Below are 57,553 nucleotides of genomic sequence, written 5' to 3'. Positions count from 1 at the left end.
AATGTCTTTTTGAAATGCCGGCTCTGTGGCGTCAATCGGATATTGCTGTGTATATGGTTTGCCTTCGATGGCGGCCTGCATGAAGTCGTCGGTCAGTTTTACGGAAACGTTGGCTCCGGTCACTTTGCCCTCAGTCATCTTGGCATCGATGAAGGCTTCCGAGTCGGGGTGTTTGATGGATACGCTGAGCATCAGTGCGCCGCGGCGTCCATCTTGAGCTACTTCGCGTGTAGAGTTTGAATAGCGTTCCATGAAGGGAACCAAGCCGGTGGAGGTCAGTGCCGAGTTCTTTACCGGTGAACCTTTCGGACGGATATGGGATAAGTCGTGTCCCACGCCGCCACGGCGTTTCATCAGCTGTACTTGTTCTTCGTCTATCTTGAAGATGGCACCATAAGAATCCGCTTCGCCGTCCACACCGATAACAAAGCAGTTGGACAGAGAGGCTACCTGATAGTTGTTTCCGATTCCGGTCATCGGGCTTCCTTGCGGAACAATGTACTTGAAGTGGTCGAGTAAGCCGAAAAGTTCCTCTGAACTTAATGGATTGGGGTACTTGGCCTCAATGCGGGCTACCTCATTGGCTATTCGCCAATGCATGTCTTCCGGAGACTTTTCGTAAATATTTCCGAAAGAATCTTTGACTGCATATTTGTTTACCCAAACTCTGGCAGCCAACTCGTCGCCTTGGAAGTATTTTAAAGATTCTCCGTAGGCTTCGTCATAAGAATAATTTTTCTTTTCCACAATGTTGTATCTCTTAGGATTAGTTACAAATAAGTAAAGTTGTAGAAGTTGTACTTATCGTTAACAAATGCATTTGCAAAGCTATGAATGTTTTTCAACTTGGCAAAATTAAAATGAATGTTTTTATCAACCGATGTATAGTTTTCTATTGATTGCTATTAATTTATTGGTTTATAATGTTTTAATGATTTGAGTAAACGAATAAGTTTTCCAAAATGGAATTTATTAACAACTTGTTGGGCTGAAAGGTTCTCGGTTTAGTCGAACATAAGGTTACTTTTATCTGCTCGTAGAGATAATAATTGTTCATTTCTTGTTGAAAAGATGTATTTTATTCCGGATATATGATGATAAAAAAAGTGTGAACTCTTGAATGAATTGTTCGTGGATTACATTATCTTTGCAAAAAAAGAAAGAATGGAAAGCTTGAAACAAAGGAGAACAATCCGAAAATACCAGCAGAAGGATATTTCTGCTGATTTGTTAAATGATTTGCTTGAAACCTCTTTCCGGGCTTCTACAGTCGGGAACATGCAGGTTTATAGTGTGATTGTGACGCGTGATGCAGAGCGTAAAGCCAAACTGGCGCCTGCACATTTCAATCAGCCGATGGTTCGGACGGCGCCGGTAGTGCTTACTTTCTGCATAGATTTGCGCCGCTTCAGCAAGTGGTGTGAGCAACGTAAGGCTGAGCCGGGATACAACAACTTTGAGTGGTTTGTGACGGGGGCTGTCGATACCTTGCTGGTGGCACAGACTTTTTGTGTGGCTGCCGAGGAGAAGGGGTTGGGCATTTGCTATCTGGGAACTACCACTTACAACCCTCAGATGATTGTCGAAGCGTTGGAGTTACCGGAATTGGTGTTTCCCATCACGACAGTCACAGTGGGATGGCCTGCCGAACAGCCGGAACAAGTGGACCGTTTGCCGCTGGAGGCCATTGTACACGAAGAGGTTTATCATGATTATACTCCTCAGGACATTGACCGGTTGTATGCCTATAAAGAATCGCTTCCTGAGAACAAGCAGTTCATCTTGGAGAACAATAAGGAAACGCTGGCGCAGGTCTTTACAGATGTGCGTTATACGAAGAAAGACAGTGAGGCAATGTCGGAGAATCTTTGGAAGATAATGAAAAAGCAGGGATTTTGAAAATTAAGGATTAGGGATAAGGGATAAGGGATAAGGGATAAGGGATAAGGGGTTAAGCTAATGCATACTTAGCTGCATTTAATCCCTTATCCTTTATTCTTATCCTTTTTTCAGTGCGGCTTGAATCTCGTCGATTTCCGCACGGAATGATTTGTCCACCTCTTTCAGTTCTTTGATGGTTTTACATGCATGCAATACGGTGGCATGGTCTTTATGTCCAATTAGCGCACCGATTTTTGCAGTAGAGAAGTCTGTATGGTTTTTGGCTAAATACATGGCTATTTGTCGTGCTTGCACCACTTCCCGCTTTCTGGATTTTGTGTGGATGGTGGCAGTTTCCAATCCGAAGTGCTTGCATACGGTGTTGATGATTTCATCGACAGTCACTGCCTTGCTTTCGCTGTTCACTACCTTGCGGACGATACGTTGCGTCAGTTCCAGGTCTATTTCTTTATTGTATATGGTGGAATGCGCCATAATGGAAATGACGATGCCCTCCAGGTCACGTACACTGTCGCCCACGTTCTCTGCAATATAGTCAATCACTTCCTGGGGGAACTGCAGGCCGTCACGGTGTATCTTGTTGCGCAGAATGTTCTTGCGGAGTTCTACGGTAGGTTTCTCCAGCTCAGCCACCATTCCCCATTTAAAACGTGTAATCAGACGCTCTTCCATGCCCTGCAGCAATACCGGTGCACGGTCGGAAGTGAGGATGAGCTGCTTGCCGTTCTGATGCAGATGGTTGAAGATATGGAAGAATGTATTCTGCGTTTTGGTCACGCCGGCAAATTCCTGAATATCATCAATGATTAGAATATCAATGGTCTGGTAGAAGTTGATGAAGTCGTTAGTCGTATTGTTACGTACGGAATCGGTGTATTGCACTTGGAATAGGTGTGCAGATACATACAATACCCTTTTCTCCGGGTATAGTTCCTTGATTTTGGTTCCGATAGCATTGGCAAGATGGGTTTTGCCTACACCTGATGCTCCGTATAGGAACAGCGGATTGAAGATTGTTTTAGCCGGATTGAGAGCGACAGCTTCTGCAACGCTGCGCGACAGCTTGTTGCTGTAACCTTCGATGAAGGTTTCAAAGTTGTATTCTGGATTAAGGTGCGGGTCAAGTTCGGGGACGGGAATCTGCGGAATCCTTTTGTCCATCACTTGTTTTTGCGGTATGATGGTACGCTGTGTAGACTCCAGGTCGACGGTTTTCCGCGAGCTCTTGTCCACCATTACGTTATACATCAATTTAGTTCCCTCACCAATGACCTTATAGAGAGTCTTGCGCAACAAATCAACAAATTTGTCCTCCAAAAACTCATAGAAGAACTGGCTGGGCACTTGTACGACCAGCGTTTTGTCTTCATATTTTAAAGGTATGATGGGAAGAAACCATGTTTTGTATGTCTGCTCCGGAACATTGTCTCTGATGATTTCAAGACAGCGGTTCCACAGCCCGACATGATCTATTTCACTCATAACGGCTATAAATACATTTATTAATTAAGCATAACTTCTACGATTGCAAAATTGGCAATCTTATTCGAGAAAAACAAATCCTTTTTTTCTTGCGTTTTTAGGGAAAGTAATAAGCTCTTTACTTTCAGCTACTTATCGGTTACTATGAGTATACTCCTTATATAAGGTGTGTTGCATTTATCTAATACTTTGTCATATAGTGGTTTATGTAGCTTTGCGTCTCTTGTTTTCTTTCTGTGCCCAGAGCAGGAAAAAGCCCTTTTTCGCTCCTTGTATAGAGCAAATGAGGGCTTTCCTTTTAATTCCTTTATAGACTTGTTATTTAGACAAAATCTATATAACGTCCATCTTTTACTTATCTTTCTTGCCGAATAGGGAGAAATGGACGTATCGTTTCGGATGCGATTTCAAGTCTTCCAATAAACTTGCTGCGTTGGCAGTGGTGGCGTTCAGATTATTATATAGAGAAGGGTCGTTTAGCAAAAGTCCGACGGTATTGTCTTTCTGGTTCAATTTGTCTGTAATCATTTTTACATTGTTCAAAGTTGCGTCTACCTTTTGCATGGCGGCAGCATAATCTATCTCCTTTAAGTTGTTGGAAATGAGTGCAAAGTTGTCTCCAATGGTATTGAGCTTGCCGGTCAGTTGTGGAATATCATCCTTCATTAGAGTTTGCAACTGGCGGCTTGTGACGGCCATACTTGCTGTTAAATCTTGTACGTTATGCAAGGTTGCAGGGATGGCGGGGTCGGCCAGTATGACATTTAAGGATGCGAGGATGGAATCCAGCTTGGGCAGCATCTTCTCTACTTGCGGCATCATGGTGGCAACTTTTTCCATCATTCCGTTGTTCAGCACGCCGGGGATTGTGTCTCCAATCTGGTATTTCTCCCGTGGGTTATTGGCAAGCAGCAGGTTCATCTTTACGCCGCCAAGCATTTCGGCTGCCAGTTCTGCCGTACTTCCTTTGGGAATGCGTAGCTCTGGGTCAACATCTATTTCGGCAACGACTTTGCCCGGTTGGGTATAGTCGTAGTACAAGTCGCGGACAATACCCACGCGGAAGCCGTCGGCAAAGACCGGGCTGGATTTTGTCAGTCCATTGACATTCTGGAATTTCACGTAGAAATAGCTGGAGGGCTTGAACATATTTATCCCTTTCAGGTAGTTGATGCCGTATACCAATATGCAAAGTGCAGCTATGCCTGCTATTCCTATTCTAACTTCTTTTGTAATATACTTCATGATGTATCTTTTGTTATTTATTTCTGTTCTTTTTAAATTCGCTGATGGCTGTGTTGACGTTTATCTTTTCTCCATTCTTGAACGCAATGATGAATGCGTCCTTGAATTTGTCCGTAATGCTACGTTTGCTGCGCAGCACCTTGTTGTAATCGGGTGATGCGCCGTACGTATATTTGTAGATTCCGCCTTCTTTATAATAATCCACGTCTTTCACTCCTTTCAGTCTTTTGTCATTCTTGGCCAGAGGACGTGAAGAAGTGAGTATCTGTATCTTAAACACGATGCCGCTCTGTTCTGTTTGGGAAACGGCTGCATTTTCTGACCTTTGCGGGCGTTGGGCAGCTTGGTTACTCTCCGCTTGAGGTGCATTTTTCTTTTCCGGTGTCGCTGTAGCTGCGTTGCCTTCTTCTTGAACGGGCTCGGGTACATCCTCCGGAAGAATGGTATTGCTGCTTCCGTTCAACCGGATTTCCTGCTCGCGCTTATAGGTGAGGAAAGCGCGGAAGATACCGTTGGCAAGTGAGGTGGTTCCTGCTTCAGTGTTCAGGTACCGTTCCTCTTCCGGTGTGGAGATGAATCCGAGTTCCACCAGTATGCTTGGCATGGCACTGGCCTTCAATACCAGAAAACCTGCCTGGTGCACGCCCCGATCTGTACGTTTGCAGGTTTGGCGGAAATGCTTTTGTACGAGGGAGGCGAGGTGCACACTCTGTGACATGTATTTGTCTTGCATGAATTCGAAGATGATGTAGGACTCTGCCGAGTTGGGATTGAAGCCGGCATACCGCGTCTTGTAGTCGCTTTCGTAGAGGATAACGGCATTTTCGCGCTTGGCTACTTCCAGATTGGCATCCGATTTTGCCAGACCCAGTGTCCAGGTGGAGGCTCCTTTGGCCGTCCGGTTTTTGGCCAGGGCATTGGTATGTATGGAGATGAACAAATCAGCTTTGGCGTTATTGGCAATTTCAGCGCGCCGGTCCAAGGGGATGAATATGTCCCGGTCCCGCGTATAGATAACTTTTACATCAGGGCAGTTCTTCTTGATTTGTTTGCCAAGTTTGAGTGCTACATTCAGGTTGATATTCTTCTCTTTGGAAATTTTTCCCACTGCACCCGGGTCGTGTCCACCGTGTCCGGGGTCTATAACGACAACAAAGTCTTTCGCTTCAGCGCTGCCACTGCAAAAGGGGGAGATAAGCAGCCCTAAGCATATACTTATATATAATATGTATCGTCTGTATAGTTTCATATAATTGTAGCAAAGACAATGCTTCCTTTTCGCTTGGCAAATGTAGTGGAAATTTATAGAAAACTAATGGATTATGTTCAGTTTTATTGTTCTTCTTCTCATTTTTAGTGTAATTAATGTCTGTGTTTGAGTAATTAGTGGCTCAATGTATTGATAATATGCGTAACTTTGCGGCAGATAATTAAAATAGCAAATCAAGTATGCTGGTTCGTTTTATAAAGAACTGGACGTTGCCTTTGGCAATGCTTGCCGGTACTTTGGGATATTTCTTTTTTGCAGACATTCCTTTTGTGGCGCCTGCCAAACCTTATGTGAATGTGTTAGTGGCTTTCCTGACTCCACTTTTGATTTTTTCCCAACTTCTGCTCACTTTCTGTAAGGTGGAGGTGCATGAACTGAAACCCAAATCGTGGCATGGATGGTTACTGCTGTTCCAGACGGTTTCTTGCTTGATTGTTGCGGTATTGTTGGTGTGTTGTCCTATGGAGGAGGTCTACCGGGAAGTGTTTGAAGGTGCGATGGTCTGTCTCATTTGTCCCACTGCAACCGCTGCGGCTGTCATTACCGGTAAACTGGGTGGAAGCGCATCCAGCCTGACGACCTATACGTTGTTGTCCAATCTTCTGGCGGCTGTGGCTGTTCCTTTGGTTTTCCCGTTGGTGGAGCCTCATGCTGACATTACTTTTTTTGTTGCATTCCTGAAAATTCTGAGTAAAGTCTTTCCATTGCTGCTTTGTCCTTTCTTGCTGGCATGGTTTCTGCGTGCGTTTGTGCCGAAGGTGCATCATTTTCTGTTGGGTTTCCATGATGCAGCCTTCTATTTGTGGGCGGTAGCTCTTGCCATTGTCTCAGGGCAGACGGTACGTTCATTGGTCAATAGTGATGCACCGGTATTTGTTGAACTGCTGATAGCCCTGGCGGGACTGATAACCTGCTGTATACAATTCTATTTGGGAAAGAGAATCGGCGGTCATTATGGTGAGCGCATCAGTGGAGGGCAGGCGCTGGGGCAAAAGAATACGGTGCTTGCCATCTGGATGGCATATACTTATCTTAATCCGTTATCTTCCGTCGGTCCGGGATCGTATGTGCTGTGGCAGAACATCATCAACAGCTGTCAGTTGTGGAAAAAGAGAAAAAATGAGATAAAATATTAAATATAAGATATTGATATTTAGTATTTTATATTTGTTGAATGTAATTTCCTTTATTTTCCTTATTTTCTTGTTTAGTCTAATAAATGCCTTTATTTTGTTACTATTTTGTTACCTGTATTCATTGAAGTAACAAAACAAATCGCTATATTTGTATCGGTAACAAAATAAGAACATAATTATGGCGAAGAAAAAACAAGAAGTTAAATTGAAAGAACCTGTAAGGATTAGATTCAAGCAGCTTGCCAATGGCAACCAGTCTATTTATTTGGACTACTATACAGGTGATGTTATTAGAAAAGAAAATTATGTTGGCGGTAAACGGCAATATGAATTTTTGAAATTATACCTTATACCCGAAAAGACAAGAAAGGATAAGGCAAAGAACGAAGCTACGTTGGCTCTTGCAAAAGCTATTCAAAGCAAGCGGATAGTAGAGTTGCAAAATGATGCACACGGCTTTCAGAACACCAACAAGTCAAAAGCGAATGTGATTGATTATTTAATGAACATGAGAAGCCAATCTAAAGAACGTGGCAGCTTGAACTATGAAAAGACCGTTGGTAATACCATTCGTGAACTAAAATTGTTCAGAGGGGATTATATCGCTTTTCGTGATATAGATAAGGACTTCTTGAATAGCTTTGTGGATTTCTTGAAACAAGCGAAGAAAGCAAGCAAGTTTGGTTTGTTAAAGGCTGGGGGTGTATTAAGTAATAATTCCGTTATTGCTTACTATGGGGTGCTGCGTACCGCTATAAATAGAGCCTATAAAGAGGGGATTATTACGGTCAATCCAACGAAAGAGTTTGATTTTGCCAGTAAGGTAAAAGCGGAAGTCAGCCGCAGGGAGTATTTGACAATAGAGGAATTGAAGCGGCTTATCGGGACAGAGTGCAAGTATGAGATAATGAAACAAGCCTTTCTTTTCAGTTGTTTGTGTGGGCTGCGTGTAAGCGATATAAGAAAATTGAAGTGGAACGATTTGCAGAAAAGCGGTGAAAGAATAAGAATTGAAATAAAGATGCAGAAAACAAAAGAACCGCTTTATCTGCCTATATCCGATGAAGCGTTAAAGTGGTTGCCGCAACAAAATGAAGCAAAAGGCGATGATTTGATTTTTCCTTTGACGCATGAGGGAACTATAAATAAAATACTTCAAAAATGGGCGAAAGACGCAGGGATTATTAAGCATATCTCGTTTCATGTTGCCCGGCATACCCATGCTACCATGATGCTTACATTGGGGGCTGACTTGTACACAGTTAGCAAATTGTTAGGACATAAAAATATTGCCACAACTCAAATTTATGCGAAGATTGTCGATAAGAAAAAAGAAGAAGCTATAAGTTTGATACCGAATTTGACGGACTGATTTAAAAAGAAAGTATGGTTATATCACAGTTACCGTACTTTCTTTCTTTTTTTGTCTTTGTTTTGCCGGAAAAATATATCTTTGTTTCTACTAACTGAAACATAGATTATTATGACAGAAGAAGAACTGAAAATAAAATTCGACCATATACAAGGTATATTCAATCGCTGTATCAATCATGCCAGCCAAGTTATGATAGATAATATTGCCTCTAAGTCCTTATATTTCGACGCAGAACAGGCTGATAAACTGGAACAGCAAGAATATGTTCGTACCACTGATGAGTTGGTGCAGTTATATATTCGTTATTCTGTGTTGAATGATATTCAATATTTTTATTCTGTATCTGATTTCTTTTGGGAAAGCGGTTTTTATGAATCCTTGAAATCCGATGAGAAAAGAAAATACATGTCGTTTAATCCTCTTTCATTTGATTATTCCCGGTATGAGCAAGATAATACGGTTTATGATGAAGAACTGCCTTATTTTTCTGTAATAGTTAAAACTGTTGTATTGGAAAAATATTCTGCGTACTTGCGAAAAAAGAAAGAAAGTAAGGTGCAAGCGGAAATGCAGCCACAACAGAAAGAGCCGCAACCAATTCAAGATAAATGCCAAGAGCCTAAAATTATCTCCCATATTGCTGAAACAGAAAATCCGTTTAAGTCTATTTTAAACGACAGACAAATAGCATTGTTGGTGGATTGTATCAATGAAGTGGAAATTTTCAATGCTCCTATGACTTTTGAAGATTTGAAAGCAATACTTTCCTGTAAGCCAAAAGTTATATTTAGGTCTAATAACAACAGGCAGGTAGCTTTTCTTTTTTCGGAATTAAGCAATCGTGGTTTGATAACACCTAACTGGCAATCTGTTATAGCAAAGAATAAGTTGTTTGTTACGAAGAATATAAAGAAAGATAAATATCTGAATCAAGGTGATTTAGCCACAGCCGCCAATTATGTAAAAGGGGTGGAACATGAAAAAGATTATGTAACCATCAGCAATTATATCAAACAACTGAAAAAACTTTAAGAATAGGTTAATACCTCAAACATAGCTTAATCCACTATCAAGCTATTCCTCAATACTTTTGCCCCCGTAATCGATTACAAGAAACTGGAGGGCATGCACTCCATATTGTCTAACGCAAATACTTTTGTTATATGGAAACAAGTATTGAGAAGCGAGTTGCAGAACTCGAAAATTTAGTGTTCCTTTCAAAGAATGTGCTTAGTTTTGATGAAGCGAGCAAGTTCTTGAACCTTTCAAAAAGTTACTTGTACAAGCTGACTTCGGGTAACTTGATACCCCATTACAAGCCGCAGGGCAAAATGCTTTATTTTGAGAAAGCGGAATTAGAAGCGTGGTTGCGTCAGAACCCGGTGAAGACGCAGGCGCAGATAGAGCAGGAAGCGCAGAAATATATCCTTAACCGTCCCTTAAAGAAATAGCGGCTATGGAAAATAGAAAAGCGACAGAAGCCGGGCAGGATGTCACCATGCAGAAAGAGGATTTTGCAGCCCTTTGGAAAACCATCCATCTAAAGGTGACGGACACTTACGAAGTGCCGCCCGAAATACTCTGGGTGAACGGCTCTACCATTGGCACGCTGGGTAATTTCAGCGCATCCACAGGAAAAGCCAAGAGCAAAAAGACATTCAACATTTCCGCCATCGTTGCGGCAGCGTTGAAGAATGACGAGGTACTGAAGTATTCGGCATATCTGCCACCGAACAAGCGGAAAATCCTCTATGTAGATACCGAGCAGAGCAAATACCATTGCCATAAGGTCATGGAGCGTATTTTGCGCCTTGCCGGATTGCCTACCGACAAGGACAGGGACGATTTTGTTTTCATCGTGCTAAGGGAGCAGACCCCCGACAAGCGGAAACAGATTATCGGCTATATGCTTGAAAATATGCCCGATGTGGGGTTGCTCATCATTGACGGAATCCGTGACTTGATGTATGACATCAACAGCCCCAGCGAATCAACCGACCTAATCAACCTCTTGATGCGCTGGTCAAGCGGATATAACCTGCATATCCACACTGTACTGCATTTGAATAAGGGGGATGACAACACAAGGGGGCATATCGGTACGGAACTGAACAACAAGGCTGAAACCGTCCTGCAAATCACGAAAAGCCAGCAGGACGGCAACATAAGCGAGGTAAAGGCGATGCACATACGTGACCGGGAATTTGACCCGTTCGCATTCCGTATCAATGACAACGCTTTACCCGAAATCGTGGATGATTATGTATTCCAACAACCTAAGCAGGACAGGAATTTTCCGCTTACGGAACTGACTGAACGGCAACACCGGGAAGCGTTGGAGAACGGTTTCGGCAAGCAGGTGGTACAAGGCTATTCCAATGTCATAGCGGCATTGAAACAGGGTTATGCGAGTATCGGCTACGAGCGTGGACGCAATGTCCTTGTGTCACTTAACAAGTTTCTTGTGAACAAGCGTATGATTGTGAAAGAGGGCAAGGGCTACCGCTATAATCCCGATTTCCATTATTAAAAGTCAGTTTGGTTTAGTCCGGGTGTATATACAAGAGGAACGGACTTACTATTTTCCTGTATCGGAACAGGCAGGTTTAGTATGGTACGGGTGTATATATAACGGACTAAACAGGACTGGCGCACTTTTCAACTATTTTTTTTATCCCCAAAAAAGAAAATGTTATGAACATCGAAGATGTGAAACAAATACCCATCGCAGACTATCTGCACAGTTTAGGTTACTCTCCTGTCAAGCAGCAGGGTAACGGTTTATGGTACAAATCACCGTTAAGGGAGGAACACGAACCGTCTTTCAAGGTGAACACTGACCGCAACCTTTGGTATGACTTTGGCGCAGGCAAGGGCGGTAACATCATCGCACTGGCAAAGGAACTCTATTGTTCCGACAGCCTGCCATACCTTTTAAACCGGATAGCGGAACAGACACCGCACGTCCGTCCGGTCAGTTTTTCTTTTCCCCAGCGTAGGACAGAACCGAGCTTCCAGCATTTGGAAGTCCGTGACCTTACCCATCCGGCATTGCTCCGTTACTTGCAGGGACGGGGTATCAATGTCGAACTAGCAAAAAGAGAATGTAAGGAACTCCATTTTACCAATAATGGCAGACCGTTCTTTGCTATCGGTTTCCCGAACATGGCAGGAGGTTACGAGGTTCGCAATTCCTTTTTCAAAGGCTGCATCGCCCCGAAAGACATCACCCATATACGGCAGCAGGGAGAGCCGAGGGAGAAGTGTTTGGTGTTCGAGGGTTTCATGGACTACCTCTCTTTCCTTACGCTCCGCATGAGGAACTGTCCGACCATACCCGACCTTGACAGGCAGGATTATGCCATTCTTAACTCTACCGCCAATGTGTCGAAAGCCATTGACGTGCTGTACCCGTATGAACGCATCCACTGTATGCTTGACAATGACAAGGCTGGATATGAAGCGACACGGGCTATCGAATTGGAATACCCCTACCGTGTGCGTGACTTCTCGCACAATTATAGGGGATATTCGGACTTGAACGATTATCTGTGCGGCAGGAGGCAGGAACAGAAAAACGCAGCCAGCCAAGTGCAGGAAACGAAGCAGGAAACCGGACAACGTGCCGCCCCAAGACAAAAGAGAGGCAGGGGCATTTAATCCGGCAGGACTACCAACGGCTGGCGGTTTATTTGGAGAGCAAGGTTATGTTTCGGTAAACCGAAACTACCTTGCTTTGCTCACCGCAAAGAAAATTTCTCCCGTTGGTCGCAATTTTTAAGATACCATTTAAATGTAAAAACCTATGACGAATATAAAGGATAAGCCGGGGGGACGTCCGGCAAAGAAACGGATAGAGAAGCAGCAACGGGTTGTCAGTACGAAACTGACCGAGTTGCAGTATTACGCCATCAGAAAGCGAGCCGGGGAAGCTGGGTTACGTGTCAGTGAGTATGTAAGGCAGGCGGTTGTTTCGGTAGAGGTCATACCCCGGCTGAACAGGCAGGATGCGGACACCATCCGCAAACTGGCAGGGGAAGCCAACAACATCAACCAGTTGGCGCACCGGGCGAATGCCGGAGGTTTCGCACTGGTGGCGGTGGAACTGGTGAAGCTCAAAAACCGGATTATTGAAATCATAAACCATTTGTCAGATGATTGGAAAAATAAAAAAGGGAAGCGGGTTTAAGGGCTGTGTGAACTATGTGCTTGGCAAGGAGCAGGCGGTTTTGCTTCATGCGGACGGGGTTCTGACTGAAAGCCGGGGAGATATAATCCACAGCTTCTGTATGCAGACCGGGATGAATCCCGACTTGAAAAAGCCTGTCGGACATATTGCGTTGAGTTATTCGGCAGTGGATGCGCCCAAATTGACAGATGGGAAGATGGTACAGCTTGCGCAGGAGTATATGCGTGAAATGAAAATCACCGATACGCAGTATATCATCGTGCGCCATCAAGACCGGGAACACCCACATGTGCATATCGTGTTCAACCGCATAGACAATAACGGCAAGACCATTTCGGACAGGAACGACATGTATCGTAACGAACAGGTATGCAAGAAGCTGAAAGCCAAACACGGGCTTTATTTCGCCGAGGGAAAAGAGCAGGTGAAGCAGCACCGATTGAAAGAGCCGGACAAATCAAAATACGAGATTTACACGGCTGTGAAAAATGAAATCGGCAAATCCCGTAACTGGCAGCAGTTGCAGCACAGGTTAGCGGAAAAGGGTATCACTATCCAGTTCAAACGAAAGGGACAGACTGACGAGATACAGGGCATATCCTTTTCCAAAGGCGAATACACGTTCAAGGGGTCGGAGATAGACCGCAGTTTCAGTTTTTCCAAACTGGATAAATGTTTCGGGGATGCAGGAATGAATGTTGCCGAAAGCCAACGGCAAACAACTTTCGCACCCGTTCGGGAACAAGCACCTGCACCGGACAAGGCTGACAGTCCGTTGATAACAGGTTCACTCGGTCTGTTTTCTGCTTCTTCTCCCCCAGTGGATGAAGAACCTAATTTTAATTTGAGAAAGAAGAAGAAAAAGAAAAAACAACTTAAACAGTAAAGACATGGAAGATAATTTGATTTTAGAGGGGCTTCTCTCTATGGTTACGGAACTGAAAGAGAAGCAGGAAGCACAGGCAACGCCAGCCAGTCGGGAGGAAACTCTCGAACGGCTGGGAGCAATCGAACAAGCGTTGTCGGAACTGCACAGTAATTCGGCTGTTCCCGAAGAAAAGTTGCGGGTTATTCAAAGCCAACTTGACGACATAAGGAGCAGGATGCAAGGTCAGCAGAAGAACATAGAGGACACCAAGAAAATAACATTGGAAACCTACCGTTGTTTCAAGGTAATGATTGATACTTTGGGCTCTTGCAAGACGGATAAAGAGGAAGCTACGCCCTTACCGTTCTATCAACGGATTTACAACAAGGTCGCTTCTTGGATTCGTCCGGGATTGTTTGTTTTTTCGGCAGTGCTGGTCGTCTGTTCCGTTTCCATATTCTTGAATGTCCGTTTGGCTGAACGTATGCAGCAGTTGCAGGACAACGATATGAAATACCGCTATTTGCTGATGCAAGGACAGGCAGACGGGGAAACTTTTGATATGCTGGAAAACAAGTTCAAGTGGCAACGGGATAACGGTTTTATCCGAAGTTTGACCGATTCAGTGATGGATTTTGAATATCGCATCCAAAAGCAGGCGGAAGCACTGGAACGTGCAAGGCTGTTGAATGAGCAAGCCGAACAGCTAAAGAAAGAAGCCGATAAGTTGGGTAAGCCATAAACGGGGAAAGTCGGAACAGATGAAGTACATTCACCGTTCCGGCTTTTCAGATTCACTTCTTTTTCTTCGTACAGTGTTCTTTCTCGAACTGGCGTAGCGTGGTGACGCTGAACCGTTCTTTAATAAACTCCCGGACATCGGAAGCCTTGTAATACACTTTTCCGCTGATAGTGAAGTAAGGCAGCGCACCGATAGCCCGGTAGCGTTGCAGAGTTTTGATACTTACTTTGAATAATAAACACAAGTCTTGATTATCCAATAGGTTGTCATCTTCGGGTAGTACCTTGTCCGCATTGCGTAGTACCCGTACATCCTTGCAGAGTTCTTCCAGCTTGGCGTACAGCTTCTGCATCCATACGCTGAAATCGTCATTGTCTATATACATGATTGCTTCATTTTTCTGATTATACATTCTTGTCTGTCAATCAATTGATGAAGCAAAGTTCAGAAAATAGGCGCAAAGAAATTACGGGGGAACTAATGGAATCCCCTATAAATAAATCATAAGTCACTGATTATCTATATCCTTTCTTGTCATGTTCCTTTTTGATAAGTTCTACCAATCCATTAAGAAACCCGGTCAGTTTGCCCGGCTTTCGTTTTATCACGTCCTCATGTTTTTGGTAACAGTCGCCTATCTTGATGTTGAACAGCCATTCAAAGGCTTTCGCCAAGTCCACCAAGTAGGCGGGCTTGCCGTTCTGATACACGATGTTTTTGGAGAGGAACAGACCGCTTACCATTTCCATGATGTTGATAAGGGTTGTCTTGTCTGCGAGATAGAGAGGGGAAAGGGGCTGTTTGTTGATACGTTGCTGTAGCTGTTCCGGGTATTTGATGCGCCACTCGATAAGGCGTATTTCAGTGTTCAAAAGTCCTATCGCTTCATCAATTAGATGCAGATGGGGCATTTTTTTCTTGCTCAAACCGTACACGATACGATTTAAGACGGTGCAAACCAAAGGAAAAATAACGTAGTAAAACGTTGTAATCCTGCTCATTGATACTAAAATTGGCTACATGGGTCGCCAATTCTTCGATAGCTTCTGCAAATTCAGATGCAGACACTTTACGTTGTGAGCATTCCGACAATAAGCGGAAAAATCTTTGGTCGAATATTTTTTTCATTGAGTCGATTAAAAATACTATTTGACAGCAATCAAATAGAAATGTTATTGATAATATTTTTAACTTCATATTTTAAAGAATCTGGTCTTATTATAGTTGCACTATCTGCAAAAGACAGATACCAATGTGCAAACTTACTGATTGAAAATGTTAGAAAATGAAGTTCAAACATATCCCCTATCTCTTTCTCAGATGTTAATCCGTAATAATATTTATCATCATTCATTATGGAGGTTTTATTCTTTTCTATTCTTATAACGATTTCATGTAATTTCTCTTTATCATAAAACTCGCGTATGAATTTTTCCAAAGGAGGATGCTCCCGTGATTGTAATTCATTAAGAATGTGCATTTTTTGAATTCTATCTATCCGAAATGTAAGATAGATTTCTTTGGGAAGATAAAAGCCTATTAGATACCAGTTAGTTCTCGAAAAGAAAATTCCAACAGCTTCAATCTTTCGTTCTGAAACACTTAACGCATTACTTCCCAAATAAGATATTTCAATAATTCTTTTTTGGTATATACTTTGTAAAATAAGTAAAAGAATATCAGGTTTATAGGTAGATGATTTATAAGTATCCAATACAGACATGCACTTTTCCATTGTTTCTAACATATTTTTGTCTGCAAAACGCATGACAGACCTAATCTTTTCTATTCCAGACTTATAATGTTCGTTGCTATTTGAATCAGTTAGTTCATGTACTAATTTCTCTGCAATCAAAAAGGACAAAGCCTCTTTTTGAGTAAACATTAGAGGAGATAATTTGAATCCTTCTGCAAGTGAATAACCAATACCGGGATTTCCTATGATAGGAATGCCTGCCTCTTCCAATGTTCTTATATCTCGATATACAGTGCGAATGCTTATATTAAAACGTTCTGAAATTTGCTGTGCTTTCACTAACGAGTGCGATTGTAACTGAATCAATATAGCAGAAATACGGTCTATTCTATTCATTTTGCATCTTTAATTTGAATATTTGAATCTTCAATAATAACAGCTTGTTTATTACTTATAGGAATAAGCTGCAACTTCTCATTATATAGTTGAACTATCTTTTCACCTTTTTTCTTGAATGGAAAATTTCCATAATGGGGAATCGTATAAAAATCGACCAAATCTAAAGAAGTACAGTCTTTCAATTCAGGAGCCTTTTCTATTGGATCAAAATTCACACTTCTCATATATTCTGCATCGGGAGAGGCTATTATTGCTCCGGCAGATTCCCCAATATACAGTTTACCCAATTTCACTTGTTTAGATATAATTTTATCAACACCTTTTCTTTTTAACTCTTGCAAAAGGAAAAATGTATTTCCACCTGTTATGTAGATATAATCGCATTTATGTAATATAGAAGATATTTCCTCTTTGGGCAGTTGGGTAATCTCGACTTCTTCAACAATCATTCCTGCTTCTTCTAAAGCCTTTTTCCCCTTTTTTACATAGAATCGTATTGGTTCTGTAAGGCTTGCAGTTGGTATAAAAGCTATAATTTTCCCTTGCAAATCTTCTTTGGCACAATCGACAAATAGATTAGCAACATCAGCAAATGATGAGCATAAAAATAATCTTTTCATATTCTATAATATTAAGTTGAATACTTTTTGATACAAAGATAGCGTCTTCTATGACAGCCCTATGTCAGTAAGTCTAAATATTGAAGAGTTTTTTTCATCAAAACAATCCATTATTGAAATTTACCCTATTTGTAATGTGGCTGCGTTCCCTTATGAAAAGAAGAAATAATTTTGTTCCCTTTATGAAAAACAAGTGCTACACAACCTGCCGGGATAGAACGTTGAAAGCCTTGCTTTACATCATCTATCCTTAAAAACCAATATTGCTTTATATAAGGAGCGAGCAATTTGGTAGGTTGTATTACTTGAATTTTCTCCATTCTGTTTTAATTATCAAACAAAAGTAAGATTTCTTAGATAGATATTAGGTGTAAAAAAGGGACATTCTAATTAAAACATCCAAATATCTGTTGCCTAAATCATTCAAAGTTCTCTGCATTGGAAGATATGTCATAGATAAGTTGAAAAAGTTATTATAAACACAAGTTTAGTTTGTGTTTTTGTCTATATATCCAAAACGGACTAAACTAATTTCTATTGACAGCAAATTATATATGCTGGCGAAAAGAAAAACAGTATTCTTCTTTTCGCCAGTTTTGCTTTTATGGTTAGAGAGCTTTTGTTACCTTTGCACATGAAGCCCACCGCAAAGCGATTTCTTCGTTTTTTTGTTACTATTTTGTTACCCACTATTAGTAATAGGTGGGCTTTTGCTTTGATAATCAGAGTTATATTATGCTGTATGTATAATATGTGGCAAAACATCATCAATAGTTATCAGCTGTGGAAGAAAAGGAAAAATGAGACGGAATAACTGCTGAGTATTTTACATCTTATTTGCTTTATGGACATAGAGGGTGGTTGCAACAATTATCAGTACAAATGCCATAATGAGGAATATTATCCGGATAAGACGATGTTTTGAAAATAGGTTGGCCATGCAGGCAGAAGCCACGCTGAAACGGGCTATTATAGAATCAATTGTGGCGTTTTCGAAAAAGACTGATGCAATACTCCATAGTGCAATAATGGTTAATATAGCATTGGCTGATAAACAAAGAATTTTATCAAGTGGCATTCTAAATACTTTTCTTGTTCTCATATATAGGACTCTATGTTTAACTCCTTTCATTCCTGCCTTTCGCTGAATCAGCCAAAGGATAGGGCAAAAATAAAAGAGAACTTCCTGACAGAATCAATATTGTCTTGGAATATTGTTAAATGATTGAATTTCTAAACCTATGTTTATTCTTTGCTGTCAAAACTCTGTTTGTGTCTGATGCGGCTCATGTGAATAGGGGTTATTTTCAAGTAAGACGCAATTTCTTTTAGGGGTACCATTTGTAGGATTTCTGGACATTTTTTAAGAAGTTGGAGATAGCGTTCTTCCGATGTAAATCTGAACAAATCCAAGTAACGTGAATACGACTGAAAAAATAATTGTTCGGCTGCAATACGGGCTATTCGTTGATTTTCTTTGTTCTCTTCAAATTCTTGTAGAAGTAATTCGGAAGAACAGATGTAGATTCTACATGGGGTTATTGCTTGTATATTCAATTCAGATTTTATGTCGTATAAACAATTGGGATAATCAGAGATAAATTCATTGGCAAAAGAAAAACCTACATTATATGTTTTGTTTTCAGTTTGGTTGATGCAGGTATATTTGATTACACCGGATACAATAAACCCGAAGAAAGAACCGACTTCTCCCTCTCGGAGGATAAACTCATTTCTTTTATAATACCGTAGTTCTCCGTTTCTTAAACACAGTTCCCTAAAAAAGTCAGTGTCTATATTGCCCATGTATGAATTAAAATCTGTCATTTACAACACATGTTTTTCGAAAGGTACAAAATTATTGTTTTATTCCTGATTTTCTGTCATTGTTGGTAAGCTGGTCGTGGACTCTCTCATTATAATACTTTAAAAATTTAACTTCACCTACGTTTTTTAAAAGCTTTTGGTTTTCAATGAAGTTTTGTCCGTATTTTAGCCAACGTTTGGTAAATCTTTTGAATTTAGTACATGGGAAATCAGAACATTGGAAACAATGTGTTATTCTTTTTTCCAAGCAACATAAATGGAATGTTTTACATTTTTCACAGCGAGAACCATTCTGTTCTGCTCCTTTGCAGGGACTTTTTTCTCTTGTGTATATGGGACAACCACCACAAAAGACACCACAAGCAGGAATACGTCCGTTATACGATTTCATTCAGCCAGCCTTTTCGCCATCCAAAAATTGGTGAGATAAAGTTGGTTGGCTTTGCGTTTCTGTTCCACTTCTACTATATAGCCTCTTTTCTCAAAGAATGGACGGGCTGTCAGGCTTACTTCTGATGTAATTCGCATGATTCCTCTTGCGGTTGCATACCGTTCTATCTCATTTAGAAGTATGGTAGCAATGCCTTTACCTTGAAAATCTTTATGAACAAACATAGAATGCAAATATCCTTGGTGGGTAATGGATGAAAAGCCGACAATCTGTGACTGTTGATTGGTTGCCACAATAAAATAATGTGTCTTAATCATGTCTTTTATGCGGGAGAGGTCGTTTCCGCACGATGCCCAATCTGCCACTTCTGCTTCTGAATAGTCACGTTTGTTTATATGGAGGACTGTCTCTTGAAACAAACTCATAAGTTCAAGGGCATCAGGCTGTTGGGCAATTCTAATTGTAAAATCTGTATTCATGTTTTTAAGTGCTAAAATGTATGCTTTTAGATGTTCCATGTTCTAACAGAAAGTCTTTCAATGTATTTATTGTGTTTGCAAAGATAATCTTTTCATTTCTAATTTATTGGTTTAGGAAAATCAAGTTGTTGATTCTCTGCTTCGAATATAAAAAGTATGCGAATTTTTATGAAGCATGGGAATCTGCTTTCAATCGCCAGCCAATGGCTGATGAATTTAACCGGGTAGATTTCTTGCCAATTGGTTTCAGACCTGCTTATAAGAACAATTTATAACAAAGTACTCCCAATAAAAGCAAGACTAAAGCACATGCTGCAAGAATCGTCTTTGCCCTGAATAGATGTTCTTTATCTGACAATTCCTTTTCAGTAGTATTTCTTCGGATTTTTTCTATTTCCTCAATGGTTACATCGGCTCTCTCAGGACCTTTCCTTTCTACAAGGTATTTGTAGTGCTCCCGCATCCGTCCTCTGCTCAACTTGCGGAGAGCACGGTTCTCTTTATCCCTTTGTAGCATGTCATTGATGCAGCCTAATGTTCCCATAAGCAGATTTTTATCATGTGTAAGCAAAATGGTTTGCTTGCACGTGTACTAAGATACGGCATTTATGTCGCTTTCGCAAGCGATTTTGTGTTTTTTGATATAAACTGATGTGACGATACGATTTTGATAGTTATGTTAACTCATTGTCTGCCAGAGAGTAATTTTGCCAACCCATTGTCATGCTTTTGGCAAACTTTTGCCATGCCTATGGCAAAGTCTTGCCAATAGGGTGGCAAAATCTTGCCAACTTGTCGGCAAGAAAGACACACACTGTTCCCTATACCTTTATTATAGTGTGATAGCGTGACAAGTGTTTTTCCTTTTTAAAACTTTTGTGTAGAATGATGATGGGCTTCTTTTATTCTGTTTTGCCGGACGGCATCAGCAGTTCTTCTTCATTGTAGCGCGGTCGGTCCTTCACCTCAATGTATATTTTGCCGATGTATTCGCCTACAATCCCCAGCGACACAAGTATCACACCTCCTACCAGCCAGACGGAAATCATCAGTGATGACCATCCGGGGACGGCGTTATGCTGTGTGTAAGAGTGAAGTGTCCATCCGGTGACACACAGTGCCACAAGAATAAAGATGCAGCCTATCCAAAAAATCATACGGACCGGTTTGACGGAAAAGGAAGTGATACCGTCGATGGCAAAATTAAGCATCTTCCGGAAAGGATACTTTGATTCTCCGGCAAAACGCTTGTCACGATTGTAGTACACGCTGTCCGTCTGGTAGCCGATGAGGGGAACCAGCCCCCGAAGAAAAAGGTTGCGCTCGCGGAAGCGGCATAGGTGTTGTATAGCCCGCTGGCTCATCAGGCGGTAGTCGGCATGGTTGTAGACGGATTTTACCCCCATTGCCTTCATCAGCCGATAAAAGACCAAAGCGGTGTTGCGTTTGAAGAAAGTGTCGGTCTTCCGTTCTTTACGTACGCCATAAACGATGTCATTGCCCGCTTTATAGCTGTTTATCATGTCCGGAATCACCTGGATGTCATCTTGCAAGTCTGCATCAATGGAGATGGCTATCTCGCAACGCTCTTTTACTGCATTGAGTCCTGCTAGCAGGGCATTCTGGTGTCCTACGTTTCCTGCCAGGTTCAGTCCGCAGGCATAGGCCGTATTTTGGTGCAGTTCTTTGATGATAGCCCATGTCTGGTCGGTGCTTCCGTCGTTTACATATAATATATAGCTTTCCGGGGAAATTTGCCGGGCTTGTATCAGCCGGTCGAATAATTGGCTCAATCGTTTATGGGTTTCATGCAGCACTGCCTCTTCTTTGTAGCAAGGTACGACAACGGCGAGTATGGGAGAGTTTTCCATCATAGAACAAATCTTTTTGCAATATTCGTAAGAAATCGGGAGAAAAACAAATTATCACTCTTTTCTTTTGAAAACGAAACGTACGAGTAAGAAGTTGACCGGAATGGCGATGGCGAAAACCGGAATGGGGGCCAGAGGTTTGGGGATGCCCATCCAGAGAGAGAGGTTCAGCAACCCCATGTGTAGCAGATAGCTGCATAAGTGTGCCCCTCCAAATCCGAAGGCTTTTCTCCATGAGGGCTTTCGGCCGAAGGTAAAGTAAGCAGTCAGATAGAAATTGGCGATGAAGCTGAGAGCATATCCCAGTGTATAGGCTATGTTTACATTGATAACCCGTTGTAATACAAAATACAATCCGTAGTGCAGAGCTGTCGCAAAGATGCCCACCATTACGAAGCGTACAAATTCCGGTAGTTGTTTCAGCCGCTTCATCTTAACATTAAATATCTACTCTCTGTTGCCATTATCATTGGGGCGGCAAAGTTAGGCATTGTTTCAGAATTATTTGTAATTTTGCTTTGCGAAATTAAGCTGCATCTCAGCAAATTGCAAATAAATTTGCATCTGCTTTCGGTTTGCGCTATCTTTGCGTCCAGAAAACATAAAAAACAAATAAGGTATGTCGGACAGAAAGAAGGCGTTCTGGTTTATTGCGCTGCTGAGTGTGCTTGTGGTTGTTCCCTTTCTGGGAGAAACCATTTTTTATTCCAAGGGGGAACCGCGGGAGGCGATTGTTGCCCTTTCTATGCTGGAAAGTGGAAACTGGATACTTCCGGTGAACTATGGTACTGATATTGCTTATAAACCCCCTTTCTTCTACTGGTCAATAGCCGCCGTCTCTTCCCTTTTTGGAGAGGTGACGGAGTTTTCCGCCCGTTTCCCGTCTGCATTGGCTTTTTTAGCCATGCAGTTGATGTTCTTTGCCTTTGTGGCAAAACGTAAAAACGTTCAAACGGCGTTTCTGGCCTCTATTCTTCTTTTGTCTTCTTTCGAGGTGCATCGGGCGGCTGTCGCTTGTCGGGTCGATATGGTTCAGGTTGCCTTTATCGTTATTTCCCTTTGTCTGCTGTTCCGCTGGGATGAGAAGGGATGCCGCGGAGTGCCCTGGCTTGCGGTGTTGCTGATGGGATGTGCCACGTTGACCAAAGGGCCGGTAGGCTCCATATTCCCTTGCGCGTGTATCGGTGTGTATCAGTTGTTGCGCGGACGTTCTTTCTGGAAAGCGTTTTTCTCGTTGGTAGGTATCGGCTTGCTTTCTTTTGTTCCTTATTTAGCTTGGGTATACGTAGCTTACAGACAAGGTGGACAACCGTTCCTCGATTTGGTTCTGGAGGAGAATACCGGGCGGTTTATGGGCAAAATGTCCTACGAGTCCCATGAAAATCCTATATGGTATAATTTCCTGACTTTGATTTGGGGATGGATTCCCTGGACGTTGGTTCTGGTAATTTCCTTGTTTGGCTTGAAGTGGAAAAACATGCGTTGTCTGCCGGAAGGGGAGACCCTGCTGTTGCGGTTGAAGAAGGGCTGGACTGCTTTCCGCAACCAGTCTCCGGTACAATTGTTCACGTGGCTGGTCATTCTGATAATCTTTGTCTTCTACTGCATCCCCAAGAGTAAGCGGAGCGTTTATCTGCTTCCCATCTATCCGTTTATGGCAGTGCTGATAGCTGAGTATCTGTTGGCTTTGGTACAAAAGGGGGCACGAGTTTTCAGGATTTGTGCAATCATCTTTGCTTCTTTGGGCTTGTTGCTTACGCTTGTTTTTGTCGTAGTTCGTCTCGGCCTGGTTCCCGACAGCGTTTTTGGAAGCGGACGCCATGCCGCTGAGAATGTAGCCTTTATGCATGCGTTGGAGGATGTGGCTTTGTCTGTTCCCAAGTGGCTCCTGGTAGCGCTTCCCGTAGTAGCCGCTGTCTGCACATTACGCATGGTGATAAAGCGTGCGGATAGCCGGTCATTATTATATGGCATAGCAGGATGTATGCTCTGCCTTTTCGTATCATTGGATTCGGTTTATCAGCCCACGGTGCTGGCTGTGAAATCAGATAAACATTTGGCTGAAAGGGTCAATACGTATGTTCCGGAAGGTGTGGTCTATTCTTACTCGAAAATGAGTTTCTATGGTGTTAACTTCTATCTGAAAGACCGCATGCGGCACATTGAAAAGGAACGTCCGTCCAGCGAGGAGGGCTATTTGTTGGTTCCCGTAAAGGAGGAGGAGAATATGTTGGGAGAGCTGGAACAGACGTATCATCTGGAAAAGATATTCCGTACAGACAGACGCAGTTGTGATATGCGTAATGAAATCTGCATGTATAAATTTAGGGCGATTGACATTCATAACCCATAATTTATAACTCATAACTCATAACTTAAAATGAATCCGATAGATATCATTAACAAATATTATCCGGAAGAGAATGAGTTGCGGCATATACTGTTGACGCACAGCCGTTCCGTAGCCGACAAGTCGTTATGGATTGCCGACCGCCATCCGGAACTTTCATTGGATAAGGATTTTCTGTACGAGGCTGCCATGCTGCACGATATAGGCATTTTTCTTACAGATGCGGCAGGTATCCATTGTTTTGGCGACAAGCCTTATATCTGTCACGGTTATTTGGGAGCCGACCTGATACGCGGCGAAGGCTATCCCCGCCATGCTTTGGTTTGTGAACGCCATACGGGTGCCGGACTTTCATTGGAGGGAATCATTGCGCAGGATTTGCCCGTACCGCATCGTGAAATGGTTCCGGTCAGCTTGGAAGAACAAGCTATCTGTTTTGCCGATAAGTTTTATTCAAAAACTCATTTGGAAAAGGAGAAAAGTGTAGAAAAAGCCCGAAAAAGTTTGGAACGTTATGGTGAAGAAGGGGTACGGCGCTTTGATAATTGGTGCGAACAGTTCTTGTAGCAATCTAAATTTCTTTAAAAAGGGAGATTATCCGTATAAATTATGTACTTTTGCCCCTCCAAGCGTAAACTATTAGTTAATGACGCCATTGAAAGCAAATACATTCATATCATTCATACTACTATTCGTCTTGCTTCTTCTCTCTGGTGGGGCTGCTTCTCAGCGCCGTAGAACGAAGGTCGCGCCTCCGAATGTTCAGCGGACAGACACGTTGCAGGTAGGGGATAGTTTGCAGATGGGAGTCTCCCTGCAAGGGGGAAAGGGGCTTCCTGCCGATTCGTTGCAACAAGATACGGTAGCGGCTGCGCCTCCCAAGAAGGATGCATTGGATGCTCCCGTAGCCTACGAAGCCAATGACTCCATTGTATTTACGCAGAGTGGCTTTGCCCATCTTTACGGCCAGGGAAAGGTGAGTTATCCGGGTGCTGACCTGGAGGCTGATGTCATCTCTATGGATATGGACAACAGTACGGTTTTTGCCCGTGGCGTGGTCGATTCTGTAGGAACAGCCAAGGGAAGACCGGTCTTCAAAGACGGGGACACCTCCTACGAAACCGATACTATCCGTTATAACTTCAAGAGTAAAAGAGGTCTTATCAGCAATGTTGTCAGCCAGCAGGGCGAGGGATACGTGACCGGTAATAATGCCAAGAAAGGGAATAATGATGAACTCTATATGAGGAGCGGTCGTTACACGACTTGTGACCATCATGACCACCCCCATTTTTATATGCAGATGACTTATGCCAAGGTACGTCCGAAAAAGAACGTGGTGACGGGACCTGCCTATCTGGTAGTAGAGGATGTGCCGCTTCCGCTTGCCGTTCCATTTTTCTTTTTCCCGTTTTCTAGCAGTTACCAGTCCGGTTTTCTGATGCCTACCTATATGGATGACTCCAATCGTGGCTTCGGTCTGACGGACGGTGGATATTACTTCGCCATCAGTGACCAAATGGACTTGAAGCTGCGGGCGGATATCTTCACGAAAGGTTCTTGGGCGCTGAATATGGAGTCGAACTATGTGAAGCGTTACAAATATTCCGGTTTGCTGCAGGCAAGCTATCAGGTGACCAAGACCGGTGACAAAGGCTTGCCCGACTACTCGGTTGCCAAAGACTTCAAGGTGGTGTGGTCTCACCGGCAGGACCCGAAAGCGAGTCCGAATTCTACCTTTTCTGCCAGTGTGAACTTTGCTACCAGTAGTTATGAGCGTACCAATATCGGCAATATGTACAACTCCCAGGCAATGTCGCAGAATACCAAGACTTCCAGTGTCAGCTATTCGCGTAACTTTCCCGACCAGCATCTGAGCATCTCCGCTTCAGGTAATATTGCCCAGACCATGCGCGACTCCTCTATCGCGGTGACTTTACCGGACATGACCATTTCCTTGAGTACCATTTTCCCTTTCAAGCGCAAACATGCAGTGGGAGATGAAAAGTGGTATGAGAAGATTTCCGTTCGCTATACTGGCCGTGTGAAGAACAGTATCAAGACGAAGGACAATCTGTTGTTCAAGAAGAACCTGATACGCGATTGGGAGAACGGTATGCAGCATGAGATTCCGGTAAGTGCCACGTTTACTTTGTTCAAGTACTTCAATGTGACGCCTACCGTAAACTATACGGAGCGTTGGTACACCCGCAAGGTGAAGAAGGACTGGGACGATGAGCAAGGCAAGGAGGTGAATGATACGACCTACGGTTTTCACCGTGTATACGACTACAGTGCCAGTCTGGGTATCAATACCAAAGTTTATGGTATGTACAAGCCATTGTTCATGAAGAAGAAGGAGATACAGATACGTCACGTCATCACTCCCTCCATCAGTTTCAGCGCTGCGCCCGATTTCACTTCGTCCCGTTTTGGCTATTATGACTCTTATATAAAAGACCAGAACGGCATTCGCGATACCGTGCAGTATTCCTATTATGCCGGTCAGGTGTTCAGTCCGCCAAGTGGAGGAAAGCAGGGGCTTATCAGTTTCAATATCTCCAATAACCTTGAAATGAAGTTCAAGGATAAGAATGACTCTATCCGCAAGGTGAGCCTGATTGACGATTTGAGTATGGGTATCAGTTACAACACGGCTGCCCAGGTGCGTCCTTGGAGTGACTTGAGCTTTAATCTCCGTCTGAAGTTGAGCAAGAGTTATACGTTGAGTATGAGCTCTACCTTTGCCACTTATGCTTACGAGTTTGATGAGAACGGAAGGGTGGTGCCCGGTAACCGTACGGAATGGTCGTATGGCCGTTTCGGTCGTTGGTCGGGATATGGTACGTCGTTCAGTTGGACCGTGAACAATGATTCGTGGAAGAAAATAAGGAACTTCTTCACCGGTCAGAAGGATGACGAGGAGCAGGACCAAGACCAGAATGCCTCGACGGAGGGAGACAGTGACATGGAGGGCGAAACCACCGAGGACGGCACTCCGAAGAAGAAGAAGAAGGAAAAGGCTGCTGCCGATGCTGACGGCTATCAAGTATTCAAAATGCCTTGGTCCATCAACTTCAGTACCGGTTTCAATATAACGGAAGACACCAGTAAGCCCATTAATCGTAAGAACATGCGCTATCCGTACAAATTCAGCCTGAATTCCCTTAATATAAACGGTAACGTCAAGCTTACCAATAAATGGGCTGTCAGCTTCAATTCCGGTTATGACTTCAATGCGAAGGAGATAACGCAGACCGCTTTCAACATCACACGTGACCTGCACTGTTTCAGCATGACGGCTGCCATATCACCTTTCGGACGCTGGAAATACTATAACTTTACCATCCGTGCCAATGCAAGTATCCTGCAAGACTTGAAATGGGAACAGAGAAGCCAGACTCAGAGTAATATTCAGTGGTATTGATGTTTACCAAATTATTTCCGTCTCTCCATGTTCCCGCAAATACTCGTTTGTTTTGCTGAAATGCTTGTTCCCGAAGAAGCCGTTATAAGCGGATAGGGGAGATGGATGTGCCGAGGTAAGTACCAGATGTCGGCTACGGTCGATGAATGCCCCTTTACGTTGGGCGTAGGCTCCCCAAAGAATAAATACAAGATGCTCTTTTTCTTCGGCGAGAATGCGGATAGCCGCATCTGTAAATGTTTCCCAACCTCGGTTTTGGTGAGAACCGGCTTGGTGTGCACGTACGGTGAGGGTAGCATTGAGCAGCAATATGCCTTGCTCTGCCCAGCGTGTCAGATTGCCGGTAGTGGGGGCATCAGTGCCAATGTCATTTTTTATTTCCTTGAAAATATTAAGTAAGGAAGGAGGGAAAGGAACACCGTCATTTACGGAGAAACAAAGTCCGTGTGCTTGTCCCGGACCATGATAGGGGTCTTGACCGATTATCACGACTTTTACTTTGTCAAAAGGGCATAGGTTGAATGCATTGAATATCAGCTTTCCCGGAGGATATATTGCATATTTCCCATATTCGTCCCGTACAAAATCAGTCAATGTACGGAAATAATCTTTCTCAAATTCAGGTTGCAGATGTGCTTTCCAGCTTTCTTCTATTTGAACATTCATAATTGGATCTGTTAGTAGTTTCGGATGCTAAAGTACAAAATAAAAAATAAAGTCCAACCTTTTGAGGGGGTGAACTTTATATTATATGACGGGATAAATGTATATCAAATCAGGTGTATATTGTGTTCCTTGCACTCTTTGCGCATATCTTCCGGCCAGATACTGGCTTGTATCTCACCGATATGCGCCTTGCGCAGATAGAACATACAGAGGCGGGACTGCCCTATACCGCCACCGATGGAAAGCGGCAGTGTATCATTCATCAAGCGTTTGTGGAAGTAAAGTTCCAGGCGTTCCTCTTCGCCTTCCTCTTTGAGCTGGCGAAGCAGGGCTTCCTTGTCTACGCGGATACCCATGGAGGAAAGTTCGATGCTGCGTTGCAGGATGTGGTCCCATAGCAGGAGGTCACCGTTCAGTCCGGGGAGGTCGTTCAGCCCTTTGCTGGTATAGTCGTCGTAGTCCGGGGCGCGTCCGTCGTGCTTCTTGCCGTCGCTCAGCTTGCATCCGATACCGATGATGAACACTGCACCGTATTTCTTGCAAATGGCATGTTCGCGGCATTTGGGTTCCAAGTCCGGATACAGTTGGCGCAATTCTTCGGCATGGATAAAGTGAAGTTTCTGGGGCAGGCAAGGCTTGATTTGCGGATACATCTCATATACCATATATTCTGTGCGCACCATAGCTGCATAGATACGGGTTACTATCTCCTTGAGGAATTCCACATTGCGGTCTTCGGCAGTAATGACGCGTTCCCAGTCCCACTGGTCTACATAAAGGGAATGCAGATTGCCCAGTTCTTCATCGGCACGGATGGCATTCATGTCTGTGTAGATGCCATATCCCGGTTCGATATGGTATTCGGCAAGCGTGAGGCGTTTCCATTTGGCGAGGGAGTGCACCACTTCAGCTTTGGCGTCGCCCAAATCTTTGATAGGGAAAGTTACGGCACGTTCCACTCCATTGAGGTCGTCATTGATACCCATTCCTTTCAATACGAACAGTGGAGCTGTCACACGTCGCAGGCGCAGTTCGGAAGAGAGGTTCAATTGGAAGAACTCTTTAATTTGTTTAATCCCTAATTCAGTCTGTTTTAGGTCCAATAAAGGTTTGTAACCTTCAGGTGTTATCAGGTAGCTCATAAATTTATTCAGTATAACTTCTATTAAATTGCTCGGCAAAGATAGGAATAATATTGATACTTGCTTCTGTTTTGTGGGAAAAAAGAACAAAATGTTTGTGTAATTGCGGTTAGTCTTCTCAAAGTAATAATAAAAATATTCCTCGGTTTGATATAAAAAGCGTTTGAATGTTAGGAATCTGCTAATTTTTTTATACTTTTGCATCCACATTTGGCTCCGTAGCTTAGTGAATAGAGCGTCAGATTCCGGTTCTGAAGGTCGTGCGTTTGAATCGCACCGGGGTCACAAAGAAAGGAACTCCCTTTGCATGAATACTTTGCAAAGGGAGTTTCTTTTTATACAATACATCCAGAAAAGTCAACCATACGGTTCTCTTTCTTGTTATAATTTCCATAGAGTTAGAGGTATGAAACAAATAATATTTATTTTTGCAATGTTAATGACTTGTCTGTCCTATGCCGGTAAGCCGGAAGGACGGTCAGAAAGGAGAACAGACATGAAACCAATGAAAGAGATTTATCTGGCAGGAGGATGTTTTTGGGGTACCGAACATTTCCTGAAACAAATAGAAGGTGTGGAGGCTACCCAGGTGGGATATGCCAATGGAAATATAGCCAATCCTACCTATCAGCAGGTATGTACCGGTACCACGGACTTTGCCGAAACCGTAAAAGTACAGTATGATCCCGATGAGGTGGACTTGCCTTTCCTTATCGACCTTTATTTCAAAACGATTGACCCTACCAGCCTCAATAAGCAAGGGGGGGATAGAGGTACACAGTATCGCACGGGTATCTATTATACGGATACCGCCGACCTGCCCGTTATTCGTGAAACCGTTGACCGGCTGGCTGCCAACTACTCCCGTCCGTTGGTTGTAGAGATAGAGCCTTTGAAGAACTTCTATCTCGCCGAAGATTATCATCAAGACTATCTGGACAAAAATCCTGGTGGATATTGCCACATTAACCCCACCTTGTTCGACCTGGCACGTAAAGCGAAGATGAAGAAAGAAGGAGATGGCGAGTATTTAAACCTGGAAAAGTAACGGACAATGGATATACTGTTAATAAGTAATGAAGATACGTGCCGCAGCCGTATCGCGCAGGAACTCCTGCATGCATTTGGCAGGGGAATGAATATCTCTACGGCAGGAATTATGGAGGGGAACTGCGTTCCCGATGCCGTGTGCAATGTGATGGAACAGAATGGTTTCAGCGTGTCTCGCAAGAAACCGTCTGGTGTCGGGACCTATACGCACCGGTCGTGGGACTACGTGATTACCCTATGTAAAGAAGCCGGAGAAGAACTGAAATTTATCACTCTGGATGCCAAGCAGCAGGTGCATTTTAATTTTGAAGACCCCTTTAAAAATCGTTTTCAAAATGAAAGTGAGCAGGAGCAACAAATTGCCGCACTCTATGAAACCATGTACCGGCGGCTGTATGAATTTTACCGCGATGAACTGAGTGGGCAGTTGTTACCCCATTGTACGTGCGGTGCAAACACCTATTGCCGTTGTGAATAGTGAAATATGTGTTTTTTTTGAAGCAATCTCTTGACTCGTCCCTAAGGGCAGGACCTATCTTTGCATCATAAACAAAATGTGCATGAGTTTATGAAGAATAAAATGAAGTTTAAAATCGGAGAGTTTTCCAAACTTTGCCAGGTGACCGTTAAGACGCTTCGTCATTATGAAGAGATAGGATTGATGATACCCGTTGAAGTGGATGAGTGGACGGGGTATCGCTATTACGACATCAGCCAGCTCCGGTGTATGAGCCGTATTGTTTACCTCAAGCAATTAGGGTTCAGCCTCGAAGAGATATCCGAGTTGTTTGCCGATGGCAAGGAATTTCCGGATGCTGAATTGTTGAAGGTTAAAATAGAACGTTGCAAAAACGAGATTGAACACTTGATATGGCGGCAGACCGAACTTGCCAAATTGGAAAATTTACTCCATAAACAAGAGAATGTTATGGAAAAAGTGTTTAAGAAATCCCTCCCTTCAAGAATTTTTGCTACCCATCGCCGTAAAATAGACTCTTATCAGGAGCTGTTCAATCTTTGTCCGAATATCATCGGGCCTGAAATGTACCGTTTGGGTTGTGAATGTCCTGCCCCGGAATATTGTTTCACGGTGGAATATAATGAGGAATATGGGGTTGATATTGATATCGAGTTTTTTGAAGCGGTGGCTGAACGCAAGGAAGATTCGGAACTGATTAAATTCAAGGAACTTCCGGAAGTGCCGGTTGCGCTCTGTGTCAACCATTACGGTGCTTATGAGCATATGCCCGAAACTTTCGCCGAGCTTTTTGCGTATGCCGAGACAAATGGATACGAGGTCATTGACCGTGCCCGGTTTTGCCATATTGACGGCATTTGGAACAAAGAAACGGTGGATGAATGGATGACGGAAATTCAGTTGCCCATCAAACTTTCTTAATCAGCCTTTGATTTCTGCGGAAAGCTTTCAACCGTGAGAATACCTAAAAATAGGGATAGGTAGTCAACTTATTTTCTGCGAACTTTGCAGACTGAAAAAAGAATTGAAATGAGAAGCCTGCATATTCTGTTTATATTGGTAGTTGTCACTTGGCTCGGTTTTCCGCTGAGAGCGCAAGAAGCTATTTCTATCGGGACTCGCCACACTTTGTTTTCGCATGTCTTGAATGAGGCTAGAGAATATTGGGTGTATGTACCTGCAACCCGCCCGGGTGAAAAAGAGGAAAGTTATCCGGTTCTTTATTTGCTGGACGGTGATTCTTTTTTTCATTCGGTGGTAGGTTTTACTCGCTTGTTTTCCACCTCCAAAGTTTCTTCCTTACCGCCCTGTATCGTTGTGGCTGTCCTGAATACAAACAGAACCAGAGACTTTACGCCAACCTGTTCCGCTGCCCGGCGTGACGGAACTGTCCGTCCGGGCGATAAACCGGAAGGGGGTGGGGCAGGACAATTTTGCCGTTTTCTGACGGAGGAGCTACGCCTCGCAGTGGAACAAGACTTGCCGGTGAATGGACAACACTTGTTGGCTGGACATTCTTATGCCGGGTTGTTCACGCTGCATGTTTTGCTGAATTATCCCAGTGCATTTGATACATACATCGCCATAGACCCCAGTTTATGGTGGGATAAAGGATGTTTTCAGAAACAGGTAGAACGGCAGGTAGATAAGGTTGACTTTTCAGGAAAGCAACTGTATGTTGCGTTTGCCACTCAGCCGCGTCTTGATAGGAAGCTGATCCACTTTCCCCTGACAGATGATTTTATAGGGAGTGCAGTTCCTCGTATGGAGAAGCGGCATTTGCGGGTGGTATCAAAAAAGTTCCCGGAAGAGACGCATGGAACGGTTGCTCTTCCGGGATTTTATGACGGACTGAAAACGTTGTTCTTCCGTTCTGCGGTTGGAATTTCTCTGCCGAACAAACCTCTCTGAAAAAAACTCTATTTTTCAGTAAGCTGAATGATATGCGCCATTGTACTAAGGAGACTACCTATACCATGGTGAGGTCTGCCAAAATCCTGAAAGCGTCATAGCCTGAGTCGCCTTCCGGCAGGAAGCGCCGAGAAGCGCCATTTCCTTATAAATCAGTATTTTCAGCTCCGGAGAAGGTTGAGTGTCCTTCTCCGGACACACTGATTAAAAAACTGCAAAAGTGCAGCCGGGGCTTCGTTGACTCCGGGCAATTGGAATAGTAGTACAACCACTGTTGTACAATGAGCGCAGCACCATATGCCCTGCTACCGTACGGAAGTGCATAAAAAAAAACAGTTGCCTGGAGAAACCCTCTCCAAGCAACTGTTTTCAGTTTCTTGATACTTTATAATCTACATATTCTAAATCTTTCTTGTCATCAATCGTCAATGTCAATCACCCTCATTTTAGAGTCAAATGTAATTTCCCAACGATTAGACAACTTTATCTCATACTCATTGTCATCGTACTCAATCTGAAGAATTCTTGCATCCGGATAATTGGTCTTTACATAGTTACGTATCGCTTCCGGTACAATCTGTACAGGAACTTCACTTTGTCTGCATCGTACCTCTTTCCATTCCCCCGATTTATCAAATTCTACCTTCTCCCCATTCGTGAACACCACATCATAGCTTTTATAAAACATTCCCGACTCCAATTTAGCCATTGCCACCTTATGGTCTTTAAAATAAGTCTTGATAAATGTCTGCGCCTTCGCCGGCAACTGGCTCACCTCTATCGGCTTATCATTATCCGCCATTACCATTGTGTGCACTGCAAACATACAAACCAACATCATAACTAATTTTTTCATACTTCTCTATTTTTAATAATTAATACTTTATTTGTTTTCTGTATTACAAAGATGGGAAGGAAATCTGGAAAGAATTGGGAAAAAAACTCTATTTTTGGAAATGAAAAAAAATCTATTTTTGAAAATGGGTGTTGCGGCTCTTCACCTATGAATTTTTGTTTGCAATGAATATTATTTAAAGACACAATAGACTATTTTCCAATATCGGTTTATGGATACCTTTCAATATTTTAAAGAAAGGAAGAAAAGTAAATATTTAGGAGATAGATTTGAGGAATGGGTTGTGAAGAACTCCAATATTAGTAAAGATGGTTATTCGGATCTATGTGATAAGAAAATATTTTGGCGGCTTTTAGATTGGAGAGGTGATAAATACATTGAGGGGTATAGGCCTCTGTCTTCATCATCTCCGGATTTGTTGATGGAGTGTGTTACCACAACGAGTACCATTCATGAAGTTGGATATATTATAGCTGTAGAATGTAAATGGCGAAGTAAGATAGGTTTTTATCTCGATATAAAAGACATTGAAAAGTACGAGGGGTATATGAATTCCAATCTGTTGAACCGTCCGATAAAAAACTTGTTTTATGTTTTTGGCTTTGGATGGTGTGGTGACAGTCCGGAATCTGTTTATGTAGTTCCTGCCAGAGAATTGTATGATTATGATAAAGATACCTGTAGAATAACGTTCCCTATTAAAGAAACCGAGAAGGAGAAAATGGGTAGATTGGAGCGCTTTAAGAAGAAAGACAATAGATGTCTTCTGTATATCAAGTAATGGTATTACTTGGTTATATAAGCTCCAATCAACTGTTATATTGTTTGGGTCGCCGTCAATCTTTGTGGCGAAGGCTATTACTGGCATCTAATGCGGTTTGCAACCTTTCCCAGTCGTCACAAAGCGCCTGCATGGACGGAAACAATAAATCTGCTCCGGCATCCAGTAATACCTGCCTGTCCAGCGGACCGGTATTGACTGCTACAGTGAATATGCCTGCTGCTGTTCCGGCTTGTACTCCGATAGGTGCATTTTCTACAACTATAGCTTCATTGGCTTGTACTCCGGCTTTTTCCAGTCCCATCAAATAAGGCTCAGGATGGGGCTTCCCGTATTTCACATCAAAGGCGGTCACCATGTGGTCGCGCTGAAACATACCGGGGAAGTTGTGGACAAGGCGGTTCAGCAGGGAGTGTTGGCCCGAACCGGTGACAAGTACCGGAATAAGTCCTGCCGCTTTTACCTTTTGCAGTACTTCCCAAGCACCCGGCATACGTTCCGGTTCCGGGTGGGTACTGAATTCGGCGCTTTTCTCTGCATAGATGCTTTCTATCATTTCGGGAGTGGCATCCTTGCCATACTGGCGTTGATAAACGATGTTGATGGTGGAGGCTCCGGTACGTCCCTCGTGCATGTATGCCTCTTCACGGCTCAAGTGCAGGCCATGACGTTCCATTACTTTATGCCAGGCATCGGCATGGTAGGGCATGGAGTTGAACAGTACGCCGTCCATGTCAAAAAGAACTGCTTTCAATTGGATGTTGGGATGCCCGTGCTTTTCCAGATAACGGGCGATAGAGTTTTCGAACACTTGGTAGATTGAGGATTAAAAATTAAGAAATGCGGGGTAAATACATTGAGAGTTGAAAATTGAGAAACGGCTGTACAACAAGCGCAATGAAAAGCCGTTTCCCGATTTTCAACTCTCAATTCTTAATTTATCAGAGTCTTGCCTGGATAGCTTTGGACTCTTCTTCGTAGCCGGGCTTGTTCAGTAATGCAAACATATTCTTCTTGTATGCTTCCACACCCGGTTGGTTGAACGGATTGACTCCCAAAATATAACCGCTGATACCGCAAGCTATTTCAAAGAAGTAGAGCAGACCTCCGATGCTTTCTTCATTCAGTGCAGGGATAACGATGCGCATGTTGGGTACGCCGCCGTCAACGTGGGCAAGCTGTGTGCCCAATTCAGCCATCTTGTTCACTTCGTCCACGTGCTTGCCTGCCAGGAAGTTCAGTCCGTCGAGGTTGGCTTCGTCCGAAGGTACTTGCAGGGAGTGCTGTGTCTTCTCCACGGAGATGACAGTTTCGTAGATGGTACGTTCGCCTTCCTGAATCCATTGTCCCATGGAGTGCAGGTCGGTGGAGAAATCTACGGCAGCAGGGAAGATACCCTTGTTTTCCTTACCTTCGGATTCACCATAAAGCTGCTTCCACCATTCGCTTACGTAGTGCAGTTTGGGATTGTAGTTTACGAGGATTTCAATTTTCTTACCGTTCTTGTAGAGCTCGTTACGCGTAGCTGCATAGATGGCAGCAGGATTTTCTGCAAACGGAACATCTTTTCCACAAGCCTTTTCCATGGCAACTGCACCTGCAACCAGTTTCTCAATGTCGAAACCTGCTATTGCGATGGGCAGCAAGCCTACCGGAGTCAGTACGGAGAAACGTCCGCCCACGTTATCGGGGATGATGAAGGATTTGTAGCCTTCGTTGTCGGCCGTTACGCGGGCAGCGCCCTTTTTGGCATCGGTGATGGCAACGATAACCTTCTTTGCCATATCCTTGCCGCGTTGGTCTTCGCATTGCTTTTTCAACAGACGGAACGCCAAGGCCGTTTCAGTGGTAGTACCGGATTTGGAGATGTTGATAACACCGAATTTCTTGTCTTTCAAGTATTCGGTGAGTTCATATAGATAATCTTCACCGATATTGTGTCCTGCATACAGAATGACCGGAGCCGTTTTCTTGTCTTGCAACCAAGTGAAGCTGTTTGACAAAGCCTCTATCACCGCACGTGCACCGAGGTAACTTCCGCCAATACCGGCAACTACTACTACCTCGCAGTTGTCACGCAACGTCTGTGCGGTAGCCTTTAGGTCAGCCAGGTGCTCTTTAGTGATGGAAGAGGGGAGGTGCAGCCAGCCTAAGAAGTCGTTGCCCTTACCGGTACCATTCTCTAATGCTTCCTGTGCAGCCTTTACTTGGGCTTCATAGGCGAAAACGTTTTCTTTGGAGATGAATCCAAGAGTCTTTTCAATGTTCAAACTAATCATAATATTCTAGGTTTTAAATTCAGTATTTCGTTTTATCTTTTTTCGCGCTTACCGGAATGAATCGGTAAGCAGCTTGATTTCAATCGTCGGCGAGATACGCTCATACAGAATGTTGTATACTGCATCTACAATAGGCATGTTGACATGATAATGCTTGTTGATTTCCTTGATACATTTTGTACCGTAATATCCTTCAGCAATCATTTCCATCTCAATCTGCGCGCTTTTCACGGAGTATCCCTTGCCAATCATCGTACCGAATGTGCGGTTGCGGCTGAAATTGGAATATCCCGTCACCAGCAGGTCACCTAAATAAACGGAATCACTTACGTTTCTGTTCAGCGGATGTACCGTTTGCAGGAATCTGTTCATTTCCTGTATGGCATTGGACATGAGCACAGCCTGAAAGTTGTCGCCATATTTCAGACCGCTGCAGATACCGGCTGCAATGGCATATACATTCTTCAGCACCGAACTGTATTCAATGCCGGCAACGTCATTACTGACAGAGGTCTTGATGAATGAACTGGCCAGTTTGCGGGCAATGGTGCAAGCCTTGTCGGTGTCGGGACAAGCAATGGTCAAATAAGAAAGGCGTTCCAGAGCCACTTCTTCCGCATGGCAGGGACCTGCCAATACAGCAATATTCTCAGCCGGGACGCCATATTCCTTAGTGAAATATTCCGAGACAATCAAGTTGTCATCGGGCACAATACCTTTAATGGCAGTGATGATGAATTTATCCTTAATCTTAGTCTTCAGTTTCTTCAAGTGAACCTTCAGATAAGGGGAAGGTGTAACGAAGATGAGCGTATCAGATTCTTTCACGACATCATTGATGTTGGAGTTGAAGTTGATACGCTTGGTATCAAACTTGACGCCCGTCAGGTAGGCAGGGTTATGACCAAGCCGTTTGAAGTCGGCAATACGGTCATCGCGTCGCATGTACCAATTTATAGACTCCGCTTGTGACAGAACCATTTTTGCAATGGCAGTTGCCCAACTTCCTCCGCCCATGATGGCTATCTTACCGGGTAGTTTCATATCGAAATTAATAATTAAAAATTAAAAATTAAAAGAGGGGAAAGGAGTACCTTCCTCCTCCTCTTATCTTTAATCTTGCCTATTTAATTCTTTAATTTTTAATTCTTAATTCTTCCGACCCAGTCAGCAACTTCGTTTACGGTCGGGTTTGCCAGTTCCAATTTATATTTCTTGTTGATACCGCAGATGTCCATGTGGAGTTTTTGCGGATTCACATCTTTCATGTCACTCACCAGGTTGTAGCCGGCTTTCTGGATTACAGCCACCCAGTCTTCGGGGATGCCCAGCTCTGTGTATCGTGCAGGAGCATCTTTGGGGATAACCTTTTCCGGACGCATCTGCGGGAAGAAAAGTACTTCTTGGATAAAGGATTCGCCCGTCATTAACATGGTCAGACGGTCGATGCCGATACCGATGCCCGATGTGGGAGGCATACCGTATTGCAATGCTTTCAGGAAGTCCTGGTCGATGAACATCGCTTCGTCGTCTCCCTTTTCGCTCAAGCGGAGTTGGTCTTTGAAGCGTTCTTCCTGGTCTATCGGGTCGTTCAGCTCGCTGTAAGCGTTGGCAAGTTCCTTGCCGTTCACCATCAGCTCGAAACGTTCGGTCAGTCCCGGCTTGCTGCGGTGCATCTTGGTCAGCGGGCTCATCTCTACGGGATAGTCGGTGATGAAAGTGGGCTGTATGAAAGTACCTTCGCAGAATTCTCCGAAGATTTCATCAATCAGCTTGCCCTTGCCCATGGTGTCGTCAATTTCCATATTCAGTTCCTTGCACACCTGGCGGATTTCGTCCTCGCTCTTGCCTTCGAGGTCGTATCCGGTCTTTTCCTTGATGGCTTCCAGGATGGGCAGACGGCGGTAGGGAGCTTTGAAGCTAATGCTCTTGCCGTCTATCTCGGTTTCTGTGCAGCCGTTTACGGCGATACAGATGCGTTCCAGCAATTTCTCCGTAAAACTCATCATCCAGTTGTAGTCCTTGTACTGCACGTACAGCTCCATACAAGTGAATTCCGGGTTATGGTTCTTGTCCATACCCTCGTTACGGAAGTTCTTGCCTATTTCATATACACCTTCGAATCCGCCCACAATCAGTCGCTTCAAGTAAAGCTCGGTGGCGATACGCAGGTAGAGGTCTATATCCAGAGAGTTATGGTGGGTGATGAACGGACGGGCGCTTGCTCCACCGGGGATGGATTGAAGAATCGGCGTCTCCACTTCCGTGTAGCCGGCTTCATCCAGCACAGCACGCATGGTCTTGATGACGGTGGCGCGCTTCAGGAATTTTTCTTTCACGCCGTCGTTCACGATAAGGTCTACATAACGCTGGCGGTAGCGGAGTTCGGGGTCTTCGAAAGAGTCGTAAGCCACGCCGTCCTTATATTTCACGATAGGCAGGGGCTTGATACTCTTTGCAAGTACGGTCAGCTTCTTGGCATGGATGCTGATTTCGCCCATCTGGGTACGGAATACGAATCCTTCGATACCGATGAAGTCGCCTAAATCGAGCAAACGTTTGAACACGGTGTTGTACATCTCCTTGTCCTCGTCCGGGCAGATGTCATCGCGGGTGATATATACCTGGATGCGTCCTTTGGAGTCCTGCAATTCGATGAAAGATGCTTTACCCATGATACGGCGGCTCATGATACGTCCGGCAACGGACACTTGGCGAGGCTCTGCATCGTCGTTGAATTCAGCTTTAATATCGGTAGAGAAAGCATTTGTTACATACTCTGCTGCGGGATAAGGCTCAATGCCCATCGCGCGAAGTTCATTCATACTGTTGCGACGAATGATTTCTTGTTCACTTAGTTCTAATACGTTCATTTCGCTATATTTCACTCAATTTGGGTACAAAAGTACGAAACATTTTTCAGATAGCGAACCTTTTGACGGAAAATACGTACCTTTGCACCCGGTAAAAAGAAATAGGTATATAGTATGACAGCACAAAAGACACCCACAGCGTTGGGTACGGAGAGCATCGGAAAACTCTTGATGCAGTATGCCGTGCCGGCAATCATTGCCATGACGGCATCTTCTTTATATAATATGGTAGATAGTATTTTCATCGGTCACGGTGTGGGGACCATGGCTCTGTCGGCATTGGCACTGACTTTCCCGTTGATGAACCTCGGGGCTGCTTTCGGTGCATTGGTAGGCGTAGGTGCTGCTACACTGATTTCGGTAAAGCTGGGACAGAAGGATTATGATACGGCGCAACGGGTGCTGGGCAATGTGTTTGTACTGAATATTTTGTTGGGTTTGGCGTTTACCGTTATAGTCTTTCCTTTTCTTAATCCTATCCTTTATTTCTTTGGTGGCAGTGATGAGACGGTGGAATATGCGCGGCAGTTTATGGAGATAATCTTGTTGGGCAACGTTGTTACCCATCTCTATCTGGGTCTGAATGCGGTGCTGCGTGCTTCGGGACATCCCAAGCAGGCGATGTATGCCACTATTGCTACGGTGGCTATCAATACGATATTGGCTCCTATTTTTATATTTATGTTCGACTGGGGGATTCGCGGGGCTGCCATTGCTACGGTGTCTGCGCAGGTCATTGCCTTGCTGTGGCAACTCAAGCAGTTCAATAACGCCAATGAATTGCTGCACTTCCGCCGGGGTATCTTCCGTCTGAAGCGTAAGATTGTATTTGATTCACTGGCTATCGGTATGTCTCCTTTTCTGATGAACCTGGCGGCTTGCCTTATTGTAATCCTTATCAATCAGGGATTGAAGAAGTACGGAGGCGACTTGGCTATCGGTGCCTTTGGTATTGTGAACCGCTTGGTGTTTATCGTAGTTATGATTGTGATGGGATTAAACCAGGGAATGCAGCCCATTGCCGGATATAACTTCGGAGCAAAGTTGTACGACCGGGTGAACAAGGTACTGAAACTGACAATAATCTATGCCACCTGTGTGACAACCTTTGGCTTCTTGGTAGGGATGCTGGCACCTAATCTGGTGGTGGGTATCTTTACATCAGACGCAGAATTGACGGAACTTTCGGCTACGGGATTGCGTATTACGGTGATGTTCTTCCCCATTATCGGTTTCCAGATGGTAACCTCCAATTTCTTCCAAAGTATAGGGATGGCGGGCAAGGCGATATTCCTTTCACTTACGCGGCAGATGCTGATTCTGCTTCCTTGTCTGCTTATTCTGCCGCACTTCTTTGGCGTGGCCGGGGTGTGGTATAGTATGCCGGTATCCGATTTACTTGCAAGCTTGATAGCACTGGTGATGCTGGTTTATCAATTCCGTAAGTTTAAGACTGCTGCAGCACATTAAAATAAAATTTTTCATATGCTTTCTGTAGATATTCCGTAAGAATATTTATATTTGCTATCTGCAAACTAATAGATTAACAAGCATATGGACAATAATTTTATAGTCAATATAGGCCGTCAGTTGGGTAGTGGTGGACGGGAGATAGGCGAGAAGCTGGCTACCCGTCTGGGAATTGATTTTTATGATAAGGAGCTGATTAGGCTGGCTTCCGAAGAGAGTGGACTATGTTGTGAGTTTTTTGAAAAAGCTGATGAGAAAGCTTCACAAGGCATTATTGGAGGGCTCTTCGGCATGCGTTTCCCTTTTGTCAGTGACGGGGCTATCCCTGCTACGAATTGCCTGAGTAATGATGCTCTGTTCAAAGTGCAAAGTGACGTGATACGCCGATTGGCGGAGGAGAAGTCCTGCGTGTTCGTGGGACGTTGTGCTGATTATATTCTTCGGGATAATCCACGCTGTGTCAATGTTTTCATTTCCTGCTCCAATGAAGAGCGCATCAAACGCCTTTGCCGAATGCATTCCATTTCTGAGCGTGAAGCGGAGGAGATGATGAACAAAGCGGATAAGAAACGCGCCGAATACTATAACTACTACAGCTATAAAAAATGGGGGGCTGCCGAGACATATCATTTGTGTATCGATTCCTCTGTATTGGGAGTTGAGGGAACGACGGATTTCATAGAGGAATTTGTGAAACAGAAACTCAATCTCAGGTAAACTGAGTGCTCGGTATGTCACGATTGAGATTCCTCTTACTGTTGTGGGTGTTCTTTCTGCCGGGTATAAAGGTATACGGAAGTTCCGAGACTTCGGCAAGTGTGGACCGGATGTCTTTCAATGCACACTGGAATACTCCTATCGAATCAATGAATGGTACACTAAACCTGGTGGATGACTATTACCTGACGGACGGTACTCCGGTGACCGACCGTAACTACGGGGAAATGAACAATGGAGCATTGGATGTGACGCGCCCCAATGCCGCCCATTTTGCCAACCGTGACCCACGGCTTTACAGCACTTTGTTTGTACCCGGCATGTCGTGGAACGGCAAGGGCGGGGAAGGCAATTGGTACGGTGGCGCAGCCGCTTCTTTGTCCATGGTCTACGTCATGAAATATTTCGACCCTAAGGACACCGGTAACTCCTGGGACAATGGGCAGGACTTCTACGTGGTACGCTATAATATCAGTATCGGCGATGGTATTCGTCCCAAAGAAACCCGTGCAGGGATGTTTTCGCCGAGCATACATGTTGCCGGTCCTGCGAAACATACGCTGGTAGAACACAATATTATTCATGCCAATGCAAAGCTGGCTGCTAACGTGGACCGTACGATGATTACTTCCGATTCTTGGGATGGTTTGGCCGATGACACGTTTTTCAAACAGAATACTTTCTATGCTGCCGAGGCAAGCAGATTCTCTATGATAAGCTCTACAAACAATCTGTTTGACGGCAATTGGTACATTGGTACTTACCAGCAATTGCCTGCTGACGAAAAGGCGCATACCGTTTCAGAAACCTATCAGAAGGAGGTGCTGGATGTGGACCGGAATGGGTATGAAGGGTTGCTTATGAACAACCGCATGGTATGCGGGGTGAAAGGCTACTTTGTGGATAAGGAGGCGATAGAATCTTTCTTTGATCGTTGCCGTTGATGGATAATCTTCAAAATAAAACCTCCGGTCTTTTCATATTATAGTTTTGAAAAGACCGGAGGTTTTATTTTAAGGAGGTTATTGCATTTCCTATTACATCATTGTCAGCAATATCATCTGCCCCGCCAAGATACGCAGGAACATAGTCAACGGATATACTGTAGAATAACCTACTGCCGGAGCGTCATTGCCCGATGTCTGGTTGGCATATGCCAATGCAGGAGGGTCTGTGTTACTACCGGCAATCAGACCCATTAACGTGAAGTAGTTCACCTTGCAGTAGAAGCGGGAAATCATACCGATTATCAACAAAGGAATAACGGTTATCAGGAAACCATATCCCACATACAGCAATCCGCTGCCTTCTACCACGGTCTGCACAAAATGCTCACCGGCTTCTATGCCGACGCTGGCAAGGAAGAGCACGATACCGATTTCACGCAACATCAAGTTGGCACTCATGGTGGTGTATGTCACAAGATGCATTTTGTGACCGAAACGTCCGATGAGGATGGCCACTACCAGCGGACCACCAGCCAAACCTAACTTAACCGGTGTCGGCATACCCGGGAATGTGATAGGTAGACTACCCAGCAGGATTCCCAAAAAGATTCCCACAAAAATAGTTACGATATTCGGAGTGTCCAAACGTTTCAACTGATTACCCAATACGCCGGCTACACGTTCTACGGCATCCTGCTGGCCGACCACCATTACGCGGTCACCTACCTGAAGTACCAGATTGGGATCGGCAAACAAGTCCATACCCGAACGGTTGATACGGGTTACATTTACACCGTACATGCTGCGGAAGTGGAGGCTTCCCAACTTCTTGCCATTGATTTCGGACTTGGTGACGAGGATACGGCGGGAAACCATCGGAGTGTCCTGCTTTTCCCAGTCTACGTGTATTTCTTTTCCGATAAAGGCAGCCACCGCTTCGGCATCTTCTTCGGAACATACGATGAAGAGCTGGTCTCCTACGTGGAATATTGTTTCATGATTGGGGATACTGACGTGCCCCTCGTGGCGTATGCGCGAACATACAAACGGACGTCCCAGGAAATCCTTTATCTGGAGCAGGGTCTTTCCGGAAATTGATTCATTGCGTACTTCGAGGTGAAGCATGTGCGGCTGATGCTTAACATCGGCTTCCTGCGTGTTGAGTTCCTGTTCCTCTTTCTTGAGGTTCACCCGGCAGATATAGCGGATGGCTATGATGGAACCTATGATACCTACCACACCAAGCGGATAGGCGCAGGCATATCCCAGTGCAATGGGGTCTCCCGTATAGTTTATCTGGTTCAGGGCTTCTTGTGCGGCACCCAGACCCGGAGTATTGGTTACGGCACCATAGAGAATACCTACTATCATTGGCAAGTCTATTCCTCCGTCAATGAAGTAGATGCTCAATGCTACTGCGATATTCAGCAATACGATGCCGACAGCAAGCATGTTCAGCCGCATACCCCCTTTCTTAAAGGAAGAGAAGAAGGAGGGCCCGACTTGCAGACCGATACAGAATACAAATAAAATCAAACCGAATTCGCGGATGAAATGCAAAATGTGTGTTTCGCCCGTGAAGCCAAAATGGCCCATCAGGATACCGGCAAAGAGGACGAATGTAACCCCCAACGATACCCCGAAAATCTTAATCTTACCCAGCAATACGCCCACAGATATTACGAATGCATACAAACAAACGATGTGAGCGACAGATGAAGGGTCCCATAGCAAGCTTTCTAACCAATTCATAGTACCTTATTAATATGTCGTTTTTTAAATTTCGCGCAAAATTACTTAATAAAAAGGAGGTAGCAAAGGCTTTGTGGTACTTTTTGCTATATCAACTTTGCAAAAGTAGAGTATGCTTCCGGTGAATACGCTGAATCCGTATGGACACGGAGTCATCTGTAAGTGCAATTTTCTCTAAAAAAAGATTTTGTTCTAAGTATTTGTTTATATTTGCAAGTCTCTTGATGACAAAAATGAATAGTATTCATCTATTTAAATTTTAAATAAACTATGGCAGACAGTAAAGAAAAACTCTTCTCCGACTTTTCTCCCGTTTCCACTGAGCAGTGGATGGAGAAAGTTACCGCAGACCTGAAAGGGGCGGATTTCGAGAAGAAGCTCGTTTGGAAGACAAACGAAGGATTTAAGGTGAAACCTTTCTACCGTATGGAGGACCTGGAAGGTTTGAAGACGACAGATGCCCTTCCCGGCGAGTTTCCTTATCTCAGAGGTACCAAGAAAGACAACAATGAATGGCTTGTGCGTCAGGAAATCAAAGTGGAATGCCCCAAAGAGGCCAATGCCAAGGCGTTGGATATTTTGAATAAAGGTGTAGATTCACTCTCTTTCCATGTAAAGGCCAAGGAATTGAACGCAGAGTATATTGAAACTTTGTTGAAAGATATCTGCGCGGAATGTGTCGAGTTGAATTTCTCTACCTGCCAGGGGCATGTGGTGGAACTTGCAGAACTTCTTGTCGCTTATTTCCAGAAGAAGGATTATGACTTGACGAAATTGCAGGGCTCCATCAACTATGACTACTTCAACAAAATGCTGGCCAAAGGTAAAGAAAAAGGTGATATGGTGGCAACAGCCAAGGCGCTGCTCGAGGCTACCGCTTCCCTTCCGAAATACCGTGTATTGAATGTGAACGCGTTGACATTAAACAATGCGGGTTCTTATATTTTTCAGGAACTGGGTTATGCTTTGGCTTGGGGTAATGAATATATGAATCAGCTGGTTGATGCCGGTCTGCCGGCTGCAATGGTAGCCAAGAAGATTAAGTTCAATTTCGGTATCAGTTCCAACTACTTCCTTGAAATAGCCAAATTCCGCGCTGCACGTATGCTGTGGGCTAATATTGTGGCTTCTTACAGTCCCGAGTGTCTGCGCGACTGCGACAACAAGGGTAAGGATAACGAATGCCGCTGTGCAGCCAAGATGAAGATTCATGCGGAAACTTCTTCATTCAACTTGACTTTGTTTGATGCACACGTAAACTTGTTGCGTACGCAGACTGAGGCGATGAGTGCCGCCCTTGCCGGCGTTGACTCAATGACGGTTACTCCGTTCGACAAGACTTATGATGCTCCTAACGAATTCTCTGAGCGTATGGCGCGTAACCAACAACTGCTGTTGAAAGAAGAATCGCACTTCGATAAAGTTATTGACCCAGCTGCAGGTTCTTACTATATTGAGAATTTGACCGTCTCTATTGCCAAGCAGGCTTGGGACCTCTTCCTCACTGTAGAAGAAGACGGTGGTTTCTATGCTTCCGTGAAAGCCGGAAAAGTGCAGGCTGCCGTAAACGAAAGCAACAAGGCCCGTCATGCTGCAGTCGCCAAGCGTAAGGAAGTGTTGCTGGGTACCAACCAGTTCCCCAACTTTAATGAAAAGGCGGGAGATAAGAAACCGGTTGAGGCTACTTGCTGTTGCGGCGGCGGACATACCTGCGAAAAAGATGTTCCGACACTGAACTTTGACCGTGCTGCCAGTGAATTTGAAGCGTTGCGTCTCGAAACAGAGGCTTCCGGCAAACGCCCGAAAGCGTTTATGCTGACTATCGGTAATCTGGCCATGCGCCAGGCACGTGCACAGTACTCTTGCAACTTTCTGGCTTGTGCCGGATACGAAGTTGTGGATAACCTCGGTTTCCCCACCGTAGAAGAAGGTATAGAAGCAGCTATGGCTGCCAAGGCCGACATCGTGGTATTGTGTTCAAGTGATGATGAATATGCAGAATATGCTGTTCCTGCCTTCAAGGCTCTGAATGGCCGTGCCATGTTTATCGTAGCCGGTGCTCCTGCTTGCATGGACGACTTGAAGGCTGCCGGTATCGAGAACTTTATCCATGTCCGTGTCAACGTATTAGAGACATTAAAAGAATTCAACGCCAAACTTTTGAAGTAAGCAACTTCAATCGTAAATCGTAAATCGTCAAATCGTAAATAACATGATGCGAAAAGATTTTAAAAACTTAGATATATATGCCGCTTTTCAGCCCGTCAACGGTGCTGAGTGGCAAAAGGCTAACGGCATCCATGCTGATTGGAAAACGCCGGAACACATTGAGGTGAAGCCTGTTTATACAAAAGAAGACCTTGAGGGAATGGAACACTTGGGCTATGCTGCCGGGCTTCCTCCTTATCTGCGTGGTCCGTACTCGGTGATGTATACGTTGCGTCCTTGGACCATCCGCCAGTATGCAGGCTTTTCCACAGCGGAAGAATCAAATGCCTTTTACCGTCGTAATTTGGCTTCCGGACAGAAAGGTTTGTCCGTAGCTTTCGACTTGGCCACTCACCGTGGCTACGACCCCGACCACGAACGTGTAGTGGGTGACGTTGGTAAGGCAGGTGTATCTATCTGTTCCTTGGAGAATATGAAGGTGTTGTTCGATGGAATTCCTTTGAACAAGATGTCCGTCTCTATGACTATGAACGGTGCCGTACTTCCTGTTATGGCATTCTACATCAACGCAGGTCTGGAGCAGGGTGCCAAGTTGGAAGAAATGGCTGGTACTATCCAGAACGATATCTTGAAGGAATTCATGGTGCGTAATACCTATATCTACCCGCCTGCATTCTCTATGAAGATTATCTCTGACATCTTTGAATATACTTCCCAGAAAATGCCTAAGTTCAACTCTATCTCCATCTCCGGCTACCACATGCAGGAAGCGGGTGCTACGGCAGACATCGAGTTGGCTTACACCCTGGCAGACGGTTTGGAATATCTGCGTGCCGGAACGGCTGCGGGTATTGACATCGATGCTTTCGCACCGCGTCTCTCTTTCTTCTGGGCCATCGGAACGAACCACTTTATGGAAATTGCCAAAATGCGTGCCGCACGTATGTTGTGGGCAAAGATTGTGAAGCAGTTCAACCCGAAGAATCCGAAGTCGCTGGCTTTGCGTACGCACTCCCAGACTTCCGGCTGGTCGCTGACAGAGCAAGACCCGTTCAACAATGTGGGCCGTACTTGTATCGAGGCGATGGCTGCTGCATTGGGACATACTCAGTCACTGCATACCAATGCTCTTGACGAGGCTATTGCCTTGCCGACGGATTTCTCTGCACGTATTGCACGTAATACGCAGATTTATATTCAGGAAGAAACTTACATTTGCAAGAATGTAGACCCATGGGGTGGCTCTTATTATGTGGAAAGTTTGACTAATGAGTTGGCTCACAAGGCTTGGGAATTGATTCAGGAAGTAGAGAAGCTGGGCGGTATGGCAAAAGCCATCGAAACCGGTATTCCCAAGATGCGTATCGAAGAGGCTGCTGCACGTACACAAGCCCGTATCGATAGCGGTTCGCAGACCATTGTCGGCGTGAACAAGTATCGTCTGGAGAAAGAAGCTCCGATTGATATTCTTGAAATCGACAATACGGCTGTCCGTCAGGAACAGATTGAGAACCTGAAGCGTCTGAAGGAAGGACGTAACCAGGCGGAAGTGGACAAGGCATTGGAGGCTATTACTGAATGTGTAAAGACCGGTAAGGGAAACTTGCTGGAACTGGCAGTCGAGGCAGCCCGTGTCCGTGCCACTTTGGGGGAAATCTCTTATGCTTGCGAAAAGATTGTAGGACGTTATAAAGCAGTAATTAGAACTATATCAGGCGTGTATTCATCAGAAAGTAAGAATGACAGCGACTTCCACCGTGCTTGTGAATTGGCGGAGAAGTTTGCGAAGAAAGAGGGACGTCAGCCTCGTATCATGGTAGCCAAGATGGGCCAGGACGGTCACGACCGCGGTGCCAAGGTTGTTGCAACCGGATATGCCGACTGTGGCTTCGATGTGGATATGGGACCCTTGTTCCAGACACCGGCCGAGGCTGCCCGTGAAGCGGTTGAGAACGACGTTCATGTAGTAGGGGTTTCTTCATTGGCTGCCGGACACAAGACATTGGTTCCGCAGATTATCGAAGAGCTCAAGAAGTTGGGACGCGAGGATATCGTAGTGATTGCCGGTGGTGTAATTCCCGCACAAGACTATGACTTCCTTTACAAGGCAGGTGTAGCTGCCATCTTTGGCCCCGGTACTCCGGTTGCCAAGGCTGCTTGCCAGATATTGGAAATCTTGTTGGATGAAGAATAATCCGACACGTTAAATGTTAAAAGAGGGACGGTATGTGTTTACATATCCGTCCCTTTTTCTTAATCTGTGTTATAGAACATACTTTTTTAGTTGGATAATTTGCAGATTTATCAGAAGTCCGTATCTTTGCAATGTGTTTTTCATAGTATTAGATTTAAGGTTAACAAAGGTTGGAGTACAGCGGTACTCCTTTTTTTATGTCCGTACGTCAGCTTTGGGGGAGAAAAATCACCTGGTCTATGTTATCGTTTCTTGCTTATAGTTTCGTTCTTGCCCCCTTTTTATTACCTTTGTCCCGCTAAAAGAATAACGAATGATAGTTTGTATTGCCGAAAAGCCCTCTGTGGCGCGTGACATAGCCGATGTATTGGGAGCGAAAGAAAAGAAGGACGGATACATCGAAGGAAACGGATACCAGGTGACCTGGACATTCGGCCATCTTTGTACGCTGAAGGAGCCGCATGAATATACCCCTAACTGGAAGTCATGGAGTTTGGGAAGCCTCCCCATGATACCTCCCCGTTTCGGCATTAAGCTGATTAGCAATCCCACATACGAGCGCCAGTTCCATACGATAGAGAACCTCATGCAACATGCCGATATGATTATAAACTGCGGTGATGCCGGGCAGGAAGGAGAATTGATACAGCGCTGGGTGATGCAGAAAGCCGGGGCACGTTGCCCGGTGAAACGTCTTTGGATATCTTCATTGACAGAGGAAGCCATCCGTGAGGGCTTTGCCAAGCTGCGCGATGCGTCGGATTTCCAGCCTTTGTACGAAGCAGGCTTGTCGCGTGCCATTGGCGACTGGCTGCTCGGGATGAATGCCACCCGCCTCTACACCATGAAGTATGGGCAGAACCGGCAGGTACTTTCTATCGGCCGTGTGCAAACGCCGACACTGGCGCTGATTGTAAACCGTCAGTTGGAAATACAGAATTTTGTTCCCAAGCAATACTGGGAACTGAAGACCGTCTATCGAGATACCACTTTCTCCACCATCCTCCGGAAAAGTGAGGAGGAACTGGTATTGGAAGCCGAGAAGCAGAAAGAGGCTATAGCTGCCGGGAAGAAACCTAAAAAAGAAGAAGAGAATCGGGGTATCGACCCCATTACCGACCGCGAACGTGGGCTTGTTTTATTGGACCAGATTAAGAATTCTCTTTTTACCGTGACGGATGTCACCAAGAAAGAGGGGAGGGAGGCGCCACTCCGCTTGTTTGACTTGACTTCTTTGCAAGTGGAATGTAACAAGAAGTTTGCCTATTCCGCTGATGAGACGCTGAAAATCATCCAGTCTTTGTATGAGAAGAAAGTGGCTACCTATCCACGTGTAGACACTACCTATTTGAGTGATGACATCTATCCCAAATGCCCCGGCATCTTGAAAGGTCTGCGTGATTACGAGACATTTACAGCCCCTTTGACAGGAACTGCATTGTTGAAGTCCAAAAAGGTTTTCGATAACTCGAAGGTAACAGACCACCACGCCATTATTCCTACCGGTCAGCATCCGCAGAATCTGACGGATATGGAGCGTCGCGTATTCGATTTGATAGCACGCCGTTTCATTGCTGTATTCTATCCCGATTGTAAGTTTGCCACTACCACCGTATTGGGCGAGGTAGAGAGCATAGAGTTCAAGGCTACCGGCAAGCAGATTCTGGAACCGGGTTGGCGTATTATCTTCGGCATCCCCTCGGCACAATCGCAGGAGGAGAAAGAGGAGAAGGGAGAAGAGGAGAATGTGCTTCCGGCTTTTGTGAAAGGAGAAAGCGGACCGCACGTCCCCGATTTGTATGAGAAGTGGACGCAGCCGCCCCGGCCTTATACGGAAGCCACCCTGCTGCGTGCTATGGAAACGGCGGGCAAGCTGGTGGATAACGACGAACTGCGTGATGCGCTGAAGGAAAACGGTATCGGTCGTCCATCTACCCGTGCAGCCATCATCGAGACGCTGTTCAAGCGAAACTATATCCGCAAGGAAAAGAAGAACCTGATAGCCACCCCTACCGGTGTGGAGCTGATACAGATTATCCATGAGGAGCTGTTGAAGTCGGCGGAACTGACCGGTATCTGGGAGAAAAAGCTACGTGAGATAGAAAGGCGGACATATAATGCCGGACAATTCTTGGAAGAATTGAAGCAGATGGTATCGGAAGTCGTGATGAGTGTACTTTCTGATAACAGCAACCGCCACATCACCATCCAAGCGCCTGCTCCCGAAAAGGGCAGTAAGGTTTCTGCCAAGACAGAGGCTGCCGATAAGCCGAAAAAGGAGCCGAAGAAAAGAACACCGAGAAAGTCTGCCGCCGCAGGTAAAAAGACGGAGCAGGCTTCGGGCGCTGTGGCAGCTTCAAGTACGGAGGCTTCCGTACAAGCTGATGACTTCGTCGGCCAGCCTTGTCCGCTTTGCGGAAAAGGTACCGTTATCAAGGGGAAAACGGCTTACGGTTGTTCCGAATGGAAATCCGGATGTACATTCCGCAAGCCGTTTGAATAAGGGTAATCACATTAAATAATTCTCTCCGCCATGTATTTCCAGAGGGGAGCAGCCATCAGCGCCTGGCGGATGCTTCCTTGTTGCAGCAAGTCCTTGACCTCCTGCAAGGAAAGCAGGTGTACGGTCAGGTTCTCCGTATCTTCCAAGTGTTGCTCGGAGATTTTCTCCACGTCCGTAGCCAGGAAACAGTAGGTAATGTTGGTGTGGGTACTTGGATTGGGAGAGATTTGCATGAACTCTTTCCATACTCCGTTTCCATAGCCGGTTTCTTCCAAAAGTTCCCGTTGTGCGGAAACCATCGGAGAGCCGTCCTCTTCTTCGCATACCCCTGCACAGAGCTCATAGGACGTTTCTTGTATGCCATGCCGGTATTGGCGGATAAAGACAAATTGTCCATTACGGGTGATGGCGATGGTATTCACCCAGTTTGGATATTCCAATATATAATAGGAGGGGATGTGGTTGCCGTTGGGCAGCACTACATGGTCCTTACGCACAGTGAGCCACGGAGCCCGATGAAGGTATTCGCTGGATAAGACGGTCCAGGTGTCTTTTGATTTTTCCATAATGGTAAAATTGACTATATTTTAAACAGCATCCCTCCGATATTATCTGTCGTGGCTCCCGTCACCGAGGCGAGGCATCCGGGTGTGTCCGCCATATAGAGGGCACCCAGGAAAGCAAAGATTAGGGCTTCCTTGTATTCTATGATTTGCCGGCTGGGAATCACGATTTCACACGGACACAAGGCGTCGATACGTTCTATGAGGAACTTGTTGAATGCACCTCCGCCGGTAATCAGCAGTTTTCCGTTACCATCGGGCAAGGGGCGGGCGGTGATGATGCGTGATATTTGCCAGGCGGCATGCTCGTAAAAGGTACGTAGCATATTCTCCATACTCAAGCCATAACGCTCGAGCATGGGATATACCAGCGTTTCCACCCACTCCCGTCCCAATGACTTCGGTCCGGACTGATGGTAGAAATCCATTCCGTTCAGTTCGTCCAGCAGTTCTTGGCAGATGTTGCCTTGCCGTGCTATCTCGCCGTCACGGTCAAATTCCAATCCTATTTGCCGGCAGTAATGGTTGATGACGTAATTCACCGGACTGATGTCAAAAGCGATGCGCCGCTCGTCCTGCTCGAATGAGATGTTGGAGAAACCGCCGATATTCAAACAGAAGTCGTAGTCGGCAAAAAGCAACCGGTCGCCAATAGGTACGAGTGGAGCGCCCTGCCCACCCAGCATGATGTCCAGCCGCCGGAAATCCGAAACGGTAGGTATACGGGTTTCAGCGGCAATGGCGGCTCCGTCACCTATTTGGTACATGATTCTCTTTTGAGGCTCATGGAAGATGGTATGCCCGTGGGAGGCGATAATATCGGGGTGGACTCCAAATTCTTGCATGAACTCGTTGACACGTTCACCGAGAAACTTTCCATAGGAGCTGTGGAAAGTGATGAACTCCAAAGCACTCATTGTCTGTGCACCGGTACCCAATATCTGCTTCATGGCGTCGGGGTAGCTATAGCCTTTTGCACAGTCTATGTGGAAAGACCATTTTCCGGCTTGCTGCCGGAAAGTGCAACAACATACGTCCAGCCCGTCAAGGGAAGTGCCGGACATCAGGCCGATGGCTTGAATTTGGAAGTCTTTCATCCTGATTTTCTTGTTTTATTTATAATTGAGGTAGAATTCGACAACAGCTTCTATTCCTTTACGGAAGATGTCCAACGGTATATTCTCATTAGGTGAGTGGATGGCGTTGGATTCGAGCCCGAAGCCCATCAGAATGGTTTTGATGCCCAGTACTTGCTCGAAAGTGGAGATGATGGGGATACTTCCACCCCGACGCACTGCCAGCGGTTTCTTTCCAAAAGCTTTTTCAAAACCTTTTTCGGCGGCTTGGTAGGCGGGTAGGGTGATGGGACATACATATCCTTGGCCTCCATGCATCGGAGTGACTTTTACCTGTACTGAATCCGGCGCTATGTCCAGAATGTAGTCGGCAAAGAGCCGGGATATCTTGTGGTGGTCCTGGTGGGGAACCAACCGGCAGGATACCTTGGCGTATGCCTTGGATGGGAGCACGGTCTTGGACCCTTCACCCGTATATCCGCCCCAGATGCCGCATACGTCGAAAGACGGACGGCAACTATTACGTTCCAGCGTACTGTAACCTTTCTCTCCGAAAAGTGCTTTTACATGGATAGCCTTTTTGTATTTCTCTTCGTCGAAAGGAATGCGGGCTATCATGTCGCGCTCGGCTTGGGGAACTTCTTCCACATCGTCATAGAAGCCCGGTACGGTGATACGTCCCTCTGCGTCCGTCACTTGGCTGATTATCTGGCAAAGCACATTGATGGGGTTGGCAACAGCACCGCCGAAGTGACCGCTGTGCAGGTCGCGGTTGGGGCCGGTCACTTCTATTTCCCAATAGGCCAGTCCGCGCAGTCCGGTGGTCAGTGAAGGCAGGTCTGCACCAAGCATGCTGGTGTCCGAAACCAGAATGACGTCTGCTTTCAGCAACTCTTTGTGCTCCTGGCAGAAGCTTTCTAAGCTGGGCGAACCGATTTCTTCTTCTCCTTCGAAGATGAATTTTACGTTGGTTTGCAGCAGTTCGTTGCGTACGAGGTATTCAAACGCTTTCACTTGTATGAAAGATTGCCCTTTGTCATCATCAGCACCGCGTGCCCAGATATGTCCGTCGCGTATTTCCGGTTCAAAGGGGTCGCTTTTCCAAAGTTCGAGAGGTTCGGCTGGCATCACGTCGTAGTGGGCATATACCAATACGGTCTTGGCGTCCGGGTCTACGATTTTTTGTCCAAAAACAATCGGGTTACCTTTGGAGGGCATTACGAGGGCTTCATCCGCTCCGGCTTCGAGCAGCAACTGTGCCCAGCGTTCGGCGCAGGCAAGCATATCGTCGTGATGCTCGGGTTTGGCACTGATGCTTGGAATGCGAATGAGGCTGAACAAGTCTTCCAGCATTTTAGGCTCGTTCTCGGTGATGTATTTCTTTATTTCCATGGGTGAATATTATAGTTGTGTTGTTCTGTCAATCAGGTAATAATCCAACAATGTCATTGCTGTCATTGCTTCCACGATGGGTACTGCGCGTGGCAATACACACGGGTCATGGCGTCCTCGGGCTTTCAGGGTGGTGTCTACACCGTCAATGTTCACGGTGTGTTGCTCCATCAGTACGGTTGCCACGGGTTTGAAGGCTACACGGAAATAGATGTCTTGCCCGTTACTGATTCCACCTTGTATACCGCCCGAATGATTGGTGCGGGTCTCGATACGTCCGTTATTGTTGTAGAACACATCATTCTGCTCCGAGCCTTTCTGCTTTAATCCCTTGAAACCGTCTCCATACTCAAATGCTTTTGCTGCATTGATGCTGAGCATGGCTGCTCCAAGTGCTGCATGGAGCTTACCGAATACGGGTTGTCCCAGTCCGATGGGGCATCCTTTGACGACACAAGTCACCACTCCTCCGATGGTATCTCCTTCTCCCTTTATCTTGAAGATGAGTTCTTCCATTTCTTTTGCCTTCGCCGGGTCGGGGCAGCGGACCGGATTGGTCTCTATCAGGTCGAGGTCGTATGCGGTATAATTTTCTTCAAGGCGGATAGGACCTACTTGTGAAGTGTACGCCGTGATGTGTATACCCAGCTGCTTCAGCGCCAATTTGGCCAGGGCACCCGCTACTACACGCGAGATTGTTTCACGGGCTGATGAACGTCCGCCTCCGCGGTGGTCGCGGATGCCATATTTCACTTTATAAGTATAGTCGGCATGTGACGGTCGGTAGACTTCTTTCAGATTATTGTAATCGTCAGAATGTTGGTTTTGGTTCCATACAATGAATCCTATGGGGCAGCCTGTGGATTTTCCTTCGAAGATGCCGGAGAGGAACTCCACTTTATCACCTTCTTTCCGGGCGGTAGTGATACGTGACTGTCCGGGGCGGCGTCGGTCGAGCTCTGCCTGGACGAAATCCATATCAATGACTATTCCTGCAGGGAATCCGTCTATCACTCCTCCCACGCCCTTACCGTGCGATTCCCCAAAACTGGTAAGACGGAGAATATTTCCAAATGAGTTGAACATATCAAATGCTTTAAAGGTTTATATATGAGGTTAATGTGCCAATACGCTTTATAAGAAATGCTTTTGACTTTATAAAGATAACAACTTTTTTTCATAAAACGTTTAAGGAAATAAGATAAAAAGTCTTTTCCGCATAAAGTTGCCTGCCTTTGCCAGAGTTTGGCCAATGGCTTGTTCTTTATAAAAATGGCTTACTCTTTATGAAATCTGCATCCGAATTTCACTCGTAATGATGAAAAAAGGAACATTTATTTTTTAGAAAAGACCTTGTACTGTAACCTTAAAAAGTGTTACTTTGCACCTTCGATTTAAAATGGGAAATTAATAGCTCCCTTGGGAAGCTTTTTATTAACTAAACAAGTACTCAAAAAAGTATGAAAAAGAATTTATTTTATTTATTTGCATTGATCTGTTCAATGAGTTTATTCACGGCTTGTAGTGATGATGATGATGAAAATTGGAAGAAAGTGCCTAGTCAGATTATTACAGCTGAAAATCTGGAACTGGAAACTAATATTCCGACAAGTTCTGATGCTAGTGTGAAATTAGCGATGACCGATGCGCAGAATGGTATTTTGACGTTGAATAAAGTGGTTAGAGGTGCAGATGAAATAGAAATTAATGTGACTGTTGTTGAACAGACAGACGGTACTTTTAAGTTTCAAGGCGAGAAAAGTGTAACGCCTGCTACTAAGGCGGCTTGGGTGCTGCTTAGCTCTACGAATGTGAAAGTTTCGGGTACTATCACATTAGAAGGGAAAGCTACAGTTACGGTTTCTACGGAGTTTGTAGGAGATATCGTGAAGAAATATCAGTTGTGTGATGCTGTTTATTATGCTGATTCTAAAGATAGAACCAATATTTATGCTCCGGGAAGATTGACTTGGGTATCGCCTTATGGAGAAGGTGGTAATGCAGGGATTGCAGCGGATAATATCTCGACAGTAGGGACGAATGTCCTATCTGCGGCTATGATACAGCTTTTGAAAGATGTAGAGTTCAAAGCTGATGGTTCTATTGTAGCCAGCTATGCAGAAGAAATAAACATTACTATGGATCAGATGATTATGGCCGGTATGGGGCAGCTCCCTTCAACGGACGGCATTGTTTGGAAAACTTCTCCCACAAATCTGGCTTATTGGTATGTGAAGGGTGAGCATATCTATGTTGTGCTGAATATTCCTGCCATTGTAACCGAAGCATTGAAAGATGCTGAGGATTCTCAAATGACTCCGGAAGCTGTTTTGCAGATTATAGAAATGGTGAAGAGCATGAGTGGAGCTGACATCAAGAATTTGTTGGGTCAGTTGTTGGCTGGACTTGAAGATGATAATATGCTGAAAAAGTTAGATATTTCTAAAATTTCTGATAGTGATATTGAAAAGCTGATTAGCTATGTAATCGATGGTTTCCCCTTGAACTATAGAACCACCCAATTGGAGATAAAGAACGAGGAAGAGCTCGTAAGAACGGTAAATGATCTCTCTATCTATTTGGATAAGGATTTATTTGATATTTTTATGCCTGCTCTCTATCCGATGTTACCTGATGTAGATGCGTTGTTAAAGAACACGAACATTGAATTCTGGGGACAGAGTATACCTTTGTGGAATATGATTCAGATGCTGACTGCCTTGAACTCAATGACTGAAATAGAAGGAATTTGGAATGTTACTACCAGATTCAATTTAGGTATAAGTCTTGGTGACAATTCTTATAAAAAATAAGAAAAGATTTTTCTTTATCTATAAAGAGGGTTCTGTGCTTGGAATCCTCTTTTTTATTTTTTTGTTCGTTTTATTATAGAATAAAATACATTATCTTTGCCTGCATCAAATTTGAATAAATATGACTGAAACGGAAAGACTGCAAATCATTGCCCTTGTCAAGAACGAGGTCGTCCCTGCCATTGGTTGTACAGAACCTATAGCAGTAGCATTGTGTGTAGCAAAGGCTGTGGAAGTGTTGAATAAGCGTCCCGAAAAGATAACCGTATTGCTGAGTGCCAATATTCTGAAGAATGCAATGGGAGTGGGTATTCCTGGTACGGGGATGATTGGATTACCGATTGCTGTGGCGCTTGGCGCTTTAATAGGCAAGTCGGTATATCAATTGGAGGTTTTGAAAGACAGTACCCCTGATGCAGTGGAGGCAGGAAAGCGTTTCATAGAAGAAAAGCGTATCCATATATCCTTAAAAGACGATATAGAAGAGAAACTTTATATAGAAGTCTGCTGTGAAGCCGATACGGACAAGGCAACCGCCATTATTGCTGGTGGACATACTTGCTTTACTTATATAACGCACAACGGGGATATCCTGCTGGACAAACAAACCGCTTCTTGCATCGAAGAGGAGGAGGATGTATTGGACTTGACT

General features: G+C 44.7%; 55 protein-coding genes and 1 tRNA gene (2 of these 56 only partly in view). 27 read left to right on the top strand and 29 right to left on the bottom strand.

Annotated elements, in window-relative coordinates; all coding sequences use genetic code 11:
* Positions 1-747 carry the beginning of an adenosylcobalamin-dependent ribonucleoside-diphosphate reductase gene (locus DW896_RS13940; RefSeq protein ID WP_005827290.1) on the bottom strand. The gene continues 1,791 nt to the left of window position 1, outside the view, so the window shows 747 of its 2,538 coding nt (coding positions 1-747); it begins with the start codon at positions 745-747; its stop codon lies off the left edge, out of view.
* A 417-nt stretch (positions 748-1,164) separates the two neighbouring features.
* On the opposite strand from DW896_RS13940, the gene DW896_RS13935 reads away from it, so the two are divergent.
* Positions 1,165-1,899 carry an NADPH-dependent oxidoreductase gene (locus tag DW896_RS13935; RefSeq protein ID WP_044468986.1) on the top strand — a complete coding sequence of 245 codons (735 nt, stop codon included), beginning with the start codon at positions 1,165-1,167 and terminating at the stop codon, positions 1,897-1,899.
* A 99-nt stretch (positions 1,900-1,998) separates the two neighbouring features.
* Here DW896_RS13935 and dnaA read toward each other — a convergent pair whose 3' ends face one another.
* The 3 genes from dnaA to DW896_RS13920 all read right to left on the bottom strand — a co-directional run bounded on the left by dnaA (position 1,999) and on the right by DW896_RS13920 (position 5,878).
* The gene (gene dnaA / locus DW896_RS13930) at positions 1,999-3,384 is read right to left on the bottom strand and encodes a chromosomal replication initiator protein DnaA (protein WP_005827286.1); all 1,386 of its coding nucleotides are present in this window, start codon (positions 3,382-3,384) and stop codon (positions 1,999-2,001) included.
* A gap of 351 nt (positions 3,385-3,735) precedes the next feature.
* The gene (locus DW896_RS13925) at positions 3,736-4,629 is read right to left on the bottom strand and encodes an MlaD family protein (protein ID WP_005827282.1); all 894 of its coding nucleotides are present in this window, start codon (positions 4,627-4,629) and stop codon (positions 3,736-3,738) included.
* Between the two features lie 13 nt (positions 4,630-4,642).
* Entirely contained in the window at positions 4,643-5,878 is a 1,236-nt protein-coding gene (locus tag DW896_RS13920; RefSeq protein WP_009037934.1) for an N-acetylmuramoyl-L-alanine amidase, read from the bottom strand.
* Positions 5,879-6,078: 200 nt separating this feature from the next.
* Between DW896_RS13920 and DW896_RS13915 the strand changes: the two genes are divergently transcribed.
* The 9 genes from DW896_RS13915 to DW896_RS13875 all read left to right on the top strand — a co-directional run bounded on the left by DW896_RS13915 (position 6,079) and on the right by DW896_RS13875 (position 14,209).
* Entirely contained in the window at positions 6,079-7,035 is a 957-nt protein-coding gene (locus DW896_RS13915; RefSeq protein ID WP_117689164.1) for a transporter, read from the top strand.
* 178 nt (positions 7,036-7,213) lie between these two features.
* Positions 7,214-8,407, top strand: coding sequence for a site-specific integrase (locus tag DW896_RS13910; RefSeq protein WP_117928949.1), 1,194 nt, complete (start codon positions 7,214-7,216; stop codon positions 8,405-8,407).
* Between the two features lie 111 nt (positions 8,408-8,518).
* Entirely contained in the window at positions 8,519-9,442 is a 924-nt protein-coding gene (locus tag DW896_RS13905) for a hypothetical protein (protein WP_049702057.1), read from the top strand.
* 131 nt (positions 9,443-9,573) lie between these two features.
* Positions 9,574-9,861: a helix-turn-helix domain-containing protein gene (locus DW896_RS13900; protein WP_005802192.1), complete on the top strand. Its 288-nt coding sequence runs from the start codon at positions 9,574-9,576 to the stop codon at positions 9,859-9,861.
* Between the two features lie 5 nt (positions 9,862-9,866).
* Positions 9,867-10,940, top strand: a complete 1,074-nt coding sequence (locus DW896_RS13895; protein WP_119993351.1) for an AAA family ATPase — start codon at positions 9,867-9,869, stop codon at positions 10,938-10,940.
* A gap of 164 nt (positions 10,941-11,104) precedes the next feature.
* Positions 11,105-12,070: a toprim domain-containing protein gene (locus DW896_RS13890; RefSeq protein ID WP_117928945.1), complete on the top strand. Its 966-nt coding sequence runs from the start codon at positions 11,105-11,107 to the stop codon at positions 12,068-12,070.
* Between the two features lie 145 nt (positions 12,071-12,215).
* Entirely contained in the window at positions 12,216-12,599 is a 384-nt protein-coding gene (locus tag DW896_RS13885; RefSeq protein WP_049702060.1) for a MobC family plasmid mobilization relaxosome protein, read from the top strand.
* On the top strand, positions 12,565-13,485 hold the full coding sequence (locus tag DW896_RS13880) for a relaxase/mobilization nuclease domain-containing protein (RefSeq protein ID WP_049702061.1): 921 nt from the start codon (positions 12,565-12,567) through the stop codon (positions 13,483-13,485). The genes DW896_RS13885 and DW896_RS13880 overlap by 35 nt, the downstream gene beginning before the upstream one ends.
* Positions 13,486-13,489: 4 nt before the next feature.
* Positions 13,490-14,209, top strand: coding sequence for a hypothetical protein (locus DW896_RS13875; RefSeq protein ID WP_004315359.1), 720 nt, complete (start codon positions 13,490-13,492; stop codon positions 14,207-14,209).
* 52 nt (positions 14,210-14,261) lie between these two features.
* On the opposite strand, the gene DW896_RS13870 is transcribed toward DW896_RS13875, so the two are convergent.
* The 13 genes from DW896_RS13870 to DW896_RS13805 form a co-directional block, all read right to left on the bottom strand.
* Positions 14,262-14,594 carry a helix-turn-helix domain-containing protein gene (locus DW896_RS13870; protein WP_008997282.1) on the bottom strand — a complete coding sequence of 111 codons (333 nt, stop codon included), beginning with the start codon at positions 14,592-14,594 and terminating at the stop codon, positions 14,262-14,264.
* Between the two features lie 130 nt (positions 14,595-14,724).
* Positions 14,725-15,144 carry an RteC domain-containing protein gene (locus DW896_RS13865; RefSeq protein WP_008770715.1) on the bottom strand — a complete coding sequence of 140 codons (420 nt, stop codon included), beginning with the start codon at positions 15,142-15,144 and terminating at the stop codon, positions 14,725-14,727.
* Entirely contained in the window at positions 15,098-15,337 is a 240-nt protein-coding gene (locus DW896_RS13860; protein WP_004315356.1) for a hypothetical protein, read from the bottom strand. Before DW896_RS13860 ends, DW896_RS13865 begins: the two co-directional genes overlap by 47 nt.
* A gap of 31 nt (positions 15,338-15,368) precedes the next feature.
* Positions 15,369-16,301 (bottom strand): YafY family protein, encoded by a 933-nt coding sequence (locus DW896_RS13855; RefSeq protein WP_004315355.1) that lies wholly within the window; start codon positions 16,299-16,301, stop codon positions 15,369-15,371.
* A complete protein-coding gene (locus DW896_RS13850) occupies positions 16,298-16,924 on the bottom strand; it encodes a Type 1 glutamine amidotransferase-like domain-containing protein (RefSeq protein WP_004315354.1) in 627 nt (208 codons plus the stop codon). The genes DW896_RS13855 and DW896_RS13850 overlap by 4 nt, the downstream gene beginning before the upstream one ends.
* A 125-nt stretch (positions 16,925-17,049) precedes the next feature.
* Positions 17,050-17,244, bottom strand: coding sequence for a DUF6597 domain-containing transcriptional factor (locus tag DW896_RS21885; RefSeq protein WP_049702064.1), 195 nt, complete (start codon positions 17,242-17,244; stop codon positions 17,050-17,052).
* A 506-nt stretch (positions 17,245-17,750) separates the two neighbouring features.
* Positions 17,751-18,026 carry a hypothetical protein gene (locus DW896_RS13835; protein ID WP_022401417.1) on the bottom strand — a complete coding sequence of 92 codons (276 nt, stop codon included), beginning with the start codon at positions 18,024-18,026 and terminating at the stop codon, positions 17,751-17,753.
* Between the two features lie 143 nt (positions 18,027-18,169).
* Positions 18,170-18,751, bottom strand: coding sequence for a Crp/Fnr family transcriptional regulator (locus DW896_RS13830; protein ID WP_005827269.1), 582 nt, complete (start codon positions 18,749-18,751; stop codon positions 18,170-18,172).
* Positions 18,752-18,782: 31 nt separating this feature from the next.
* The gene (locus tag DW896_RS13825) at positions 18,783-19,142 is read right to left on the bottom strand and encodes a DUF3795 domain-containing protein (RefSeq protein ID WP_057097562.1); all 360 of its coding nucleotides are present in this window, start codon (positions 19,140-19,142) and stop codon (positions 18,783-18,785) included.
* Positions 19,139-19,621, bottom strand: a complete 483-nt coding sequence (locus tag DW896_RS13820) for a GNAT family N-acetyltransferase (protein WP_022401418.1) — start codon at positions 19,619-19,621, stop codon at positions 19,139-19,141. Before DW896_RS13820 ends, DW896_RS13825 begins: the two co-directional genes overlap by 4 nt.
* Before the next feature lie 256 nt (positions 19,622-19,877).
* A complete protein-coding gene (locus tag DW896_RS13815) occupies positions 19,878-20,165 on the bottom strand; it encodes a hypothetical protein (protein WP_022401420.1) in 288 nt (95 codons plus the stop codon).
* A gap of 358 nt (positions 20,166-20,523) precedes the next feature.
* On the bottom strand, positions 20,524-21,495 hold the full coding sequence (locus DW896_RS13810) for a glycosyltransferase family 2 protein (RefSeq protein ID WP_022401421.1): 972 nt from the start codon (positions 21,493-21,495) through the stop codon (positions 20,524-20,526).
* Between the two features lie 51 nt (positions 21,496-21,546).
* Entirely contained in the window at positions 21,547-21,924 is a 378-nt protein-coding gene (locus DW896_RS13805; RefSeq protein ID WP_005833184.1) for a GtrA family protein, read from the bottom strand.
* Between the two features lie 187 nt (positions 21,925-22,111).
* Here DW896_RS13805 and DW896_RS13800 point away from each other — a divergent pair, with 187 nt between their 5' ends.
* From DW896_RS13800 to DW896_RS13790, 3 genes are all read left to right on the top strand, one after another.
* On the top strand, positions 22,112-23,845 hold the full coding sequence (locus DW896_RS13800; protein WP_022401422.1) for a glycosyltransferase family 39 protein: 1,734 nt from the start codon (positions 22,112-22,114) through the stop codon (positions 23,843-23,845).
* 27 nt (positions 23,846-23,872) lie between these two features.
* Positions 23,873-24,409 carry an HD domain-containing protein gene (locus DW896_RS13795; RefSeq protein WP_005827246.1) on the top strand — a complete coding sequence of 179 codons (537 nt, stop codon included), beginning with the start codon at positions 23,873-23,875 and terminating at the stop codon, positions 24,407-24,409.
* Positions 24,410-24,488: 79 nt separating this feature from the next.
* Positions 24,489-27,269 carry a putative LPS assembly protein LptD gene (locus tag DW896_RS13790; RefSeq protein WP_117652788.1) on the top strand — a complete coding sequence of 927 codons (2,781 nt, stop codon included), beginning with the start codon at positions 24,489-24,491 and terminating at the stop codon, positions 27,267-27,269.
* Positions 27,270-27,272: 3 nt separating this feature from the next.
* Here DW896_RS13790 and ung read toward each other — a convergent pair whose 3' ends face one another.
* Together ung and asnA are read right to left on the bottom strand one after the other, a co-directional pair.
* Positions 27,273-27,935, bottom strand: a complete 663-nt coding sequence (ung, locus tag DW896_RS13785; protein WP_005827240.1) for a uracil-DNA glycosylase — start codon at positions 27,933-27,935, stop codon at positions 27,273-27,275.
* A gap of 104 nt (positions 27,936-28,039) precedes the next feature.
* Positions 28,040-29,077, bottom strand: coding sequence for an aspartate--ammonia ligase (gene asnA / locus DW896_RS13780; RefSeq protein ID WP_008664075.1), 1,038 nt, complete (start codon positions 29,075-29,077; stop codon positions 28,040-28,042).
* A gap of 212 nt (positions 29,078-29,289) precedes the next feature.
* On the opposite strand from asnA, the gene DW896_RS13775 reads away from it, so the two are divergent.
* From DW896_RS13775 to DW896_RS13755, 5 genes are all read left to right on the top strand, one after another.
* Positions 29,290-29,362: transfer RNA gene (locus DW896_RS13775), tRNA-Arg, on the top strand.
* 211 nt (positions 29,363-29,573) lie between these two features.
* The gene (gene msrA / locus DW896_RS13770; protein WP_225982599.1) at positions 29,574-30,125 is read left to right on the top strand and encodes a peptide-methionine (S)-S-oxide reductase MsrA; all 552 of its coding nucleotides are present in this window, start codon (positions 29,574-29,576) and stop codon (positions 30,123-30,125) included.
* 6 nt (positions 30,126-30,131) lie between these two features.
* Positions 30,132-30,605 carry a hypothetical protein gene (locus DW896_RS13765; protein ID WP_005833171.1) on the top strand — a complete coding sequence of 158 codons (474 nt, stop codon included), beginning with the start codon at positions 30,132-30,134 and terminating at the stop codon, positions 30,603-30,605.
* A 90-nt stretch (positions 30,606-30,695) separates the two neighbouring features.
* Positions 30,696-31,526 (top strand): MerR family transcriptional regulator, encoded by an 831-nt coding sequence (locus tag DW896_RS13760; protein ID WP_005833169.1) that lies wholly within the window; start codon positions 30,696-30,698, stop codon positions 31,524-31,526.
* 108 nt (positions 31,527-31,634) lie between these two features.
* Complete coding sequence (locus tag DW896_RS13755; RefSeq protein ID WP_009037941.1) at positions 31,635-32,516, top strand: alpha/beta hydrolase; 882 nt, start codon at positions 31,635-31,637, stop codon at positions 32,514-32,516.
* Positions 32,517-32,934: 418 nt separating this feature from the next.
* Here the strand turns inward: DW896_RS13755 and DW896_RS13750 are convergent, their stop codons facing one another.
* Complete coding sequence (locus DW896_RS13750) at positions 32,935-33,372, bottom strand: PepSY-like domain-containing protein (protein ID WP_005827221.1); 438 nt, start codon at positions 33,370-33,372, stop codon at positions 32,935-32,937.
* A gap of 211 nt (positions 33,373-33,583) precedes the next feature.
* Between DW896_RS13750 and DW896_RS13740 the strand changes: the two genes are divergently transcribed.
* Positions 33,584-34,153 carry a hypothetical protein gene (locus DW896_RS13740; RefSeq protein ID WP_009037942.1) on the top strand — a complete coding sequence of 190 codons (570 nt, stop codon included), beginning with the start codon at positions 33,584-33,586 and terminating at the stop codon, positions 34,151-34,153.
* A gap of 55 nt (positions 34,154-34,208) precedes the next feature.
* Here the strand turns inward: DW896_RS13740 and DW896_RS13735 are convergent, their stop codons facing one another.
* The 4 genes from DW896_RS13735 to lysS form a co-directional block, all read right to left on the bottom strand.
* Positions 34,209-34,964, bottom strand: coding sequence for an HAD family hydrolase (locus tag DW896_RS13735; RefSeq protein ID WP_009037943.1), 756 nt, complete (start codon positions 34,962-34,964; stop codon positions 34,209-34,211).
* 130 nt (positions 34,965-35,094) lie between these two features.
* The gene (locus tag DW896_RS13730; protein WP_005827213.1) at positions 35,095-36,432 is read right to left on the bottom strand and encodes a glucose-6-phosphate isomerase; all 1,338 of its coding nucleotides are present in this window, start codon (positions 36,430-36,432) and stop codon (positions 35,095-35,097) included.
* 48 nt (positions 36,433-36,480) lie between these two features.
* On the bottom strand, positions 36,481-37,476 hold the full coding sequence (locus tag DW896_RS13725) for an NAD(P)H-dependent glycerol-3-phosphate dehydrogenase (protein WP_009037944.1): 996 nt from the start codon (positions 37,474-37,476) through the stop codon (positions 36,481-36,483).
* Positions 37,477-37,574: 98 nt separating this feature from the next.
* Positions 37,575-39,305, bottom strand: coding sequence for a lysine--tRNA ligase (gene lysS, locus DW896_RS13720; protein WP_009037945.1), 1,731 nt, complete (start codon positions 39,303-39,305; stop codon positions 37,575-37,577).
* Positions 39,306-39,419: 114 nt separating this feature from the next.
* Here lysS and DW896_RS13715 point away from each other — a divergent pair, with 114 nt between their 5' ends.
* From DW896_RS13715 to DW896_RS13705, 3 genes are all read left to right on the top strand, one after another.
* Positions 39,420-40,775 (top strand): MATE family efflux transporter, encoded by a 1,356-nt coding sequence (locus tag DW896_RS13715; protein ID WP_009037946.1) that lies wholly within the window; start codon positions 39,420-39,422, stop codon positions 40,773-40,775.
* Positions 40,776-40,859: 84 nt separating this feature from the next.
* Complete coding sequence (locus DW896_RS13710) at positions 40,860-41,492, top strand: AAA family ATPase (protein WP_009037948.1); 633 nt, start codon at positions 40,860-40,862, stop codon at positions 41,490-41,492.
* 14 nt (positions 41,493-41,506) lie between these two features.
* The gene (locus DW896_RS13705) at positions 41,507-42,436 is read left to right on the top strand and encodes a RagB/SusD family nutrient uptake outer membrane protein (RefSeq protein WP_034529631.1); all 930 of its coding nucleotides are present in this window, start codon (positions 41,507-41,509) and stop codon (positions 42,434-42,436) included.
* Between the two features lie 93 nt (positions 42,437-42,529).
* Here the strand turns inward: DW896_RS13705 and DW896_RS13700 are convergent, their stop codons facing one another.
* Positions 42,530-44,191, bottom strand: coding sequence for a putative transporter (locus DW896_RS13700; protein WP_009037950.1), 1,662 nt, complete (start codon positions 44,189-44,191; stop codon positions 42,530-42,532).
* A 270-nt stretch (positions 44,192-44,461) separates the two neighbouring features.
* On the opposite strand from DW896_RS13700, the gene mutA reads away from it, so the two are divergent.
* The 3 genes from mutA to DW896_RS13680 all read left to right on the top strand — a co-directional run bounded on the left by mutA (position 44,462) and on the right by DW896_RS13680 (position 51,057).
* The gene (mutA, locus tag DW896_RS13695; protein ID WP_009037951.1) at positions 44,462-46,360 is read left to right on the top strand and encodes a methylmalonyl-CoA mutase small subunit; all 1,899 of its coding nucleotides are present in this window, start codon (positions 44,462-44,464) and stop codon (positions 46,358-46,360) included.
* Between the two features lie 46 nt (positions 46,361-46,406).
* Positions 46,407-48,554 carry a methylmalonyl-CoA mutase gene (gene scpA, locus DW896_RS13690; RefSeq protein WP_005833154.1) on the top strand — a complete coding sequence of 716 codons (2,148 nt, stop codon included), beginning with the start codon at positions 46,407-46,409 and terminating at the stop codon, positions 48,552-48,554.
* Positions 48,555-48,867: 313 nt separating this feature from the next.
* A complete protein-coding gene (locus DW896_RS13680) occupies positions 48,868-51,057 on the top strand; it encodes a DNA topoisomerase 3 (protein WP_005833152.1) in 2,190 nt (729 codons plus the stop codon).
* A gap of 11 nt (positions 51,058-51,068) precedes the next feature.
* Here the strand turns inward: DW896_RS13680 and DW896_RS13675 are convergent, their stop codons facing one another.
* From DW896_RS13675 to aroC, 4 genes are read right to left on the bottom strand one after another with little or no spacing between them, the layout of a single operon-like run.
* Positions 51,069-51,623, bottom strand: a complete 555-nt coding sequence (locus DW896_RS13675) for an NUDIX hydrolase (RefSeq protein WP_005833149.1) — start codon at positions 51,621-51,623, stop codon at positions 51,069-51,071.
* A gap of 14 nt (positions 51,624-51,637) precedes the next feature.
* Positions 51,638-52,717: an anhydro-N-acetylmuramic acid kinase gene (locus tag DW896_RS13670; protein WP_009037952.1), complete on the bottom strand. Its 1,080-nt coding sequence runs from the start codon at positions 52,715-52,717 to the stop codon at positions 51,638-51,640.
* A 15-nt stretch (positions 52,718-52,732) separates the two neighbouring features.
* Positions 52,733-54,088 (bottom strand): dipeptidase, encoded by a 1,356-nt coding sequence (locus tag DW896_RS13665; protein WP_009037953.1) that lies wholly within the window; start codon positions 54,086-54,088, stop codon positions 52,733-52,735.
* Positions 54,089-54,097: 9 nt separating this feature from the next.
* Positions 54,098-55,174 (bottom strand): chorismate synthase, encoded by a 1,077-nt coding sequence (gene aroC / locus DW896_RS13660; protein WP_008664052.1) that lies wholly within the window; start codon positions 55,172-55,174, stop codon positions 54,098-54,100.
* A 374-nt stretch (positions 55,175-55,548) separates the two neighbouring features.
* On the opposite strand from aroC, the gene DW896_RS13655 reads away from it, so the two are divergent.
* Both DW896_RS13655 and DW896_RS13650 read left to right on the top strand, forming a co-directional pair.
* The gene (locus DW896_RS13655) at positions 55,549-56,901 is read left to right on the top strand and encodes a DUF4925 domain-containing protein (protein ID WP_083790055.1); all 1,353 of its coding nucleotides are present in this window, start codon (positions 55,549-55,551) and stop codon (positions 56,899-56,901) included.
* Between the two features lie 121 nt (positions 56,902-57,022).
* On the top strand, positions 57,023-57,553 hold the start of the coding sequence (locus tag DW896_RS13650; protein WP_009037955.1) for a serine dehydratase subunit alpha family protein. 750 nt of this gene lie beyond the right edge of the window; only the first 531 of its 1,281 coding nucleotides appear in the window; its start codon is at positions 57,023-57,025; its stop codon lies off the right edge, out of view.

Source organism: Bacteroides sp. AM41-16 (assembly GCF_003603495.1).
Classification (GTDB): Bacteria; Bacteroidota; Bacteroidia; order Bacteroidales; family Bacteroidaceae; genus Bacteroides; species Bacteroides uniformis.
This window is presented reverse-complemented; position numbering and strand designations above follow the sequence as displayed.

What these genes read in the sequence shown, in the direction of transcription:
- DW896_RS13935 (WP_044468986.1), top strand. Translation starts at nt 1,165, where the DNA reads ATGGAAAGCTTGAAACAAAGGAGAACAATCCGAAAATACCAGCAGAAG.
- dnaA (WP_005827286.1), bottom strand. Translation starts at nt 3,384, where the DNA reads ATGAGTGAAATAGATCATGTCGGGCTGTGGAACCGCTGTCTTGAAATC.
- DW896_RS13925 (WP_005827282.1), bottom strand. Translation starts at nt 4,629, where the DNA reads ATGAAGTATATTACAAAAGAAGTTAGAATAGGAATAGCAGGCATAGCT.
- DW896_RS13920 (WP_009037934.1), bottom strand. Translation starts at nt 5,878, where the DNA reads ATGAAACTATACAGACGATACATATTATATATAAGTATATGCTTAGGG.
- DW896_RS13915 (WP_117689164.1), top strand. Translation starts at nt 6,079, where the DNA reads ATGCTGGTTCGTTTTATAAAGAACTGGACGTTGCCTTTGGCAATGCTT.
- DW896_RS13910 (WP_117928949.1), top strand. Translation starts at nt 7,214, where the DNA reads ATGGCGAAGAAAAAACAAGAAGTTAAATTGAAAGAACCTGTAAGGATT.
- DW896_RS13905 (WP_049702057.1), top strand. Translation starts at nt 8,519, where the DNA reads ATGACAGAAGAAGAACTGAAAATAAAATTCGACCATATACAAGGTATA.
- DW896_RS13900 (WP_005802192.1), top strand. Translation starts at nt 9,574, where the DNA reads ATGGAAACAAGTATTGAGAAGCGAGTTGCAGAACTCGAAAATTTAGTG.
- DW896_RS13895 (WP_119993351.1), top strand. Translation starts at nt 9,867, where the DNA reads ATGGAAAATAGAAAAGCGACAGAAGCCGGGCAGGATGTCACCATGCAG.
- DW896_RS13890 (WP_117928945.1), top strand. Translation starts at nt 11,105, where the DNA reads ATGAACATCGAAGATGTGAAACAAATACCCATCGCAGACTATCTGCAC.
- DW896_RS13885 (WP_049702060.1), top strand. Translation starts at nt 12,216, where the DNA reads ATGACGAATATAAAGGATAAGCCGGGGGGACGTCCGGCAAAGAAACGG.
- DW896_RS13880 (WP_049702061.1), top strand. Translation starts at nt 12,565, where the DNA reads ATGATTGGAAAAATAAAAAAGGGAAGCGGGTTTAAGGGCTGTGTGAAC.
- DW896_RS13875 (WP_004315359.1), top strand. Translation starts at nt 13,490, where the DNA reads ATGGAAGATAATTTGATTTTAGAGGGGCTTCTCTCTATGGTTACGGAA.
- DW896_RS13870 (WP_008997282.1), bottom strand. Translation starts at nt 14,594, where the DNA reads ATGTATATAGACAATGACGATTTCAGCGTATGGATGCAGAAGCTGTAC.
- DW896_RS13860 (WP_004315356.1), bottom strand. Translation starts at nt 15,337, where the DNA reads ATGAAAAAAATATTCGACCAAAGATTTTTCCGCTTATTGTCGGAATGC.
- DW896_RS13855 (WP_004315355.1), bottom strand. Translation starts at nt 16,301, where the DNA reads ATGAATAGAATAGACCGTATTTCTGCTATATTGATTCAGTTACAATCG.
- DW896_RS13850 (WP_004315354.1), bottom strand. Translation starts at nt 16,924, where the DNA reads ATGAAAAGATTATTTTTATGCTCATCATTTGCTGATGTTGCTAATCTA.
- DW896_RS21885 (WP_049702064.1), bottom strand. Translation starts at nt 17,244, where the DNA reads ATGGAGAAAATTCAAGTAATACAACCTACCAAATTGCTCGCTCCTTAT.
- DW896_RS13835 (WP_022401417.1), bottom strand. Translation starts at nt 18,026, where the DNA reads ATGAGAACAAGAAAAGTATTTAGAATGCCACTTGATAAAATTCTTTGT.
- DW896_RS13830 (WP_005827269.1), bottom strand. Translation starts at nt 18,751, where the DNA reads ATGACAGATTTTAATTCATACATGGGCAATATAGACACTGACTTTTTT.
- DW896_RS13825 (WP_057097562.1), bottom strand. Translation starts at nt 19,142, where the DNA reads ATGAAATCGTATAACGGACGTATTCCTGCTTGTGGTGTCTTTTGTGGT.
- DW896_RS13820 (WP_022401418.1), bottom strand. Translation starts at nt 19,621, where the DNA reads ATGAATACAGATTTTACAATTAGAATTGCCCAACAGCCTGATGCCCTT.
- DW896_RS13815 (WP_022401420.1), bottom strand. Translation starts at nt 20,165, where the DNA reads ATGGGAACATTAGGCTGCATCAATGACATGCTACAAAGGGATAAAGAG.
- DW896_RS13810 (WP_022401421.1), bottom strand. Translation starts at nt 21,495, where the DNA reads ATGATGGAAAACTCTCCCATACTCGCCGTTGTCGTACCTTGCTACAAA.
- DW896_RS13805 (WP_005833184.1), bottom strand. Translation starts at nt 21,924, where the DNA reads ATGAAGCGGCTGAAACAACTACCGGAATTTGTACGCTTCGTAATGGTG.
- DW896_RS13800 (WP_022401422.1), top strand. Translation starts at nt 22,112, where the DNA reads ATGTCGGACAGAAAGAAGGCGTTCTGGTTTATTGCGCTGCTGAGTGTG.
- DW896_RS13795 (WP_005827246.1), top strand. Translation starts at nt 23,873, where the DNA reads ATGAATCCGATAGATATCATTAACAAATATTATCCGGAAGAGAATGAG.
- DW896_RS13790 (WP_117652788.1), top strand. Translation starts at nt 24,489, where the DNA reads ATGACGCCATTGAAAGCAAATACATTCATATCATTCATACTACTATTC.
- ung (WP_005827240.1), bottom strand. Translation starts at nt 27,935, where the DNA reads ATGAATGTTCAAATAGAAGAAAGCTGGAAAGCACATCTGCAACCTGAA.
- asnA (WP_008664075.1), bottom strand. Translation starts at nt 29,077, where the DNA reads ATGAGCTACCTGATAACACCTGAAGGTTACAAACCTTTATTGGACCTA.
- msrA (WP_225982599.1), top strand. Translation starts at nt 29,574, where the DNA reads ATGAAACCAATGAAAGAGATTTATCTGGCAGGAGGATGTTTTTGGGGT.
- DW896_RS13765 (WP_005833171.1), top strand. Translation starts at nt 30,132, where the DNA reads ATGGATATACTGTTAATAAGTAATGAAGATACGTGCCGCAGCCGTATC.
- DW896_RS13760 (WP_005833169.1), top strand. Translation starts at nt 30,696, where the DNA reads ATGAAGAATAAAATGAAGTTTAAAATCGGAGAGTTTTCCAAACTTTGC.
- DW896_RS13755 (WP_009037941.1), top strand. Translation starts at nt 31,635, where the DNA reads ATGAGAAGCCTGCATATTCTGTTTATATTGGTAGTTGTCACTTGGCTC.
- DW896_RS13750 (WP_005827221.1), bottom strand. Translation starts at nt 33,372, where the DNA reads ATGAAAAAATTAGTTATGATGTTGGTTTGTATGTTTGCAGTGCACACA.
- DW896_RS13740 (WP_009037942.1), top strand. Translation starts at nt 33,584, where the DNA reads ATGGATACCTTTCAATATTTTAAAGAAAGGAAGAAAAGTAAATATTTA.
- DW896_RS13730 (WP_005827213.1), bottom strand. Translation starts at nt 36,432, where the DNA reads ATGATTAGTTTGAACATTGAAAAGACTCTTGGATTCATCTCCAAAGAA.
- DW896_RS13725 (WP_009037944.1), bottom strand. Translation starts at nt 37,476, where the DNA reads ATGAAACTACCCGGTAAGATAGCCATCATGGGCGGAGGAAGTTGGGCA.
- lysS (WP_009037945.1), bottom strand. Translation starts at nt 39,305, where the DNA reads ATGAACGTATTAGAACTAAGTGAACAAGAAATCATTCGTCGCAACAGT.
- DW896_RS13715 (WP_009037946.1), top strand. Translation starts at nt 39,420, where the DNA reads ATGACAGCACAAAAGACACCCACAGCGTTGGGTACGGAGAGCATCGGA.
- DW896_RS13710 (WP_009037948.1), top strand. Translation starts at nt 40,860, where the DNA reads ATGGACAATAATTTTATAGTCAATATAGGCCGTCAGTTGGGTAGTGGT.
- DW896_RS13705 (WP_034529631.1), top strand. Translation starts at nt 41,507, where the DNA reads ATGTCACGATTGAGATTCCTCTTACTGTTGTGGGTGTTCTTTCTGCCG.
- DW896_RS13700 (WP_009037950.1), bottom strand. Translation starts at nt 44,191, where the DNA reads ATGAATTGGTTAGAAAGCTTGCTATGGGACCCTTCATCTGTCGCTCAC.
- mutA (WP_009037951.1), top strand. Translation starts at nt 44,462, where the DNA reads ATGGCAGACAGTAAAGAAAAACTCTTCTCCGACTTTTCTCCCGTTTCC.
- scpA (WP_005833154.1), top strand. Translation starts at nt 46,407, where the DNA reads ATGCGAAAAGATTTTAAAAACTTAGATATATATGCCGCTTTTCAGCCC.
- DW896_RS13680 (WP_005833152.1), top strand. Translation starts at nt 48,868, where the DNA reads ATGATAGTTTGTATTGCCGAAAAGCCCTCTGTGGCGCGTGACATAGCC.
- DW896_RS13675 (WP_005833149.1), bottom strand. Translation starts at nt 51,623, where the DNA reads ATGGAAAAATCAAAAGACACCTGGACCGTCTTATCCAGCGAATACCTT.
- DW896_RS13670 (WP_009037952.1), bottom strand. Translation starts at nt 52,717, where the DNA reads ATGAAAGACTTCCAAATTCAAGCCATCGGCCTGATGTCCGGCACTTCC.
- DW896_RS13665 (WP_009037953.1), bottom strand. Translation starts at nt 54,088, where the DNA reads ATGGAAATAAAGAAATACATCACCGAGAACGAGCCTAAAATGCTGGAA.
- aroC (WP_008664052.1), bottom strand. Translation starts at nt 55,174, where the DNA reads ATGTTCAACTCATTTGGAAATATTCTCCGTCTTACCAGTTTTGGGGAA.
- DW896_RS13655 (WP_083790055.1), top strand. Translation starts at nt 55,549, where the DNA reads ATGAAAAAGAATTTATTTTATTTATTTGCATTGATCTGTTCAATGAGT.